Source organism: Ekhidna sp., from assembly GCF_040220215.1.
Lineage (GTDB): Bacteria > Bacteroidota > Bacteroidia > Cytophagales > Cyclobacteriaceae > Ekhidna.
On sequence record NZ_JAVJTR010000016.1, the window covers coordinates 115,344 to 173,014 of the forward strand.

Consider the following 57,671-nt stretch of genomic DNA (forward strand, 5'->3'; position numbering starts at 1 on the left):
ACCCCCCAGGCGATAGCATCGGAAATTATATCTTTCTTTATTTCCAATCTTTGTTTTTCTGAAAGTTGCTTGGAATCATTAAGCATTTTATGCCTGTATTTTTTTGGGAGAATTACAGCTGCAGCCACTACAGGTCCGGCCAAACAACCACGTCCGGCCTCATCACATCCGGCCTCAATTTTTTCTTTCTGAAAGTAGGGTCTGAGCATCGGCTCAAATTTATAAAATGAGTTAAGCAAAATTGATGTTTACCTATTGTCTATTAAAAATTAGTTAATCGGTGAAGCTTTTTGAAAAATTTACCGTCTATACCGTAATACACACTACAAACACTGCTAATCACTTAAATGAAAAAACTTGCTTCGGGCATTTTGCTAGTCTTATCCACTATTGCCCATTCCCAATCTCTCACACAGACTATAAAAGGACAAATTACAGACGAACAATCAGGATCTCCCATAATCGGAGCTACTGTTCAGATTTTAGGCAGCAGTCCGCCAATGGGCGGCATTACAGACGTTGATGGATTTTTCAAAATTGAAAAAGTGCCTATTGGTAGACAGACATTAGGAATTTCATATTTAGGATACGAGTCGATTACCATCCCTGATATTTTGGTAGGAGCCGGGAAGGAAGTAGTTATGAATGCTAAGCTGATAGAATCTCTACAGCAGCTTGATGAGGTGGTCGTAACTTCTGAAAATCAGGAAAAAGGTCAGCCTAGAAATGAACTAGCGACTATTTCGGCCATCTCACTTGGGATGGACGAGATCAGCCGATTTCCTGCCACGTTTGACGATCCTGCCAGGGCAGCTTTAACTTATGCTGGTGTCCAGACTGGTGGAGATGATTTGCTGAATGAGATTGTAATCAGAGGAAACTCTCCTAAGGGAATTTTGTGGAGACTTGAAGGTGTTGAAATCCCCAATCCAAATCATTTCACAGCTATTGGTTCCTCCGCAGGCGGGATCAGTATGTTGAGTAATAACATGCTTGCCAATTCAGATTTCTTTACCGGGGCATTCCCTGCTCAGTATGGAAACGCTACCTCAGGCATTTTTGACTTACAGCTCAGACAGGGAAATTTTGACAACCACGAGCATGCTATTCAAGCGGGTTTATTGGGAGTTGCTGCTGCTTCCGAAGGGCCGCTATCAAAAAGTAAAAGAGCATCCTATCTTTTCAACTATCGTTACTCAACTTTAGCCCTCCTGACAGAATTGGGACTTGATATTTTAGGTGAAGAAGAGGATATCACTTTTCAGGATCTATCATATAAGGTAAGAATACCAACTAAAAAATTAGGTTCTTTTTCGTTTTGGGGCTTGGGTGGAAGAAACACCTATCAATTCATCCCCAACGAGTCGTCGGATAATTGGGAAAATGATGTGGAAAGCCAAAATACTGGAGCTGCAGGAGTTACTAATGTCTTTTATGTGAATGAGGATTCCTTTTTCGAAACCATAATATCCGGGTCTTATAATCAACTCATGAGCAATTATGATTCGCTTGATGTTTTAACCCTGGAATCCAGTGATTTTATCGAAACACAGATGCGATTTTCTACCTATTTTAATCATAAATTCTCAGCTCGACATACCATGAGAGTAGGCACAGTTTTGAGTCGGCTGGGTTATAACCTCAGCAATACATACTGGAACAGGCAAGAACGTCAGTTTGTAACTCCTCTTGATGAAGACGATCATGCAGGGTTTTATCAGGTGTTTGGCAACTGGCAATACCGAACGAGTGATCAATTCACTTTGAACTCAGGTCTTCATTTTTCACATTTTGCTATAAATGGAAAAACGTATGTAGAACCAAGATTAGGTTTTAAGTGGGATAGGGGATCACACATTATTTCAGGAGGAATAGGCATGCACAGCAGGATGGAAACCATTGCTTTATATACTGCAAGACAGTATCTGGAAGATGGATCTTATGTTCAAAACAATAAGGATCTTGGATTTACGCAGGCATTTCATTCTGCTCTTGGTTTCGAAAAAATGCTAAAACCGAAACTTAGGTTTAAAGCTGAGGTCTATTATCAGCACTTATTCAATGTTCCAATCTGGCCGAATGATACAACTTCCGATTACCGACTCCTTACATTTTCGACTCTAAATACGTTAGATGGCTACACCACAGATGAGCTAGCAAATGATGGAACAGGAAAGAATTACGGAGTAGAACTAACACTTGAAAAATTTCTAACCAACGGATTTTACATGCTCAGCACAGCCTCCTTATACAGGTCGAAGTATACAGGTTCTGATGGGGTGGAGCGAAGCACACAATTTGATGGTGGATATATCTATAATTTTTTGACAGGCAAGGAGTTTAAAGTTGGGAAAAGTGGAAACAACACGCTGAGTTTGAACGGGAAATTGATTTTTGCTGGAGGTAAAAGACAGGCACCTATCAACATTGTCGCCTCAATCAATGAAGGTCATACAATCTATCGATATGATGAAAATTATGACCTCAAATTAGACGGATATTTCAGGATGGATTTTGGAATCAGCTACCGAAAAAACAGAAAGCGAACAACATCGGTAATATCACTTGATATCCAAAACCTGACTCAGCGGGAAAATGAATTCTTTCGATACTATAATGTGGGTCAGCGAAGGATCGAATCTGATTCACAAGTCAGTTTTTTCCCTAATCTTAGCTATCGAATAGAATTTTAAAACTTCTCAATTGTAAGAGCGGCTACATTGTTACCTTTTGAGAAACCTATTGGAATGAGATTACCGTACATTCATTAAAATTGAATCATGAAGTATATCGCATTAATCGCCGGTCTTTTACTGTTTAGTTGTCAATCTCAAGGAAATGATAAGGAAGCAAAGACAGCAACTCAGGAAATAAACTATCAAGAATTGGATACCGCTACATTTGCAGGCGGTTGCTTTTGGTGTGTAGAAGCCTCTTTTGAGCAAATTCAAGGAGTTGTAGAGGCTGTTTCTGGATATGCCGGTGGAGATAAAGAATCAGCTGACTATGGATTAGTCAGCTCGGGCAGAACAGCACATGCAGAGGCTGTTCAGGTTTATTTTGACCCTTCTGTTATCGATTATGAAACGCTTCTTGAAATATTCTTCACGGCTCACGATCCCACTCAGCTAAACCGTCAAGGGCCGGATGTAGGATCACAATATCGGTCAGAAATTTTTTATCATAATGAAGAACAAAAGCAGTTGGCGGAGGCTAAGATGAAAGAGCTGGCTCCCGATTTTTCAAATCCAATTGTAACCAAAATGAGCAAGCTAGATGGTTTCTTCATGGCAGAAGAGTACCATCAGGATTATGAAGAAAAGCATCCGAACAATGGCTACATTGTAAATGTTTCCCGCCCTAAAATCGAAAAGGTTGCTAAGAAATTCAAAGACCGATTAAAGAAAAATTAGGGTATCATCCCGGACCTGTCTGTCCGTCAGGCAGGCTCGATCCGGCATCTTTCTTATTTGAGAAATAAGATTCAATCGCATCCACGGCACACTTCTTCCGTTCTCCTTCAATACCGGATACTTTCGCATAGGGCAATTTGTTATCCTCCAGATACTTTTTATACACTTCAAAAAAGTGCTTTCTCAACTTTGGGTGCTCTCGTTGTGGATCTGGTGTCCAGGGGATATCGATATTGTTAAGTAAATAAAAATCGTACTCGCGCTCATTTAACTGCTCCTCTATCCAGGCATCAGTTTCACCATACTTATGATCGCTCCATATTTTAATCACGATCAAATTGGTATCGCAGATTAGATACTTGTTGGCATATTCAGCTTTTTCGTCTTCCCATGAAAGTTGCCCTTCAGCAATTGCTTTCAGATCATGTTGCTGATACTCTCCATCTAGTCTGTCCAAATAAAACCGTGCATACTCCGGTACCCATTCGGTATCGTAGTGAAAGGCCAGATGCTGGCAGAGCTCACTTTTGCCTGTTGACTCTGGTCCGATGATTGCTATTCTTTTGATCATTTAATTCACTTAAGTGTCATTTCGAATGAAATGAGAAATATAAGTTGATTAGTTCTCACCCATCATCAATTTACGCTTCCAGGAAACCCAACCCATGACAGCCAGAGCTGTGAAAACCATGAATTGCAAACTGGTAAATGGTAGTCCTTTATAGATATAAAGTGGAATAGCGATCAGGTCACAAGCAATCCAGAATAGCCAATGCTCAATTTTTTTCAACGCCATCAGGTACATTCCGGTGATCGCAAGGCCGGTGGTGATAGAATCAAGGATGGGCACATTACTGTCAGTGAATTTGATCAGGAGGATATAAATGAAGACTGCTGCAAACACAAAAGTTGAAATGTTCACCACATGACCCCATCCGGTACTCTTTGTTATGGGGATTTGGCTCCTGCCAATTTCTTTGGTGTTTTTCCAATTCCACCAGCCATATATACTCATGAAGAAATAGTAAGTGTTGATACCTGTTTCTGCATACAAGCCATACTCGTAAGTGAGGTATACAAAAATCACCACACTAACGATCCCAAAGGGATAAACCAGTATTTTTTCCTGTTTACTAAACCAAACACTGAGGATACCGCAAATCACGGCAATAAACTCAAGCCAGGTAGTTTCTAATAGTTGATAGTAAAATGAACTCCAGATATCCATACGTTTGAAATTGAAATTAGGCTGTTTGGTACTTACTTTAACTACTATTTCTTCAATAGCTCGATAAACAGGTTGAGCCTGTCTGCCGACAGGCAGGTACTTGCTCATCCATATCGTAAAAATATGTCTTGTGATAGTACTTATTCTATACAACCGACATAATTTTGCACGGCAAATAATCATAACAGTTCAGTATTATTTGCCATGACGATAAACGACAAATTCCTCTTCGAAGCGCTCACCTATGATGATGTGCTTCTCCTCCCTGGTTATTCTGAAGTACTTCCACGTGATGCAGACACATCTGCGCAGATCACGAGAAATATCCGATTAAATATCCCATTGGTTTCCGCTGCGATGGATACCGTTACAGAGGCCAAGCTGGCCATTGCCATGGCATTGGAAGGTGGAATCGGCATTATCCACAAAAATATGTCGATTGATAAACAAGCCATACAGGTGAGAAAAGTGAAGCGATCTCAAAGTGGAATGATACTTGACCCCATCACCTTACATGTGGACGCAACAGTAGCCGATGCGGAGGCGATCATGAAGGAAAATAAAATTGGTGGAATTCCTGTCATAGATAAAAATGATAAGCTTATTGGCATTGTAACCAACCGGGATTTACGCTTTGAAAAGAAGCCTAAGAAGCCTGTGAAGGACATCATGACGAAGGACAACCTGATTACAGCAACTGCGGAGGTTGGACTGAATGAAGCAGAGGCAATCCTACAGGAGCACAAGATTGAAAAGCTTCCGATCGTCGATAAGAATGGCAAACTGACCGGGCTGATTACCTACAAAGACATTCTAAAAAATAAGGATAGGCCAAATGCATGTAAAGATGAGTACGGTCGATTAAGAGTCGGAGCAGCAGTGGGTGTCACACCAGATATTGAAGATCGTATTGCTGCTTTGGTGAAAGCGGGAGTGGATCTGGTATCAATAGATACAGCACATGGACACTCGAAAGGAGTGATTGACATGGCGAAACGAATCAAGAAGGCATTTCCTGATCTCGAGACAATAGTTGGAAATATTGCGACAGCAGATGCTGCTAAGGCTTTGGTAGAGGCTGGTGCGGATGCGGTGAAAGTAGGTGTTGGACCTGGTAGTATTTGCACCACCCGGGTAATAGCAGGGGTAGGTGTGCCTCAGCTTTCAGCCGTTTACGAATCCTCACAGGCAATCAAAGGTTCAGGGGTCCCTATCGTAGCTGATGGTGGCATCCGATTCTCAGGAGATGTAGTGAAAGCCATCGCCGGAGGAGGAAATACGGTGATGATTGGATCATTGCTGGCTGGTACCGAAGAAGCACCGGGAGAAGTGATCCTGTACGAAGGAAGAAAATTCAAATCGTATCGAGGCATGGGTTCAGTGGAAGCAATGGAAGAAGGCTCCAAAGATCGCTACTTCCAGGATGCAGAAGATGACATCAAAAAACTAGTACCGGAAGGGATCGTGGGACGTGTACCGTTCAAAGGTTCTGTTCAAGAAGTGCTTTACCAGATGGTAGGTGGCCTTAAGGCAGGAATGGGCTACTGCGGAGCAGGAAGCATAGAAGCCTTGCAAGAAGCCAAGTTTGTGAAGATCTCAGGTGCAGGTGTAGCAGAGAGCCATCCGCACGATATTCATATTACTAGAGAAGCGCCGAACTATAGTAGGAAATAATGGTTTGATTTATATTGCGATGTGTTTTCGATTTTTAAGAATAAAGAACAGGAAGCTTACTCATCGTCTAAATGGTTGTTGATACTATTATCAGTATTTGTAGCTATTCTATTTATTCCATTATTACTAACCTCTTTCTCAATTATTGATTTTACTGAAACAGGGGAGATTGGTGATACTATCGGAGGTATTACAGCACCTTTTATCGGATTTCTAAGTGCTTATTTGGTTTATAAAGCTTTTGAAGAACAAAGAAGGGCCAATAATTATCAACTAAGGTTGATTAAAGCCCAACTTCATGACAGAGAATTCACCATTTTCTTTAAGCTAATCGAAGATTTACAATCACTTTCAAAAAGTCAAATTAAAAGCAATAATCAGCCATATGAAATGGAACACTTTTGTTTTCAAGTAAATCAAGGTAATATTCTTCTTGAAAAAAATAATTTGCCACAGTGGCTCATAGTATTTGAACAGTTTATAGATCAATTTATTTTCACTCTTGATTTTATAAACCATTCTAATTGCGATTCGCTTGACAAACAATTTTTCAAGAATAAAATAAGAGTCGATTTTGATCGAATTATTCAAGCATTGTGCAACTTTTCATATCAGAAAGCTCTTATTAGAGATACAGATGAGTTCGTATTGGTTGAACCTATCTTTGATAAGCTTGATTGTTTAGTTAAATTTAGAGAGGAGATTATAAGAGATGAGGAAAGTAGTTACAAATATTAATAGACTCAAAAATGACGGTTATTTAGCCATGTTCAGAGTTCATACAGTAGCCAATGCTACAATTGATCAAGTTCGTAATGATCCTGAAATAAGATCTTTGTTTGGAAAAAATTTTGATTTAGCAACAACGAGTCTAGAAAATGTCTTTCTTCTAAAGACTGACCTAAGAGTTATAGCTTAGCCACCTCTGTCTCCCCACCTTTTGTCAAATCACCAATCTTCACTTTGATGTTGGCATCCAGTGGAAGGAATAAATCTACCCGGCTACCAAACCGAATGAAGCCAACGTGTGAGCCCTGGTCTACCGCGTCACCTACTTGAGGGTAGAAAGCGATTCGGCGCGCTACAGCGCCGGCGATCTGACGCATCAGAATAGTCACACCATTTTCTGCTTTGAAGCCCACAGATGTGCGCTCATTTTCTGTGCTGGATTTTGGGTGCCAGGCTACTAAAAATTTGCCCGGATGGTATTTGAAGAAATCTACTACACCTTTGATTGGGCTTCTGTTCACGTGAACATTCAGCGGTGACATGAAGATGGAAACCTGAATGCGATCTTCCTTATGATATTCACCCTCATATGTTTTTTCAATAACGACTACTTTTCCTTCAGCAGGCGCGTAAACTACTCCATCTTTTGGCGGAGTTACTACTTTTGGAAATCTAAAGAAACGGACCACCAGGATCATGAAAATGATAGCCGCTACTGCAAGGATCATTTGAATGATGAAGATCGGGATCAACCAATAGAGCAATGCATACAGACCTCCTGTAAGCACCGCCATTAAAGGGATCATCTTTAAGCCTTCCTTGTGTAGTCTCATTTATTATTTATCTAAAATAGAACGTCATTCCGAACTTGTTTCGGAATCTGATTGTGAAATCATGAATAACATCCCCCTAGCCCCCTTCAAAGGGGGAATCGCACGGCTAAAAACCGCCGCGATATTTATAAGTCTTAGCCACTTTATCAATCGCCACGATGTAAGCCGCAATACGCATGCTCACACCATACTCTTCAGAGGTAGCGTATACTTTATCGAATGCTGTCTTCATGATACGATCTGATCGTCGGCTTACACGCTCGCGTGTCCAGCCATATCCCAGTCTGTTCTGTACCCACTCGAAGTAAGATACGGTCACACCACCAGCGTTGGCTAATATATCCGGAACAGCCAAAATACCTTTTTCATTCAGGATCGCATCCGCTTTTGCAGAGGTAGGTCCATTGGCACCTTCGACGATCATTTTTGCTTTAATCTTATCCGCGTTTTGCTTGGTGATTACATCCTCAATTGCTGCCGGAACGAGCACATCTACCTCCAAAAGAAGTAGTTCTTCCGAATCGATTTTTTCGGCACCCGAAAAACCTTCAAGACTGCCGTTATTTCCATTTCGGTATTCAATGGCTTTCTTGATGTTGATTCCTTCCGCATTGTAATATGCTCCTGAAAGGTCACTGACAGCTACAATGTTCACGCCCCTTTCTTCAAGTAGTGTTGCAGCCCATGAGCCCACATTTCCAAACCCTTGTATCGCACAAGTAGCTTTGAATGGATTAATTTTTTGTTTTTCCATGGCAGCAAGAGCCGAGATCATCACACCTCGACCTGTTGCTTCTTCTCTGCCCAATGAACCTCCTAGCACGATTGGCTTACCGGTTACTACGGAGTTTACAGTCATGCCCTGATTTCTCGAATACTGGTCCATCATCCAGGCCATTTCTCTTGGTCCTGTTCCCATATCCGGAGCAGGGATATCCCTATCCTTTCCGAATACATCGTGCATGGCTTGTGTAAACGCTCTTGTAAGACGTTCTACCTCCCCGGCAGACATTGCACGTGGATTACACTTTATACCTCCTTTAGCACCACCGTACGGGATGTCCACCACGGCGCACTTCCATGTCATCCAAGCAGCCAATGCTTTTACCTCATCGATGTTCACATCCATGTCGTAACGAACACCACCTTTGGACGGGCCTAAAATGGTGGAGTGAATGACACGGTAACCTTCAAAAACTTTAATAGATCCATTGTCCATCGTGACAGGCAAAGACACAATTACCTGCTTGGCAGGGGTCTTCAACACGTCATACACTTCTTGATCCAAGCCAAGATGCTCAGCCGCAATCTGGAAGCGTGACATCATGGACTCAAATGGGTTATCTCTGTCCTTTATTGGCGCGGGTTCTATATATGCCATAGGAATAAAATAAAAGGGGTCTGTTGTTTAATTTGACCGCAAAGCTAAGTGGATTTCTGCTCTCTTTAGAATAATTTCAGGAAAACTACAACAAAAGGAACGGCAATTAATAAGCTGTCAAATCGATCTAAAAATCCGCCATGCCCGGGAATGATCGTTCCTGAATCTTTGATCTGAATAGATCGCTTGAAATGCGACTCAACCAGGTCACCATATGTTCCTGCAATTACCACGATTATTGCAACGCTAATCCATTCTATTTCATTGAGTCCTTTAAAGTAGAATCCGATGACTATGGCCACTAAAATAGCCGTAGCAGCTCCACCTATGCTTCCTTCCCAGGATTTTTTAGGAGATATTCTTTCAAAAAGTTTGGTACGACCAAAGAGAATGCCTGTGAAATAAGCCCCAATATCGTTGGCCCATGTTAAGAACAGCAAGCCCAGGAGAATTTCATAGGAATAGGTTCCGCTATGAAAAACAAGCAAATTAGTCAGTGCAAAAGGCAAGGCCACATACATGATACCCAGGTAAAACAGGGCAATATTTATGAAGGGGTGGACATCACTTTTCTTGTATAGCTTGATTAAGAAGACAAATGATGCCAATGGAAAAAGCATTACATAATGCTGATTGGATAAAATGTCAGTTTCAATTAAGAAGGTGATTGCAAACAAGAGCGCCCCGATTGTAACACCCAGAAATCGAATCGGTAGGTAGCTCTGTAACCTCATGAGTCGGTAAAACTCCCAAATGGTAAGGCAGGAAATGGACAGGAATACAGCAAAGAACCCCCATTCACTCCAAAGGAGGGATAGAACGATGATCATTCCGCCAATGATGGCAGAGAAAAAACGAGGGGCAAGATCCGGGTATCTACTCAAAATTTTATTTCTACTTTAATTATTCGAATGGCCCTGATTACATTATCAGGCGCCACAAAGATTTCGAAATTACCGAAACCATGTTGGGAAACTTGTTTGTTGATTTTTACTGGAGACATTCCCTTGTCCTCCAAGACTGCCTTCACAATATCAACTCTGTGTTCCTGATCGTCTGAGTAAACTGCCTGCCAATCACGCATGCTGAAATTTTTTGTAAAACACCCGAATAAGTAGGAATGAGACCACTGCAAAAATCAAAACCGCTGGCCAGGGAGCAGCTTGCTCCATTTGTTCCGGACTTACCTCCACAACATCTTTTTGTGCGAGATAAAGCGCAATTAGTGCTAGACCATTATTGGCCAAATGCCCAATCATGGCCACACTTAAGTTTCCACTCCAATGATAAAGGTAGCCAAACAGAACTCCTAAAAACATTCGAGGCATTACACCGAAAAATTGCATATGAATGGCAGCAAAAATGAACCCCGTTACCCAGATAGCAATGTGATGATTCGCGAATGCTTTAGCAAAAAAATTTTGTATTAGGCCTCTGAATAATAACTCCTCACCTATGGCCGGAATGATTGCTACTACAACTAAAGCCAAAGTAAAATGAGTAGGTGAGGTAAAATCAGTCAAGTGTTCTGTAAGCACTTTCAATTGTTCTTCAGACTGTTTGGCCCATTCCGCAAAATCTGAATTTCCAAAATCAAGATTCATGTTCCATTCACCAATGGCACTATTGACAACCATGAAACTGATGGAAATAAGTATGGTCAGCCCCGCTGTTCTGAGCGTAACCTTCGGAAAAAATTCGGCAAATGGAATTTTAAGTGCAATAGCGATGAATAGTGCTGAAACTCCAATGAACATGAAAGTAGCTACGACTCCCTGAGCAGCTAATAACTTAATAGGGTTCATTTTTAAAATCAAATCCGTATCCACATCAGACCCCCCACTCCCAAGCATCATGACGATTGAAATATAGGCTGTAAGACCAAGACCAAAGGCCCAAGCGCGTGCTTGATGTTTATCTTCCGGGTTATTTCTTAGAATCTCCTGCATATGGCTAACTTTGCGGGCAAATATAACCGTTCAAGATGGTTAAAATCAGTGATATAGAGATAGGAGAGTTTCCCTTATTACTTGCACCGATGGAGGATGTGAGTGATCCGCCATTTCGTGCAGTATGCAAGCAAAATGGTGCGGATTTGATGTATACCGAGTTCATTTCTTCGGAAGGGTTGATCCGGCATGCCGAGAAAAGTGTTCAGAAGTTGGATATCTATGATTATGAGCGCCCGATCGGCATTCAGATTTTCGGTGATAAAATTGAATCGATGCGGGAAGCTGCTTCCATTGCCGAAGAAGCTAATCCGGAAATCATAGACATTAATTACGGGTGCCCTGTCAAAAAGGTAGCATGCAAAGGAGCAGGAGCGGGGATTTTACTCGATTTGCCTAAGATGCAAAAGATGACGGAGGAGATTGTGAAACAAGTGAATAAGCCGGTGACGGTAAAAACTCGCTTGGGTTGGGATGACTCCACGATCAAGATTCAGGAAGTAGCACATCGTCTTCAGGATGTGGGCATTCAGGCGCTGAGTATACATGGACGTACCCGCAAGCAGATGTATAAGGGCGAAGCGGATTGGGGGCCAATAGCTAAAGTGAAAAATGATCCGGGTATTCATATTCCAATCTTTGGGAATGGTGACATTGACTCACCTGAGAAAGCTCTTGAGTACCGTAATACATACGGCGTGGATGGGATCATGATTGGTCGTGCTGCGATTGGCTATCCGTGGATTTTTAATGAGATCAAGCACTATATGAAGACTGGTGAGCACCTGACTGCCCCGGACCTGGATGAGCGAGTGAGGGTGGCTGTTCAGCATCTTGATTTTTCAATCGAGTGGAAAGGAGAGCGTCAGGGTCTTTTTGAAATGCGCAGACACTATACCAACTATTTCAGAGGTATTCCAAATTTCAAGCCAGTCAGAACGACACTTGTGGAGTCAGAATCATACCATGAAGTGAAGGAAACTTTGCTTCAGATTCCTGAATTATTCGGAGAGGTAGTTTTCAGCTAACCCACTATCTTAGTTATGTGAAAATTTATTATTCCAACAAAAGCTGGATTATTGGGATTTTTCTTTGGGGAATGATATTGAGTGTTGTTTTCATTGTCCCTCAAGAGAAATCGTTAGAAACTTCCTTTCTGATAACCTACTCAATAATTTTACTTTTTGTTTCTTTGATTTGGTTTGGCATTCGTTATCAGATTAAAGATCAATGTCTTCTTATTTTGATCGGGCCAATCAGGCTTTATTCTATTCCGATAGAGAAAATTGAATCCATTAATCGAAGCTATAACCCATTGAGCTCGCCCGCAGCATCTCTGAAAAGAATGAAAGTTAATTTTGATGGTGGCATGGTTTTGATATCTCCGAAGTATGAGAAACAATTTGTGAAGAATCTGAAGGAGATTAATCCGGACATTTATAATGGAATCAGTTGGGAAAATGAAAATGAATCAATCCTGACAAGATTCGTTTATTCTATTTTATAATTCTCTATTAAACTACTAGATGCAAAAATCACCACTCTATGCCTGGGTACTCTTGTTTATTCTGGCATTCATTTGGGGTAGTTCATTCATTCTAATCAAGAAAGGATTGATTGGGTTGACGCCTCAGGAAGTTGGATCACTTAGAATATTGGCTGCATCCTTGTTTTTGCTGCCATCCGGTTTGAAGCGGTTTAAGACCATTGACAAATCAAAGATTCTCTTTTTCGTATCTGTGGGTTTGCTTGGAAGCTTAGTGCCGGCTTTTCTATTTGCAATTGCTCAAACGCAATTGGAAAGTGCAATTACCGGGGTATTAAATGGATTGGTGCCAATCTTTACCATCTTGATTGCGCTGTTAGTTTTTAAGCAGAAACAGATTAAAGCGGTTTACATCGGAGTGATCATCGGATTTCTTGGGATGGCCATCTTGATTACTGCCGGGGAGGGGAACACCCTCAATGGAATTAATGCTTATGGACTTTTGGTTGTATTGGCGACTATTTGTTATGCATCCAACCTCAACTTAATAAAGCAGAAACTCAATCATGTACATGCGGTGACCGTCACTAGTGTTTCCCTGCTATTGGTAGGGCCATTGGCAGCTGTTTATCTCTTTGGGTTTACTGACTTTTGGCCAAAGCTTATGAATGTAGAAGGAACAGGAATAGCTACTTTTTACATCTGTTTGCTGGGTGTTTTAGGAACAGCAATAGCGCTTATCATTTTCAATAAAGTCTTGCAAATGAAAGATGCACTTTTTGCTTCATCTGTAACTTATATCATTCCAATTTTTGCAGTGATGTGGGGTGTGCTGGATGGTGAAAAGCTTTACCTGATGCACTATGTAGGTATGATCGCAGTAGGAATTGGTGTTTACATCGCCAATACCAATAGAGCGGCTCATAGGAAGGCCGGTAAAACGAAATAGACTAGCGCACTTATCAAGAGGCTTGAAATGACATTAAGCCACACACCTGATTTCACCATATCATTCATTTTTAATTCACCTGAACTAAACACAATCGCATTGGGTCCTGTCGCAATGGGCAACATGAATGCGCAGGAAGCTGCCATTGTTGCCGGCACCATCAGCAAAAACGGATGAATACCGATGGCCTCAGCTAAGGAGGCAAGAACAGGTAGCATAATAGAGGCAGTGGCGACATTGGATGTTACTTCTGTTAAAAAGTTTACCGTTAAAGCCACTATGAGAATGATAAGCAAAGGATGCAATTCGGCAACACCTGTAAGCTGAAGACCCAGCCATTCTGCAAGTCCGGAACTCTGAAATGCTGCCGCAATTGATAGACCACCACCAAACAGGATGATAACCCCCCAAGGTAGCTTTTCAGCTTCTTCCCAGGTAAGCAAAGGCTCTCCATTTTTAGATTTTGAAGGAATGATAAACATGGTCAAAGCTGCGGCAATGGCGATAACCGTGTCATTTATCCCTGTGATAAATTGATCTAGGACGAATGATCGGGAGATCCAGAGGATGGCGGTAATGATAAAAACAACCGCTACGGCTTTTTCCTCTTGTCCCATTTTTCCCAGGGTTTCCTTTTCCTTCTCTATCAGCTCTCTGCCAATAGGAATTTCTACCTTATGGAGGGGAAAGACCACTCGTGTTAGCACGACCCAGCAAATACCCAACATGACCAAAGAAAAGGGCAAAGCAAATGCCATCCACGTAGCAAAGCTTAACTCCTGATTGTAAAGTTTATTGGCGATTGAGACAAAAATGGGGTTGGTAGGCGTTCCCACCAGGGTCGCAACACCACCAATGGATGCAGAAAAAGCAATCCCAAGCAAAAGGGCTTTAAAGAACATTTTTCCTGTTTCTCCACTTAGTTCACGCATCTCAGCAATCAATGCCGTGCCAATGGTCACCATCATGAGTGTGGTAGCGGTATTGGAAATCCACATGGATAGGAGTCCGGTTGCCAACATAAAGCCAAGCACAATGAAGCGTGCATTGGTACCCACAGCAGATATAATCTCAATGGCTATGCGACGATGAAGATTCCACCTTTGCATTGCGATGGCTATGATGAAACCACCTACAAATAAGTAGAGCATCTTGTCACCGTATGCTGCTGTGGTTTGAGCAATGGGTGCTCCACCCGTTAATGGAAGCAAAACGATGGGTAAGAGCGCGGTTGCAGAAATGGGGAGGGCTTCCGATAACCACCAACTAGCAATCCAAAGCGTGGAGGCCAAAACAGCATTAGCTTCTGAAGAAAGCTCCGTAAAAGGGCTTCCAAAAAAAACAAGGCAAAACAAAATGGGCCCGATAGCGAGCCCAATTCTTTTTCTGATCATACGGGAAGATTAAACTGAGTCTTCCTGCAATTTCTCGAAATCAAATTCATTTAAGAAATTTTTGGCCTGATCCAGGTTCTGGAAGTCATATTCTTTGACTTCACCCCTACTGCCATGAATTTCAATTTTAACTACAGTGATTCTGCCATCATGTGAAAGTGGATCTTCTATCAACTTACCGCCATCCGATTGATCTTTGATCCGGTGAGAAAGGACAACCGTTTTTCTTTTGATTCGATTACAATAAGAGCACTTAAATTCTTTTAGCAGTTCACCATCTTCAGTTTCAGTAGCATCCTTGATGACTTCTTCTTTCTGCAGTCGCAGTGTCTGGAAGCCACATCTGTCACACTCATGAGCGCTCAGATGGCCTTTATACTTTTCAATTTTAGTATATCCGGTTGCTTCGTCTATCCACACATCATAGTCTACTGAGAAGACATTTTCTTCAGCTTGCATTCCTTCATCCAGGTACGCATCTTCTTCAGATTCACTCAAAAGCTTCATTTTATTCCCATTTTCAGGATTTATCCTTGGTGTATACCTGAGTTTTTTGAGCTTTTTCTCTAAAATGCCGGGATAATAAAACTTAAGAATAAGCTGGGCGATGTAGCCATAGAGCACACCAATACACATCGAAACAAATAGTCTGATGAAGAACCAGAGTCCATCCAGCTTCATTGTTTCATACTCCAGCGTATTACAAAACAGGAATAGGGCTATTGCAATAAGAATATGACCGGATAAGAGTTTTTTAGTCTCTTTTTCGCTGGCCAGATCAAATTTTTCCTTGTATGTCTTCTTAGACATAAGGGTAATCTTGTAAAAAACATAGTTTAAAATACCTATGCCTAATACCACAAAGACCAAAATAGATACGATTTGCTGCCATTTAGCCAGGAAATCGAGGTAAAAATCGTTATTCATACGGGTGACAAGTTTTAACAAAAATAAGACGATTTAAAAAACCGACAACTTTATTAAAAACAGTACGAAATTTTTCTCCCCTAATTGTTCTTAGAATTAACTTTTTTGGAAGCGTCCGGAAGGAGTACATACAGGATAGAAACTTGCTGTGCGTAGGGGTTGATAGAGTCTACATGTAAAGGTTCATTCACAGGAAGTAAAGACGCCCATTTAGAAAGTTCTTCATGTGCTATGTCGGATACTCTTTCCTGAGCTTCCATTAAGAAAGCAAAAGTGCTGAGTAGCAGTAGTAGCGTTATGAGTTTATTGAACTTGGGTTTCATGATTCATTAGTCTTAGTCCTTTTCCTAAATGAGCGTCAGTCACTTCTTGTTTGAAAACCTAACCTTGCTTAAAAGATGTGTACGACGATCAAAAAGTTGCATCACACCTTAAAATTTACGAATTCAGATGTTAATTGCTGTTAATTAATGTTATAAGGCATAATTAAACAACCGAATTGTAATGGGAGTACTTTGTTTAGTGGAAATGGTTACAAAGAAAAATGATCTATTTCCAACTCATCGGATAATGCTCATCCAGATATTGCATACCCGTCTCGGTAACGTATATAGGACCGAAGGTGTCCAGCATAACAGCTAGCTCACTGGTTTCTTTAGCTCCAATGCTAGCCTCAACGGTTCCGGGATGTGGACCATGTGGTAATCCTCCGGGATGTAATGTGAAAGAACCACGATCAATTCCTTTTCTACTCATGAAGTTTCCTTCTACGTAGTATAGTACCTCATCAGAATCAATATTGGAGTGATTGTATGGTGCTGGAATTGCTTTTGGATGGTAATCGAACAATCGAGGAACGAATGAGCAGATGACATATCCATATGCCTGGAAAGTCTGATGTACCGGAGGTGGCTGGTGGATACGTCCGGTTATTGGCTCAAAATCATGAATGGAAAGAGCGTATGGATATAAATACCCATCCCATCCAACCAAATCAAACGGCGAGTGCTTGTAGTGATAGTCATGTAGCATGTCATCATGCTTGATCCTTACCAGGTATTCACCTTCCTTATCTTCAGTCACTAATTCTGAAGGCGGCCGAATGTCACGCTCGCAATACGGTGAATGCTCTAGCAATTGACCTAATTCATTTCTATATCGTTTTACCGTTTCGACCGGATTAGTAGACTCTATGATGAGAAGTTTTAAGGGCCCCTTATCCCATTCTAAACGATAAATGGTAGTACGTGGAATCACCACATAATCACCCTGCTTAATTCTGAGTTTTCCAAACTGCGAATAGAGGTATCCATTTCCATCATGGATAAAAATTACTTCATCAGCTTGACCGTTTTTGTAGTAATAATCCATCTTCCTGGATGTAGGGTGGCAGATGGCCATGCTTACATTCTTGTTTTTCAAGAGAACCTTTCGAGCCTCGAGAAAATCATCTCCAGTCGTCTCAACTTTGGAGGTATTAAGGTGAGTTTGCTTTAAAGAATACTCTTTAGCTATTTCTTCTTTCCAGGGAGTGGATTTACCAACTTTTTCGACTCTGGTGGGCGGAGTAATATGATATAGGTTTGAATAAATTCCTGAAAAGCCCCGGGATGAAACCAGCTCTTCTGCGTAAAGACTTCCATCAGGTTGTCTAAACTGTGTGTGTCGTTTCGGTGGAATTTCCCCTAGTCTGTGATAGTATGTCATATTACCGCTGTGCTATTTTGTCCGCCTCATCCATTAACTGAATTGCGCGCTGAAAAATTTCATCTTGCTGGTTGAAAATAGGATAAAATCCATCATTATCCCAGATTCCTCTTGCAATATAAGCCTTAGTTAGTTGTTCTAACAACTGTTTTGATTTCCTGAATTCTTTTTCATTGAATTTCAACTTGTTCCCTTCACCTACGGATACTAAATCCTTCAGCATTTCATCGGTTACTTTGAAGGAAGCTCTGAATTTGTCGAATCCCATATCCGCTAATCGTGCTCTATTTTCCTGGGCATATTTTACGGTATACTCTTGAATGGAATTAGTGCTGAAAAGGCGATTGATGTAACGTGTATTTTGGGTAGTGTCAAGCGGTACAAAGAAGTCAGGAGTAATACCCCCACCTCCATAGACAATTCGGCCTTTGTCTGTTTTAAAGGCAAGCGAATCATTGAATTTGATGCTATCAGCTGAATAAACTTCGCCATTTTCAAAACGCTGATAAGCTTCTTCGTAATACTCATCCAGTTTTCCACCCTGATAAGTTTTTTGAATGCTTCTGCCGCTTGGTGTATAATATCTTGATATCGTAAGTCTTAGTTCAGAACCATCATTCAAATCGATAGGTAATTGAACCAGACCTTTACCAAATGACCTTCTCCCAACTATTAGTCCACGGTCATGATCCTGAACAGCACCTGCTACAATTTCTGATGCCGAAGCAGAACCTTCATCCACCATGATTACCAGTGAACCACTTTCAAAATCTCCCTTTTCACCTGAAAAATGCTTTTCAGCATATCTCTTCTCCTTGCCATCGGTGTACACGATCATTTGCTCTCCGGCTAGGACCTCATCTGCGATCTGAACGGCTCTATTTAGATATCCTCCCGGATTCCCCGTTAAATCAATAACCAGCTTTTCCATACCCTGATCCTTCAGTTTAAGCAAGGCTTCTTTGAACTCCAGATAGGTTGAATTGGCAAAACGAGCAATTTTTATATATCCAATTTTATCGTTGACCATATAGGAGACGTCCACTGAATATTGAGGAATCACATCCCTTTCAATGATGAAATCAATCAGGCCATCTTCACCTTCACGCATGATGCTTACGGTCACTTCTGACCCACCAGGCCCTCTCAGCATTTCCACAACCTTAAGATTGGTCATCCCTATGCCGGCAACATTTTTACCATCTACTTTTATAATCTTATCACCGGAGCGGATTCCTAATTTCTGTGACGGTCCGCCACTCAATGGAGTCACCACATGAATGGTGTCTTTGAAAATATTGAATTCTACCCCAATGCCTTCATAGTTACCTTCAAGTCGCGATGAAATGAGCTCTAAATCTTTTGCAGGAATGTACGATGTGTGTGGATCTAATTCCTCTAGCATTTGAGTTATCGCACTTTCCACCAGGTCATCACTATTCACTTCATCCACATAATCATTTTCTATGTGTGTGAGAACCTGACGAAATTTTGTCAGGCTTTTCATGAGGTTAGAAGTAGGCGCTGTGGAAGAACCGGCCATATTGGCCCCTATGAATACTCCTACACAAAGCGTAATGGCAATGTATAGTGGTAATCGGATGGCGCGTTTAGAATTATTATGTGTGCTCATAGTCGACGATAAAATTCAAAAATAAAGTTTATTTAAGGGGTTTGAAACGTATTGAGCATCAAACTGTTGACTTGCGTCGATTAAGGAGTTATTTTTGTATATGGTCTTCGAAAAAACCATCGGACAGGTTGTAGATGAAAACTACGTGTATGCAAGGGCTTTGCACTACCTGGGGATTGATTTTTTTGATTCTTCGGAAAAGAAATTAAAAGAAATTTGTCAGGAGAGGGGACTGAATCGGCAGAAGGTGATCAAAAGCTTTTATTTATTTGATTCATGCCATCGTTTCAGTTTTACCGAGCTTCAAAACTATCCGATAGAGTTACTCACAGAGTATTTAAAGCATGCACACCATGTTTTTATTAAAGACAAGCTTCCCTATATCGTGCATTTGGTTAAGCAGTGGGATCGAGACGAGGGGCTTAAACATCTACTTTCGGAGTTTGTCGAGGACTTCATCAAACACATCTACGAAGAGGAGGATACCACTTTTAAATACATTGAACTTTTGACTCAAGTGAGGAAAGGGTCAGCAAAAGCACCTTACTTTTTATTGAAGGACTTTCAAAAGTATTCATTAGAAAGTGAGTTTGAAGAGCACCGGGATGAGGATGAATTTGGAGCAATTCGAACTTTGATGTCATCCTTTGAGCCAGAAACCCTACATGATCGAGTCCTGATGCATGAAATACAAGCATTTGATCGGGAGATGATATACCATGCCGAAATCGAAAACAACATTTTCTTTCCTAGAGCGATAGCGCTGGAAGCCTCTGTTCAAAAGAGAATCAAAACTCTTTCTGAGCTCAACTAATGCCTAGAATTTTAGCCATAGATTATGGCGCCAAGCGAACGGGTTTGGCAGTCACAGACCCATTAGGAATGATCGCTTCACCTTTAGATGTACTTCCAAGTCACACCCTTGAAAATTTTTTAAAAACCTATTTTGGTAAAGAAGAGGTTAGTCGTGTCATCATTGGTATGCCTAAGAACACTGACGGAAAGCCCACCAATGCTACCCCTTTGGTACAGGCATTTATTAACCGATTCAAAAAAGTATTCCCTTCAATGGAATTAATTTTGCATGATGAGCGCTTTACATCCAAAATGGCGATGGATGCCATGATCGCAGGTGGGATGAAGAAGAAAGACCGAAGAAATAAGGGCAATGTGGACAAGGTAAGTGCTACCATTATTTTACAATCATATTTAGAAAGTATTCCATGATTTTTCCAATCGTACTGTACGGTGATCCGGTGTTAAAGAAAAAGGCCAGTGAAGTAGCCGAAGGAGATGAGTCTGTAAAAGATTTTGTTGAGAGCATGTATGAAACCATGTATGAAGCTCAGGGTGTGGGATTGGCTGCTCCGCAGGTTGGCGAGTCAATACGTGTTTTTGTGGTAGATACTACACCAATGGAGGATGAAGAAGAAGGTGGACTAAAGCAAGCCTTTATCAATCCGGTTATGATTGAAGAGATCGGTGAAGAATGGGCTTTTGAAGAGGGATGTTTGAGTATCCCGGGAGTAAGGGCTGATGTAAATAGAAAGCCTCAGATCAAAATCGAGTACTATGATGAGAACTGGGAACTTCACGAAGAAACATTTGATGGAATGAAAGCACGCGTGATCCAGCATGAATATGATCACATTGAAGGGAAACTATTCACGGATTATCTGACACCTTTTAAAAAGCGCCTCTTAAAAGGAAAGCTGGCTAACATAAGCAAGGGCAAGACCGACGCAGAGTATCGAGTGAAAGTACCGAGGTGATCAGTGGTCACATTGAGCTTGTCGATATGTGGTTTTTAATGTTATGAAGGTTTCGACAGGCTCAACCTGACACCAAATAATCTAATTCATTTTATGAAAGACCTCAAAATATCTCTTATCCAAGCCGACCTTCACTGGGAGCAGATTGATGCTAACCTGGCGATGTTTGAAGAAAAGATATGGTCAATTGAAGGCTCGGATTTGATTGTCTTGCCTGAAATGTTCACAACAGGGTTTTCAATGAACGCCCAACAGCTTGCCGAACCTCCTGGGGGCAAGACATTCAAATGGATGAGACAGATGGCCACTCAGCGTAAAGTGGCTCTAACGGGTAGTGTAATCACAAAAGATCAGGGCAAGTTTTACAACCGATTGTATTTTGTCTATCCTGATGGCTCCTCTCAACAATACGATAAAAAGCACTTATTTAATCTGGCCGCTGAGGGAGCGACCTATACACCAGGAGATGAACGAGTAATTTTAGAATATTTAGGTTGGAGGATTCACCCTATGATCTGTTATGATTTACGATTCCCTGTTTGGGCCAGATCGCAGAGATCAAAAGATCAGCTTTATGAGTATGACCTTTTGCTTTATGTAGCTAACTGGCCGGATACACGTGTAAATGCATGGGATACCTTGCTGAAGGCTCGCGCAATAGAGAATCTATCCTACTGTGTGGGTGTAAATAGAATTGGAACCGATGGTTTTCCAAAAGATTATAATGGCCACTCCGGCATCTATTCACCAAAAGGGGAAGAGTTGAAGTTTTCAGCCGATGATGAGCAAATACTTACTGCCACTCTTTCAGCTGAAGAACTTTTAAATTATCGGAGAGACTTCCCATTTCAGGAAGATGCGGATGATTTTGAGCTTTACTAAATTGCGTTGAGCAGGATTTCGACTAATTGAATTATTTAGAAGATCAAGAAAGTCATTTCTACAAAATCAACTCTAAATACCTCTGAAGGGGTATTGCAAGAGATTTTTTTTGTATCTACATTCACCCCATTTCAAGAAATAAAATGAAAAAGTTCATACTTTTTTCAGCAGTGTGGTTGACGCTTGTGTACGCTCATGCCACCATTATTACAGTAGATAATAACCTGAACAGCTCCGCCAATTACACAAACTTGCAGTCTGCTATTGATGACGCTTCTCCCGGTGATACCATTTACGTCTCTGGTTCGCTTCAGAGTTATGGAAATATTACCATCTCCAAAAAGCTTAGCCTGATAGGTGCCGGATATAATCCTAACAATCAATTTGGGTTAAAATCTATTGTTGGTTCTGTAACATTTATCATTACCGAACAAACGTTCCCTGTCTTCGTCTCAGATCCATCCGGCTCTTCAATAGAAGGATTTGAGATTTATAGTATAAGTGTATCCGATTTCGAGAGTGTAATAAAGGATTTACGATTTAAAAGAAACCACATTTATTCCATTGGTCTTAATAGTGCCAGTGATATTATTATTGAAAATAATATTATAACAGCTACTATTAATGGATCTGGTTTCAAAAATTCTCAACCTTACGTAATTAATGTGATTATACGAAATAATATTTTCACTAACCCATCTAACACTTTGTTATATTTTGTAAGCAGCAGCATATTAGTGAGTAACAATATCTTTTTGTCGAGTGTAGTCAATAGTACAATGCATTTTTATAATGAGCGAGTCATTTTTGCGAATAATATATTCTATGGGGCAGGTGTAGGGTCAACACAGGATCACTGTAAATATTGCACCTTTACCAACAACATTTCCTTTGGGCCTGGAGCTACCGATTTTGATTATGGCACCAACACCACGGGAGGAAATTTGGAAGCTACAGATCCTTCATTTAATGCTGCCGCAAATTTCAGCTTTGAGTTTACAGATGACTACCGTCTCAGGGATACATCTCCTGCCAAGAATGCGGGATCAGATGGAACTGATATAGGCATTACTGGAGGTATTACTCCATGGCCAGTTACTGAATCAGCGGCTCCTTACATCCACAGTTCTTTCCCTGCTGTTCCACAAATTACTAAGATGGATATTCAAAATGCATCTGTTGGTATTGGCGGAACGATCAACGTGAATGTAAAGGCTAAAGTCGTTAATTGATACTAAAATGAGGGCGCAAAAATGCGTTGGATTAATCAAAGCCCTGGTTGGGCTATGGTTGATCATCATGATAGTGTCACCCTTGAATGCTTCCTCTCAAATCATTAGGGCCGAATACTATTTTGATACCGACCCGGGGGTTGGCAATGGTATTGAATTAAGCATAACACCAGGGGCTTCTTTAATCTCTTCATTTGACATTTCTGTTGAAGGTTTAGGTGCAGGTTTTCACAATTTATATATACGCATGCAGGACGAAAACCAGGCATGGGGCTTGGTAGAAGGCCGGACATTTTACATTCTGGAAAATTCTGAAAGCAATCTAGTGACGGTCATTTCCAGTGCTGAGTACTTTGTGGATAGTGACCCAGGAATAGGTAATGGAATTTCATTACCTGTTAGTGAACTGTCTGCAATCGAGGAGAGTTGGATAATCTCGAGTGAAGGCATAAGTGAAGGCTTCCATCAGCTTTGCATTAGAACCCGTGACGATTTGGGTAACTGGGGTCTGCACGAAAGCCGTACCTTCTATATACAGAAAAATCAAGGAACGATTACTGCATCTTTCGTAGCAGCTGCTGAATATTTTTTTGGCCCAGACCCGGGGGTTGGAAATGCTAACATGATAGAGATCACCTCATTATCAGGTAGCGTTGAAGAAAACCTTTCAATTAATATGGAAGGGCTTTCAACTGGATTCCATCAATTGTCCGTTAGAGCAAAAGACGATTTAGGGCAGTGGAGCGTGATCGAAATGAGGACTTTTTACGTCCAGGCTGAAGAGACTGAGACAATTGCAACAGCGATTGTTGCTGCAGAGTATTTCATTGATACGGATCCCGGATATGGAGCGGCCACAGCCATTCCGATTGATGAACCTCTTTCATTGGTTGATATGACATTTACGCTCGATCCATCTTCACTTTCCTTTGATACCCACCAACTCAACGTGAGGGTAAAAGATGACAAAGGGATGTGGAGCATTGTTGCCAGGGGTGAGTTTGTCTATGAAAATAAGCAAGGACAAATAATAACATTCAATGAATTGGACATCTATTACTATCAGGATGTGTTTGAATTGAATGGATCATCTTCATCTGAGCTTGCCTTGGAATATTCAAGTTCAGATGAATCAATAGCGGTAATAAGTGGTAATACTGTAACTGCCATTGGGGTAGGAGATGTAATTATCACCGCTAGTCAAAGTGGTAATGATTCCTACATTGAGGCAACACCGGTATCGCAAGACCTTACCGTATCTAAGGCCATTTTAACTGCCACAGCAGATAATCTGTCCAAGACGTATGGTGATGACAATCCTGAGTTAACCATAAGCTATGAGGGATTTCGTAATCAGGAAACGGAAAGTGTGCTTGATGAACAACTTATTGCCACTGTAGAAGCGACCAATGAAAGTCCTGTTGGAGACTATGAAATTTCCCTTTCTAGTATTACCGACAATCATTATGAAGTTGTGAGTAATCCGGGAGCACTATCAATCGAAAAAGCATCACTGGCTGTTATCGCTGATTCTCAAATCAAGACCTACGGTACCGCGAATCCTACTTTAACCTTTTACTATTCAGGATTTGTGAATGGAGAGGATGAAGAAGTGCTCGATGAATTACCAACAATTAGTGTCAATGCTACAACATTCACGAATGTTGGTATTGTACCAATAGAAGTTACTGTTGGGATGGATGATAATTATTCACTAGAGGCCGTGGATGGAGAGCTGATTATTGAGAAGGCACTACTAATAGTGCAGCCTGATAATAAAACAAGCACTTATGGAGCCGCTCTTCCTGAACTCACCCGCACAATCTCCGGATTTATGAACAATGAAGATGAATCTGTGATTGATCAGCTTCCTGAACTCATTGTTCCTGTTCAGGATGCCGGCACTCAGGAAATTCTTGCGATGAATGGACAGGATAATAATTATGACTTTCAATATGAAAGTGGGATCATTGAAATTGCACAGGCACAACTCCATATCACAGCAGATGATAAACAAAGGACGTACGGTGATGCTAATCCTGATTTTTCATTGACTTATACAGGTTTTGTAAATAATGAAAACGAATCGGTGTTGGATGAATGGCCTGAAGCAACTACAACTGCTGATGAATTTAGCAATGTTGGTGATTATCAAATTTTGGTAGATAATGGAAGTGATGACAACTATTTTTTCAATTACCATTCAGGGACTTTGACCGTTACAAAAGCGTCACTCACAGTTACTGCGGATGATCACATCATCAAGGAGGGAGATGAAATTCCAGAGTTGACAATGTCTTATCTGGGATTTAAAAACGATGATACAGAAGCAAATATCACTTCTCCTACAGCGACTACAGCGGCCCAGTCCAATAGTGGTGTTGGTACCTATGAAATTGTGTTGGAGGGTGGAAATGCGCTTAACTATGAACTGACATTGGTAAATGGAACACTAACCATTGAAGAAGCATTAGGATTGATTGAATCTGGTGAATTGGAGATTTATCCAAACCCTATTACTCAAGGGTTTTCAGTGAAGTCAACTGAAAGGATTGATCGAGTTGATATCTATTCCAATGATGGTAAGCTTGTAAAATCATTTAAGGGTATGAGCGAAACCTATCACATTAGTGATCTTCCGAATCAAATCTATTTGGTTCATCTGATAAAAGACACCTCTGCATCTTTTATTCGAATCGTAAAACGATAAATTCCTTAGGCACGCTGACATGAATTTGGTTAGCCTTTTAACCGATCTCCATGAGATCGGTTTTTTTATGTTTAGTCAATTAACATAGCTCAAACAGATTCAGGAAGATGCGGATGATTTTGAGCTGAATTAGAAAGTCAACTTGCTGACTATTTGCGTGAGATTCAAAACAGTTTCAATACCGAGTAGGTTTATATTGATGTGAAAACATTAATATCAGTTTTATTGCTACTCTCAGCGCCTTATCTCTTTGGTCAAACATTAAATGACATACGGTCAGAATTTTCTGCGGTGGTTCAGAATCCCGAAGAATCCCGAAGATTTTATGACTATTTGAAAAAGATTGAAAACCCACCTTCAACAGTAAAAGCCTATCAGGCCGTTTCTGAAGCACTTTTAGCACAAGTGGTTTGGAACCCTTTCAATAAGCTAGCTCAGGTAATGAAATACGACAAGCAAATGGAGAATGCTGTAACTGAAGACCCAGATAATGTGGAAATACGATTCTTACGGCTAGCCATTGAATTCAACCTCCCATCATTTTTAGGGATGAGTACCCATATAGAAGAAGATACTCAGAGGATCATTCAGAATATGTCCAGCATCAACTCAATGCAACTGGATAAATCTTATGGCAGATATATTTTTCACTTTCTGTCTCAGTCAGAACTTTGCACGGATGAGGAAATATATCTTTTGCAGCGAAGTTTATCAATGAGTCAATAGAAGTTGATTTCGCAATCAGGAAATACTTCCTGAAAATCATCAATTGTATGCTGTCTTAGGCGAGTATTGTAGCAAACAAGTTTCTTTAGGTTTTGCATGTCATAGAGCCGTTGCAATTTCCATACACGTGTGTTGCTCACATCCAGACTTTCCAGGTTATACAAATCATCAATTCCTTTCAGATTTTTGATGCTTGTTCCTGCACAGTTTAGATGTTTCATTGATTGCATGTCTTCCAAATCTTTCAGGTCATCAATGGCTGTATTCTTGATATTTAAGTGACTTAGAGAAGTTAGCTTAGCAATTCCTTCCAGTGATTGAAGCGGACCGTTGGTGCATGTGATCGACTCAATGGATGTATGTTTATATAGTTCAGCAAGTGAATTAACTCTCACATTATCCAGTATCACTTCTTTGAGATTAATGAAGGCATTCAGCGGCTCAAGCGAAATAATTGGCTGATCTTTTATCGTGATGGATTCACTTTCGATCAATCGATGGAGCGCCTTGCTATCGGTTTCTTTTAAATCAAATGCCTTCTTCCAGATTGACGAGAGTTCTGACCACCAGGTTTTTAATTTCTCAGATTGAAAAACAACTATAATGTCATCGGATGAATTCAGTAGATCTGCTACTTCACTTTGTCCAATAGGTGTGTTGTCAACGTCTACAAACCGGAGGTCTTTAAGCACGCGAAGAGCATTGAGTTCTTTGATTGAGCTGCTTTTTAAAATCAACTGGTTCAAGTTGGAATTTTTCTCCAGACCTTTGCTTGACTCAACGGGTAAGTCTGTACCATCGAGGAATGTTAGTTCAGGCATTTCAGCTGTAAACCCGAATGAGGTAAAAAGATTTTGACTGACATCAAGGTGCTTTACCCTCTTGAATTTCATCAGAGGAGTGGGCTCATATAGCTTTTTATTGCTAAGGTTCAGAGAGTCACGATTAATGAGTTTGATAAGATCATCCTTATCCGGAGTGATCGCATCAATACCTCCGATCTCTCCAAGGACATGCTTCCAATTGGCCGACAATCCTTTCCACCATTCCAAAACCTTTTCACTATTTGTGACAACTAAAACAGCCGGTCTTTTACTCATAAAAGTAGCAGCTGTCTGTTCAGAGACACTGGTGTAATCAGCATATACCTTTTTGAGTTTTTTAGCTTCGAATAGTGGATTCAGGTCAGAAACATTAGTTCGATTAAATGATACTTTTTGTAACGAAGGATGCGACTCAAGTCCTTCAAGATTTGAAATCTGGGTTTCTGAAACATCCAATTCCGTAACATTATTTAAGTGTTTGACAGGAATTAAAGAAGTTATTTTCGATTGGGCAACAAGCAAGGTGCTTAGTTCTTTATTCCCGGAGAGTAATTGAAGGTCAGCAAATTCAGTATCAGTAAGATTGACATACGTAAGCTTGTTTAGTCTGCTTAAAGCGTCAAATGAGAAAACATAAGTCCCTGAAATGTTTAAATGGGCGAGTTGATTCAGCTTACCAATAGGTGTGATATCGTCAACCCGGGTCTTTGAAATATCGAGGTGGTTCAGCTTATCAAAATACTGAAGTGTTTCAATGTTTTCAATAGATGAATTACTTGCAAGAAGAGTTTCCAACCCCATCGAATACCGAAGTGGTTCAAGTTCTTTGATTTTTGTGTTCGAAATATTTAAGTAGCGCAATTCACGTAGAGCCACCAAGGGTTCAATGTCCTGACTGTATGGGTCGCCCTCTAGATTCAAACTATCGATATCTACTATTTGCTCCAATACTTTGAAGGTAATACTATCAAATGAGACATAAGATTTAAAGGTATTTTTCCAACCAAAGGACAAGTTGAACCACCAATTCTGCAACTCTTTCTCCCGACTCACCTTGGTGCTATAAACACTGACGATTTTTAAGTCAGCCTCATCTTCATCCTCATTGATTTCCAGAAATCGTTTTTGATTTTTCTTATAGGATTCGCCCTCCAGCGTCACACCATCGATACTGCTTTCAAACGACACCAGATAATAGCCAAGCCCATTCGGGCGCTCAAGTTTTTTTATTTCAGCTTCATCAAAATCAAACTGGATATCATTGAAAAAGAAATCAACATCTCGCAGATATGCTGTTACGTCTTTGTTGGTTATGACCTTACGATCATCCAGTAAGTCATCCTCAATTTGCACACGATTATCCGCAAAAACCTTTTTGTAGCTCTCGGTAATGATGACTTCCTTGTCCCTTGTCGAGGTTTTCGGGGAGCCAATTGAGTTGAGCATGTATTCATAGAAATTCAACAAGCTTCTGACCTCTTCGTAATTGGTAGAGTCAGATGGTGCCTGAGCATGGGTTCCAAGCCCAATAAAGAATGTCAACAGGAATGTGGCGTACTTGATCAATTTCAATTTTTGTTATAGATGTAGTTCTTCAGTTGCTGTTTTTGTGATTCGTTTTCCAGTGGCACCAGACCTGAAATAAGCCATCCGGAATTATAGCCGGGACGGTTGAAGTTGGCAAGGGAGAAATACCATCCGTCCACTGAAAAGAAATGGAATTTCACATTTTTAATCGTCTTGAACTTCATATTCCCCTGATTCATTTCATAAATGAAAATTGTCAGGAAGTCAGGCGCGTAGTTTCGAGCGGTAAACTGCTCTATGTGATTGTTGTCATTAAATGCTTTACGTATGGTCATAAAATCCAGCTCATGACTGAGTGGATGCATGAATTTTTTTGAAGCCGTGGTGTCTTTATCGAATAGGTTTTGAAATTGGTCAAAAGCGACATCCTCAATTATCCATTCATACCCCTGACCTTGTTGCTGCAGCCTCATGTACAATAGCCCGGATATATTTTTTCCTTTGTAAGTAAATTCAGTACTGACCTCTGCAAACCAATCATCCTGATGGAAATTTAGATATACAGGATCTTTTTTATCTGTTATAACCTTAAGAAAATCCCGGGCAGCATTAGGGTCTATCCGACTTGTTTCGATATCAAAAAGCGAGGGGATATATTTTTTGCGAAGCGATGCATCCCGATATTTTTTATCGGAAGCAAAGTATCGGTTACCGTCTTCATCTTCCTCACCATTGAATCGTCTGAAAAATTGATTGATCTGCTTGTTGGACGCAGATAGTTGTTCTTCAGTTTCTTTCATATCATCGGTAAGGCCGGATTGACCTACCGATGATTGAAAAAATATTGTTAAAAGGATGAGTCCTAAAATGACTCTCATGCGGATGTTTCGGTTACTCTGATGTCACCTAACAACACATCCCAGAACTCAATGATTCTACCGGCAATCTGAGTTTCTTTTTTCTTCACGTAAATTGTGATGTCTTTCTTGGTTGTGTCTTTGTAATTAAGGCCATCTTTTGACGATCCTTCAAAACGCTGATAAATAGTGATCACACCTACATAAGTACCATCCGGTTGTTGTTCCAGGTCGCTCACATAGTGAATGTCGTACCATTTGATAGTCACCTTGTCGTAATTCAACGCCATCAGTCGCTCAAAATACTCGCGCACTTTGTAGTAGCTAATTTCTTCTCTTTCCAGGGAAGAAACACCCATTTCACTTGCCGGGGCAAAAAGCTCTTCAGCCCGGTCCATCACACGCTTGGCTTCCGAAAACTGGGTGTCCTTATTTCCGATGATGCTGATGTATTTGCTGAGATCCTTCACTTTTTCCAGGGCAAGCGAATCGATTGCCTGTTTTCTGCTCGGGTCTACATTGCTTTGTGCATATCCACTCATTGCAAAAAGGATGGTGAGGGATAGTAGTATATATTTTATGTTCTTCATGTCTGTTTGTGTTTATTTTCTTAGAACCAGTTCTTTGATTTTGCCATTCGCATCGTAGATCACTTCTTCCACTCTGGCCTTATTGTTTTTGGTGTCTTTCAGATAGTTCAGATACTTCCCGATGGTAGTAGGCTCATCGTAGCTGGGCTTGCCGCCCTCTTTATAGATTACGATAAGCACAGGAGCCTCTGAGTTGCTAAACATAGTGAGCGCCTCCTGAATGCTTGAATTGGCCGAAGCGGTAGATGATGCCGAGGAGATCGCCGAAAAATAGTTGTTCAGCTTTAACTCTTTGGATGGTTCTTTCTTTACCACGCGCTCCTCAGGTTCTTCTTCCGGAATTTCCTCTTCCATTTCTTCCTGTGCCATTTGTTCTTTAATCTCCTGGGTATCACTCATGTCTGCGAGCTGCTTTTTGTTTTTGCATGCAGAAAACCCGAAAACCAACGCCAGCAGAATGACCAGCGAGAGCGGAGAGGGAGTGTTATACTTCTTTGTCATTTTCATAAAAAATTTAAATGATAGTCTATTTCAATTGGTTCTTGTTTGAGAACAATCCCTTTAACTCAAATAGTGTTCCAATTGATACAGTACCCTCAAGAAATAGTTTTAAGAATGGGGGAAATTCTCGATTTGAGAATTAGAGGGTAGGAATGGGAAAATGGGATGGATTAAATTAGAGCAGAATGAAGAAGTGGATCATTATCTCTTTTGGTGGCTTTTATTTGACATGGGCATTAAACTTATTGCTTGGTTTGCCCTATTTATTTTACTTCAATACAGCATTTATTGCTTGGTTAGTTTTAGAGGCTGTTAAAGAGAAAACATTATTGATAATTGCTCCATTGTTCATTCTGAGATTATCTCAGTTACTTAACATACAGGGCAAATATTTGATGTTGATTTCAATGTGCGTGATTTTTATTCTCATTTTAGGATATCTGCTCATATACAGGAAAAAGACTAACGTAATATATTTGATTCTTAGTGTAATTGCCTATACAATTGAAGTCTTTGGTTACTTAACCTAGAGTAGAATTAAGTGATTTTATACTAATATTATTAAATGAGATTTGATTTTGAATGGCTTTCAATTACAGTTGGTATAGGAGTTCTACTCCTAAGCATTTTATTTGAGGATTATATTTATCCTTTCGATATCCCTCTGATCATATTAGCATTAATTTTTATAGCTTTTGCTTCTTATCGCAAGAAAAATCAGAAGTAATGATCTATCGAGCAAGCTCGGAGGGATTACTCATACTCGCACCCATGCCGCACAGCCCCTCGTGAATTCCGCTTTGCTCCATTTCGAACCCCCTACGTGTTTTCGAACCCAACCATTATAAAATGAAAAAGGCTAGGGGATTACTTACGTGATCCCTTTTAGGGGTCTGATGCAAGCAATTACCCTCACTCCGTTCGGTTTCTTCATTTACATCGCTCATTTGAACAAGTTCAATTCGCTTGTAAACAAAAAAACCCAGCACACTGTGCTGGGTAATTGCTTGCAGAGGAGGAGGGATTCGAACCCCCGGTACCTCGCGGTACAACGGTTTTCAAGACCGCCGCATTCGACCACTCTGCCACTCCTCTGTATTTTCAGAACTCGCTTTCGACCACCCTTCCCTTCGTTACACTTCGGGAGGCAAGTCTGCCACTCCTCTGTGATCTAAACATTTTTTAAGTAGTTGTTTCTACTCCCATTCATTGCGAGTGCGCGAAAATGGGAACGCAAAAGTAGCCGTTTTTAGGAAAGAGACAAATTCAAATCACTCGAAAAAAGGAGAAATTGATTCTTTCATTCGTTCCGGCATTTTTACAGGCCTTCCGGTCTCCATATTCATAAAGGCCAGAACAGTTTCCCCCGTGTTTATCAGCTTGCCTTCTTCGTTTTTTATTTCATAAAGAAACTTCATTCTGGCACGTGGCATTTCAGGAATAATAACCTTGACAGAAAGCAAGTCGTCATACTTAGCAGGTCCGTGGTATTTGATGTTCATAGTTAGTACCGGCATCCCAACACCTGCACCTTCCATCTCTTTGTATGGAAACCCTAAAGCTCTGAATCCTTCCACCCGAGCGATTTCATAATATTTCGGATAATTGCCATAATAGGCAAAGCCCATTTTATCAGTATCGGCATATCGTACGCGTATGTGAGTTTCGTGGGTGTACATTTTTTAAAAGTAAGTATATTCAGTAACCGTATCCTGAATCCAATCACCATCAGCCATATATGACTTAATAGATTTGATCGGGTATCCATCTAGATCATATTCATATTCATATTTTGAATCCGCTACAAAAAAACTGGTGCCTGGTGCGGAATCGATTACAGTCTGATTTCTTAATGTAATATTATTCTGAGAAGTCGGGAAGCCCGGTGTGAGTTGGTAGATGTATGATTCAGGTGAATGGTTAGAATCGTATTCATATTCGATCTTTATCTTGACAAAAAGTTCGCCATTGTCATAATCTGTCTTTAGTTCTTCCTTGATATTTCCATTTTGGTCGTAAATGAATGATTTCTTTTCCTCTAAGATATCGTCTTGGTATCTGGACCATTCAACACACTTTCCATTTTCATATTTGAAAGTGTTTTTTTCATTAATCGATGAATATTCCACAACCATACCATTGCTGTAAGAAAATGTTATTGATCCTGTTGGAATGGGTCCTTCTGACGTGTTTCGGTAATACTCCTGGGATGCGATTAGGTTGTCACTGTTGTATTCCGATGTTGCAAACAATCCGGATGCAAAAAACTTTGAATAGAAATGAACGGTATCCAATAGACCATTTGGCTTGTAGGTATATCTGGTGGTTAGCTGCCCGTCTTCAAATACCTGTGATACTTGTTTCCCTTCAAGAGTTAATTTCGATTGAATGGAATCATCTTTGGAGCAACCAAATGCAAAAGCTATTAAAATAGCCAGGAGTAATTGATTTAATTTTCTCTTCATGCTATCTGTAGATTCGTTCCTGATTCAAAGCTCGCTGAAATTTACGGGCATTTGCGTTATGCTCCGTTAAAGTTCTGGCAAATGCATGATATCCTGAGAAATCAGCCTTGGCACAGAAGTATAGATAACTATGGTCCTCATAATTTAAAACAGCCTCTAAAGCAGGAATTCTCGGCATATTTATGGGGCCGGGAGGTAAGCCACGACTTTTGTAAGTGTTGTATGGTGAATCAAATTCTTTATCCTTGTTTAAAATCCTTCGGATACTAAAATCACCTATTGCAAAAACCAATGTTGGATCTGCCTGCAAAGGAATTCCTCGTTTTAGTCGATTGATATAAACACCTGCAATGGTGGGTGCTTCATCCATTTTATTGGTCTCTCCCTGAACAATGGAAGCCAGCGTTGAAACTTCATTTTGAGTCATGCCAAGTTGCTTGGCTTTTTGAATGCGCTCTTCCGTCCAGAACCGATCATATTCAGCTTTCATCCTGTTCAGTAATTCTTCAGGAGTCACTGTCCAGTACACCTCATAGGTATTAGGGATGAACATGCTGATAAACGTTTCTTTTGTAAACCCATAGTGAGCAGGTGTTGTATCAGCCAGAAGTACTGGAGCTAGATCAGCTGAATCTATCTCCAGGCTTTGAGTAAGTATTTTAGGGAGTTGTTTTAGTAGACGAGCATTTGAGAAAGTTAGAGATATTGGAGTTTGTGCTCCGGACCTCAACAGATTGATTAATTCCACATTGGTCATATCCCCTTTGATCAGATACATTCCATTTTTCACATTGGTATCCAGGTCCTTAAGCTTTGCCAGAAAGCTGAATGAAACCAGGTCATTCACGATTCGCTCTTCGGCCAGTTTGTTTTGAAGCTGTTTGAAAGTTGTGCCTTTTGGAATAGCAAAGTATCGATCATCCTGCTCTATAAGAACATTAGGTGTATAAAGGATCTGATAGGTGTAAAAGGAAAAGGATGAAAGCATCATGGTGAACACCACGAGAAAAACGCCGAGGATGTATTTTTTACGCATGCGTGCAAAAATAGTATGAGAGATTGGACTACAGCAGACTTTTCGGGAATGCTACTGCACCATAACGACCATGATGCGAAATGGATATTTCTTTTTTGGCAGGCTCAATAACCGGGAGGTTTAGTTCGTCTGACCCTATATGGTAATCCAGGTTTTTTTCACGGAAAAATTCAATGACTAAAAATCGAATTCCTTCGCTCCAATTTTGATTCGGTTTTTCAAAAGTTTCATAGGTTGAATTTTCTAAATCCCCGCAGATGGAGAGTATGAACTCATCAGTAATTTCCACCTTACCTTTTATACCCTCTGACTGAAAGGTGACATGACCATTCTCTTCTTTGATCAATACAGGAATCTTTTTAGGAGCAAAATTCAAAGGCTCTCTTTTGCATTTAAAAATGGCTTCTTTCGCAGACCAAAGAATCCAGAATAAACGAGGGTGCTCGATTATCGAATCATTTTCGTTTTTAATGAGGTCAAGACTCCTTTCACTTCGTTCTTTAAACGAAGGATCTTTTAGGTCGACTATGTCTATTCCTATCATTCTTTTATTTAGCGTTGAGTCTCCATTCTTCTATTATATACTCACTTTCAAAAGCTACACCAACGATGTTTTCTTGTTCTTGCTCATGTATGAAATCAACAACTTCCCCATCTAGAATGAGATCATACATTATTTCCCAGTAGGTGTCTACTTGTTCATCATATGGTTCTACCCCATTGTATAGAACAACTTTCAATTTCTCTGAATTATTTATGTAGCTGCTAATATCAACCTCATAGGCTACTTCGTTAGCCCCCCCAAGGGTATAATCTGATTTGTAAATCAACGAGTCATCAATGTATACATGAGCCCTATTATCCACTTTGGTGAATTTCACATAGAAATCTGATTTTTCTGTTTTAGACTCTTTTTTAGTCTCGATTTCGGCACTTTCTGATGGCGGTGATTTTTTTGTTTTAGAAACACAACCCAGACAAAATATCAAGATGATAATAAGATATGCTTTCATTTAGATGCTTTCAATTTTTTTGCTGTTGCAAAGTTAATAATAGTATTCAGCTAATTATCTTTTGGTTTAAGACTCAATTATCAGACGGGAGGTAGAAACGCATCAGGAATTTCATAAAAACATATCCAAAGCGATTTTTCAGAATGTCTTTTGAAACCCAATAATGAAAAACTTGTGCTGCTCGGCTTTTTGTTGCATACCAGTCGTCTCTTTGTTTTCTGGCCTCTTTGCTACTGTAGCCACTACCGCTTGGGTGATGTACCATTAAAAAGTCGTCCACCACAGTCCATCTCTTATATTTCATTCCTAAAAAACCAAGAAATATTTCTACTCCATGTCCAATCCTGTTAATACTCAGGTCGATAGGGCATAGTATGTCTAGGAAACCTTTTGGGATCACGTAGCAAAATCCATCTGTAAAAGTCACTTTGCGGATATCTTTCGTTCCCAGGTCTGCCATATGGTTGTGAGGTGAATAGTGAGCAGACGGGGCATAAACCCCTACTTCAGGGTGTCTCGCATAAACGTTCTTAATTCTTTCGATTAATTGCTCAAAATCATCTACTGTGATATCCGAGTTTATGATGAGTAAATGCGTATGATGATCTTTTAAATGCTCATAGGCTTGATTTATTTGCCCGTTGTAGTATGCTCCCTTTAAGGTGTAATCAAAAAAACCTTTTTCTTCATCGTTTGCAAAGGTGGAATCATTGTCAATCAAGATAGTGTCGACGTATTGCTCAAATGCTTTTTTCAGAGTAATTGCCTCTTTATTGTGCATATGGTTCGTGACAGCCACAAGCAAATTGATTTCATTATTATGACTCATTACAGTACTTTGTTTCTATGCTAAAAATCTTCTAATACCTTCCTCAAGTGTGATTTGAGGCTTCCATCCGGGTGGTGGGGTGAAGTTTTTCCATGGATTCATTACCTCTCTGTCCCGATACGGTCTCGCACCCCATTTAATATTTGTTTTTTCGCCGGCAACTTTTTCTACAAGGCTTACCAAATCTTTTAAGGAGCATCTCTGATTGTTGCTAAGACCAAATTCCAAATAGCTTTCTTTGTAATTTGGCATTTTGTCTAAAACCATTTGAAAAGCATTTACAACATCGTTAATATGTACAATATCAATGATTTGTTCGCCGGGAGATAGCAAAAGCTCTTTCTTCGTCTTCAAATTTTCTTTAAGAAGACTGAGTAGCTTTTTTCTTGGGTCGTTCTCTCCGTATGTATCAAATAGTTTTATGGTAACAGCTTTTATGTAGCCCGCATCACAGTAGTACTTGCATAGATTCCCAAATGCTTGTTTTGTTGCAGCATAGAGGTTAACTACCTCTCTTTCTTCTTTACCAAAGTGCTCAAAGGAGGTACCCGTATTTATGAAATACTTCACGCCTTTTAGCTTCATTGCCTCCAGAAGGTAAGTGCCGATTTTAAGATTACTTTCCAGCAGTATGTCAATCTCCTCTGGCTTGTGATCAAACACATAGTAAGAAGCCAGGTGGATGACAGCATCTGGTTTGAATGAGTCGAATGCATCTAAAATAGAATCAAGGTTGCCATCATAAACATACCCGGTGGCGGCATGATTGGTGGCATTGCTATTAACCTTGCTATTCGGCCGAATGAGTATGCCGACTTCATGTGATCCTAACAAAGTATTCAGAAGATTTGATCCAATGAATCCGGTTGCCCCTGTCATTAAGATTCTCACTAGAATGGACTTTTAAATTGTTGTAAACTTTGAAAACCCTGATCTCTTGGAGATAAGATTGGGTCTATTATTTCATAAGGCATGTCAACCGAAGACCACAGAATTCCACTATCGGCATCCGGATTATAAACTGTTTCCTGGAGGTAGGTAACAATTGTATCATCCTCCAACGAAAGGAAACCGTGTGCGCACCCTTTAGGTATGTATACCGCTTGTTTATTTTCTGCATTGATCTCTAGGGCAATACACTTTCCGTACGTTTCGGAAGTATTTCTTAAATCCAGGACAAAATCTATGATTGATCCTGTAAAGCAATTGACAATCTTGGTGTGATCAGCAGGAGGCATCTGAAAATGAAATCCTCTAAATACATTCTTTTTTGAGGATGAATAATAAATCTCCTTAATGTGAAAATCTAATTCACTTTTCGCGTAAGCATCTGCATTGTAGAATTTCACAAAACCACCTCGATCATCACTATGACTAAAAGGAGTAAGTAGGCAACAGCCAGATATGTCTGTTGGGTTAAACTCCATTATTTAGACTTCAGAAACTCCCTGATGGTAGCTGATATATACTCATAGTGATTTTCGTTTAGCCCCGGCCATACACCTAGCCAAAACGAATCATTCATCACCTTGTCTGTATTTTCAAATGAACCAACGGTTCTTTTTTGTATTTGAGTGTATGCAGGCTGACGCATCAAATTTCCTGCAAACAACAACCGTGTTCCAATTTTATTTGCTTCAAGGTGTTGAACCAATTCATGTCTGTCGATATTAGCTCCATCTCTTATGGTAAGCATAAATCCAAACCAGCTGGGATTTGATCCGGGTGTTGGCTCATGTAGTATGAAATACTCCTCAAACTCTTTCATTTTGCTATAAAGAAGAGCATAGTTTTCTCGTCTTCTTTGGACAAAGTGATCTGCTTTTTCTAGTTGGCTAAGTCCGATGGCTGCCTGCATATCAGTCACTTTCAGGTTGAAACCAATGTGACTGTAAGTGTACTTGTGATCATACCCTAGCGGGAGTTCTCCAAGTTGCCATTGAAATCTTTTGTTGCAAGTGTTGTCCTTTCCAGGGTCGCAATAGCAATCTCGTCCCCAATCTCGAAAGCTTGTTGCGAGCATTTTTAGCTTTATGTTATTGATGAGGACAGCCCCACCTTCACCCATGGTGATATGGTGAGCTGGATAAAAGCTTACGGTTGCGAGATCACCAAATGTGCCTGTTTTTTGATCATTATAAGTAGCTCCAAGCGAATCACAATCATCTTCGATCACCCAAAGGTTATACTTCTGCGCAATATCCATGACCACTTTAAGATCGAAGGGATTTCCCAACGTGTGTGCCATCATAATGGCTTTGGTTTTAGGTGAGATCGCCTGCTCTATTAACTCAACTTTTGCATTGTAAGTAGGTATATCTATGTCAATAAATACAGGAACGGCTCCAAACTGGATCATTGGATTGACTGTGGTTGGGAAGCCAGCAGCTACAGTGATGATCTCATCACCCGGTTTGATTGCCCGATCACCTAATTTGGGAGAGGTCAATGTATAAAAGGCCACCAGGTTTGCAGAGGATCCGCTATTAACCAAAATAGAAGATTTGCTACCAAAATATTTAGCGAATTGGAACTCAAACTTTTTCCCAAATCGCCCTGCAGTAAGCCAACCATCAAGCACAGAATCAACACCTAATAGTAAATCGTTTTCGTCGAGCACTTTTCCAGTTACTGGAATATAGTCCTCTCCTGGGATTATTTTCTGAGTAACTTTTTCTGAAGCAATCGCCCTCAAAGAATTTATCAGGTTTTCATCAACCAAATTCTTTAATTCCATCATTTTATATTTAGATAGTTATCAATGTCGTTTTTTATCAATTCGTTCGCACTAGCACCTTCTTTGAAATTCTTATACCAATTAATGGTCATTTCAATTGCTTGTTTAGATGAGTACCTGGGGTTCCAATTCAATTTTCTTTGTGACTTGCTTATATCAAGCATCAATAATCCGGCTTCATGTGGATCATCGTTTTTCTGTGGTGTTGTGTAATCTCCTTCGCCCCATATGCTAATGGCATGATCCACTAGTTCCCCAACAGTAAGTATATCGTTTGCATTAGGCCCAAAGTTCCATGCTCCACCCACGTGATCATTGTATGAGCGTGCGCCCAGCAAAAGATAAGCACCCAATGGCTCTATGACATGCTGCCAGGGCCTCACTGAATGAGGATTTCTTACTTCAATCGTTTGACCTTCCTTGAGTGCTCTTACTATATCCGGTACGATTCGGTCTGCCGCCCAGTCACCACCACCAATCACATTCCCTGCTCGCGCACTGCTTATTGAAATATTATGTTCCTTAAAATTGGCATTATTAAAGTAAGAATTGCTGAAAGAGTCAATAAGCAACTCACAGCATGCTTTACTAGAACTATATGGATCATAACCACCCAGACGATCATTTTCCCTGTAAGGATATTCCCATTCATTATTGTGATAAACCTTGTCCGTAGTTATGAAAATTGCTGCACATTTCTTCGTGAGCTTCCGCATGCTGTTTAGCAAATTAGCGGTACCAATTACGTTAGTCTCATAGGTTTCAACTGGATGTTGGTATGAGTATCTAACTAATGGCTGTGCTGCAAGATGAAAAATGAAGTCCGGATTAAAATTTAAAATGCTTTTCTCGAATTTTTTTTTATCCCGGATGTCTGCAAACAGTGACGTATGGCGATCAGAAAAATTAAGCTGATTGTAGAGGTCATAATCGTTTTCCGGTGCAAGACTGTACCCGAAAACCTCTGCACCTAACTTCTCTAACCAAATGGATAGCCAGGAGCCCTTAAATCCGGTGTGACCGGTGAGGAATACTTTTTTCCCTCTATAGGTACTTTGAATTAAATTTATTTCGGCCTTTTTCACATGAAATTCTTTACCAGATTTTCCAGGGTGCATTACCGGATTCCCAAAGATTTTCCAACTCCAGCTTATCTCTCATTGTGTCCATGGGCTTCCAAAAGTTCTTGTGCTTGAAGGCTGCCATTTGATTATCCTTCGCAATCGTCTCCATGGGTTTTCTTTCCCAGATACTTGCATCGTCATCAATATAATCCAAAACCTCTGGCTGGCAGACAAAGAAGCCTCCATTGATCCATGATCCATCTCCTTTTGGTTTTTCCATGAAGGACTCTACATTATTTTGATCGTCAAGATTCAGCGCACCAAAGCGACCAGCTGGCTGAACGGCAGTCACTGTCAATAACTTTCCCTGATCCTTATGAAATTGTACCAGATCATTGACCTGAATGTTCCCTACACCATCACCATAGGTCAAAAGAAATGGACTGCCATTGATGTAATCCTTTACACGCTTGATGCGACCACCGGTCATACTTTTATCTCCCGTGTCCACTAAACTCACCTTCCAGGCTTCAGCTTCTGATTTGTGATAAACAACTTCATTATTTGAAAGGTCAAAAGTCACATCTGACTGGTGTAAAAAGTAATTAGCAAAGTATTCTTTAACTATGTATCCTTTATATCCAAGACAAATAATGAATTCATTGAAGCCGAAGCTTGAATATATCTTCATGATGTGCCATAGTATGGGCTTACCACCAATTTCAACCATTGGTTTTGGTTTCAAGTGAGTTTCCTCACTCAGACGAGTTCCAAGGCCACCTGCTAGTATTACTACTTTCATAAAAAAATAATTCGCCGCAAAGTTAAGTGTTTGAACCACTTTATCCGGCTTTAATACTTTCTTTTAGCTGATAACAGTTACATATGTGCTAGTACTATAAGAATCCTAGCTGTAAAAGGAAATTTAAGAATCTGGCTAGGTCAAGCTTTCTTTATCCTTGCCCCATTTCTTTTCGAAAAAACGCAAGGCAATAGAATTATTTCTGTCCCGATTGTCAACACGGTTGTAATTATTGATTTTTGCCAGACTAGATGCTTTGTAAAAATCATTCTGAAAGAAAGGGACATAGCAAAACCTGGATATTGGAAATATGAACTTTTCTACTTTTGCCTGGGCACTAACCCACACATCATCTACAAAACGGACCTTTTGTGGAACTCCGTCATAATTATCAATAGCATCCAGATCAAAAAATTTTGGCCTTAGCAAGTAACCGGAATACCCTTGAATAATATCGGTTCGAAATAAATGGTTAATTCGGGTTCCTGGTAATGGAGTAGGAGGGATTCGTTTGATATTACTCAATAGGGTTGTTGATTTGTCAATAAGATCGTCAGGCACTCTCCATCCACTTGCTGCAAGTATAATATCGGGGTGTTCTTTTCCGGCCTCATCAAAATCCTTCACATAGTTTGGTGGATAAATATTATCGTCATCAACAACCAATATCGGTTGATCAGGTTCTAATTTTTTTAGTGAAGGAATGAACTTAGATGCTGGCCCAAAGTCCTCCTCTATTCGAACAATATTTACGGATTTAAGGGATTTTAGCCATTCCGGAATTACGTATTCTTTTTGATTTCTAAAGGAAACATATGGAATGTTTAAATGGATTCGAGCTGATTGTTTTTTCTGGTAAAGCAGGCTTTTAATAGTTAGTTCAATGCTGTCAATTCGCTCAGGAATGGTAGTTAATGAGATAATTATATCTGATTTAATCTTTGCTTTAACCCAATCTTCATCCAGATCTGCAACAGATTTTTTCTTTAGCGAATAAAAATGAATTACATCCTTTATTAAACTCTTGCCAGAAAGAAAGTTGTATGCACTAATTCCAATGAATGTAAGTGCAAGAATTGTTGCGATAGTTATTAAAATTATTTGCATCAATTCCCAGCTATTTTATTTACTAAAATGTCAATCTGTCTTTGTATCAAAAAATAAATATAAGTCAATGGGCCAATGGGAAGGATCATTTTTTCACTGACTTTTTTTCTTACGCTTATATACTTGGTTGGTCTGGAGCAGCTAATATCCACTTCGTCTTGGGTTAATTCAATCGCACCTTTCTCCTGAAATTGTAATAAAAGAATTGTTAAAATGGATTGATCACTTTTATGATTGTTTCTATTAGCGCCATGAGGATGAATACACTCCTCTATAGCCGCAAAATTCTTCCATTGTTTGACCAATTCCCTGACCTCTGGATGGTGATATGAAAACCCACAGGTATTACCGGCCCTGTTTCTTGATTTACGGAGCGCATCAGATACATTGAGGTATTCAAGGGTTTGATCAAGTGTCCACTCTTCTAGCAATCCGGTACCGCATAAGGGAACATAGGTTCCTTTACTTTCAATGGTTTCCCAAATTGGCTTGAGGTTTTTTAGGATAAGGTTGGCACTATCTAAATAGAATAAATTTCCCTTCTTTTCTTCTAAAACCTCATGAATCAACGTGGGCTTCCATGCATAATTTTGATTCTTAGGGTTGTAGTAGCTTGGGTATTTTGAAAAGTCGAACATCCGAATTTCTAACCAATCGTTTTCCTGAGCTTTATCTTCCAATTCAGCTTTTTGTTGATCATTCAATCCCAGGTCAAAAAATACGATTTTGCTGTTATCATATTCGTGATGTCTCTCATACGAATACATGAGTTGCTTAAAGCATAGGTAAAAATTTTCATCACCTGCGGAAATGATGTAATTATCTTGTTTCGACATTAATCTACCAATGAAGTGTTAATAAAGTAAATAGGAGTAGAATGGCGTAAAATTTCTTAAAATGCTTTTGAGAACTCACTGAGATTCAGTGTTGAATATTTCGCAAAGGTAAATAACCGAATGAAACCATATTAAAATTTCAGCATGTTAGATGTGGAATTCCTACTTTATGGATCGATCTGTACCTAATTGGTTTATTTTGCAATTTCAGTTTAAAAAAAAGTAGCTGAGCTGTAAACCAAAAAGACATAATTTGGGAAAAATAATTATCACTGGAGCCAATGGGTTTTTGGGCAAAAACCTTATAAATCATCTTTCAGATTTCGGAATAAGGTCTGCAGCTCTCCTTGATATTCATTCTACAGAAATTGAGTCAGATCAACATATTAACCTTATTCAACATAAAATTGATTTGGCTAGTGATTCAGGTGCACTTAATGATCTTGTTGAAGAAGGAGATAAAGTGATACACCTCGCATGGAAATCAAACCCTGCCGTAACTGGTGCAGACATAGAAGCTGAAAAGCAATTGAATTGGGAGGCATCCAAGAACGTTATTGATGTTTGCACAAACAAGAATGCCAAAATGATATTTATTTCATCAGGGGGCACAGTCTACGGGGAACCTGAATATTTGCCGATAGATGAGGAGCATCCAACGAATCCCATTTCAGCTTATGGCATAATAAAATTGAAAGTTGAGCAGGCAATCCGGGAAGCCAGTGTGCAAAATGGTCTTCAATTCGTAATTCTAAGACCTTCAAACTTATATGGTCAAGGATTTAGTTTAAAGAAAGGTTTAGGGGTTATTGGGCATTGGGTTGATATGATCAAAAATAATCAACCAATAAAAATGGTTGGCGAAGGCGTATTGACCAGAGACTTTATTCATGTTGATGATTTATGTAAAGGAATTCTTAATTGTATAAACTTGAATAATGAAACCCTGAACCTAGGAACCGGTAAGGGAATTTCTCTGAAAGAACTTAGCGTGATTTTTGAAAAGTTGATTGACCGACCTTTGGATATTATTCACCTGGAAGACCGCAATTTTGATGTTGATACGAATATTCTCTCAGTTAAGAAAGTACAGAAACTAACAGGATGGAAACCTCTTGTTTCAATTGAAGTGGGAATCGATCAATTATTGGGGAATTGAAGATTATTGTGCTCGGTAATCACTTATTTTCCCATCCCTCAGCTTAATTACCCTATCTGCAAGATCGAAGTACCTATCGTCATGTGTAATGACTATCTGGGTTTTACCCATTTTCTGAATAAATGGAAGAATCTGGGTATAGAAAATGTCTTTAAAAAGAGGATCCTGATTAGCCGCCCATTCATCAAAGAGATAGATGTCCTTGTTTTCCAAAATTGAGATTATAAGTGCCAATCTTTTCTTTTGGCCTTCGGATAGATTCTTGGTTGTGAACTTGTGATTTTTAATTTTCACCTTGTTCTCAAGATTGAACATTTTAATTAGATTCTCTCCGTGCTCTGCCAGGTATTCTTTGTCTACGTTCAAGAAGTCCTCAAACAAGTATGAGTCTACAAAAACTGCCGAAAACTTTGATCGATATGTCGATAAGTTATCTTCCGTAATCTCCTGCCCACGATAATATACCTTACCTGAAAGGGGGGAGTAAAGTCCTAATAACAATTTGGCAAGGGTTGTCTTTCCACTTCCATTTCCTCCTACGATGAAAAGCATTTCTCCTTTATTGATTGACAAATCAATAGGCCCCATCGCAAAATGCTGGTCTATGTCAGTATGATAATAGCTGTGTTTCATTTGCTCCAGCTTTATTACTTGCTTGTTGTTTTCAGGTTCATCAAGTGGCTGCATTCCTTCATTGAATTCACTGTCAGGCTTAAGCTCCAATCCTACTTTCGTAATTTGCTCAAGAGCAACATCCAGCCTTTTTAAGCCACTAAAGAATCCTGCTGCCGTCGACAGTGGGGCCAGAGTAAAAAGTACCAGCGTTAAGTAATGGCCGAAAAATTCAAGGGTAACAAATTGGAGTTTGAAAACGGCTATTATTAGCCCAGCAATACCCAATAGTAAGATCATATCAGTTGCCCTGTTCATTATGGCCGCCGCGACGCTTTCTTTTAGGTAAGCTTGATTTTGCTTGTGACTTGAGGGGATGATGAAATCCTTCAGAAATCTTTTCTGCGACTCTTTATTCAGTACCAACTCCTTAATTCCGAAAACCAATCCATGGAAGTAATCAAATATGTCATTAAGATGTGTTCTGGATTGCCCTTCGTATTTGCGTATGTAGGGTAGTAGCACTTTTGTGAATAGAAACACCATTACAAATATCAAGACTGTAGCTCCGGATAGAAGAGGTGAATACCAAACCATATAGGCAAGGATGCCTATTATAGATGCAAGACCGGTTGTTACATTTGGCAGTCTGTCTATCGAATAAGCAATTGTTTTAATATCCTCAGTCAATATTGGAAGCATTTTTTTCTGATTATGCTCCATCGTTTCAAAAGTTGCCTTCAAGAAACTATTAGAAAGTTTTATTCTCAGCTGATGAATGATTTTCTGAGTAAGCTTGGAAACGGCGTATGACGAAATCACAGATAGCGTTCCATACATAATCCAAAAGAAGGCAAACTTTTGTATGAACAGGTTTAGCTGAAACTCTTCACCCTGAATAGACTCATGGATGGTCTTGATGACCATTGTAGAAAAAAGGCCGGTCAATACACTGGTAAAAGCTGCGATTAGAAATAATTTCTTTGAGGATCCTAGTAGGAGACGTATTACTTGCATGAGGCCGCAAATCTAAAGTCTAAATAATTGAGCAGTTGGATTTTTTAATAAAATGATAGCTATTATTGAGCAATGAAGAGATACATTTTTGAAAAACTTATTACTCATGGGCTTCAATTGCCGGTAAGGCTGTTGGTTGTCTTTGAGAACCTATTCAAGTCATTCTCATATCTATCACAGGCTAATCAAGATAAGATAGTTCTTGAGTTGTTAAATGGAAAAGAAGGAGGTTGGTTTGTGGAACTAGGAGGTTCAAATGGAGTAACTAGTAGCAACACTTATGTTCTTGAGAAGAAGTATGGTTGGAATGGCATTTGTATTGAGGCTAATAAGAGATTCTACAAGCATTTGATTAAAAACAGGAATTGTAAGACAGTTAGGGCAGTAGTTTCAGACAATAAGGAAGAAGTGTTTTTTAACAACGATGGAGCTACCGGACACATTGATACTAAAGGTGAAAAGATGGTATCTGCACCCTTGGCTCAGATTCTGAAAGAAAATGATGCGCCTAAAGTGATAGACTATCTTTCTCTAGATGTGGAGGGTCATGAAGAGAAGGTATTGCATGATTTTCCGTTTGATAAATTTAGATTTAGGGTCATGAGCATTGAAAGGCCATCGAATAGGTTGCACAAGAAGCTAATTGAAGTCGGTTATGACCTTCATTCAGTGCTTAAACCGGGAGGGAATTGGCTTGATAATATTTATGTTGATTCTCAACTAATAAATAGCTAGCATTTCTAGAGCTCAAAACCTGACTTATCAGGATAATTTCGAGTTAGAAAATCCTGAATCAATTTCACCACTTTTGGGTTGGGGTTATCTCTCTGATCGTCATTCAAGCAGTAGAATTTTGGAGCCTTTTGTTCCAGCGCGCTAATGGCTTTTTCTTGTTTCTTTAAATTATTTGTGATTTTATGAAACGTATGAATTTTCATTAATTCGGTTACCTTAATTGGACGGGCGAGCTCCCGATAATTGCTAAGAACCCACTGCTTATACACTTTCTGCATCGTCACATTGTCATTGCGTCTAAACTTAGCCTCTCGTGTAGCATGAAAGAGCTTTTTATAATGTACTTGTAATTCATCTATATACGATTTCTTAAAGAAGACCGGGTTGTGCTCCACTAACCCAAGACTTACAATATCCAGTTTACGCTCATAAATTCTGAATTTTAGATTTTCACCGAACAAGGTTCCGAACACAGTTATTTTACCTTCATTATCTATGAAGTCAGAAATGTGAACGTCTGAGCCAAACAGAAAGTCGTCACAGCAATAGAGGAAGTATTCTGACAGATTGGGGATTTTATGAACATAACTTTCAATGGTGTTATAGTTGAATGTAGGTAGATACTCTTCATCAATAATTTGATCATGATGGATCACTTTCACCTTGTGGTGATTTGGCTGTAGCCAATCCGGAATCTGGGGTCTGGCTGTAACAATGTAAATAGTACGTATCCAGGGCAGATATTTTTCTACTGACCGGAGGCTGTATTTTAGCATGTCGTACGTATCCCTAACCCGTTCAGGGTTTATGTCCTTTGGCGTCTCAGCGTACTCATTATAAATCTTGAGATATTCAGGGTCATTGCCATCAACCCAGGTGTAAACCAGATCAATTGGTAGGTCTTTGTTTGAATCCTTCAACTACGAATCAGTTTTTATATGTTTTTTTGCAAAATGCTACGTATCAGCCAGTATATCCAGCGAGTTGCAAATTTAGTTTTATTCGCAATGCCCGGTCAATATCGAAAGCGAAAGCTTCAAATACTGGAGCAAATGTTTCGCCAATCCGTCTCTTCTCTCAAAGAGACCAACGAACCTTTTTGGTTGGATTTCGGGACCTTGCTTGGTCAATATCGTTCCAATAGTATTATTCCTCACGATATTGACATAGATGTAGCGATGATGAAGAGTTCCTATCCGAAAGTAGCGAATCTTAAAGGCAAGATGCCAAAAGGGTTAAAGTTTTATGATACTTCTAAGAACCATGCCGGCCCTAAGGTTTACTTTTCCTACAAAGGGTATGATTTTGACATTTTCTTTTACGATGATGAGGGAGAAACCTTACGTCAGTTTGTAGATGCGAAGTACCCCAACGAGCGTCAGCACATCCCCAAAAAACTCGTTTTCCCATTAAAGGACGTACAGTTTCTTGGCGAACAGGTCTCCGTTCCACATGACTCCAAAGGCTACCTGGAACTTATGTATGGTTACCTAGGTACAGGAGGTAGCAGGGATGAAACTACGGGGCTTTGGCACCCACCAAAAAATTAATTCACACGAGTTCCAAATTCATGGAAAAGACGATTGTCAAAAATGGCGATCTCTTCTTTTGTCAGGTGGGGATTCCATGCATCCACAATCAGAACGACACGGTCTTTCTCTCCTTCATGAAGCACTTCATGTTCGAATGAATCATCGAACCCAAAGGCTTTGCTGGTTTCCCAGTGTTGCCATGTCTGACCAACTCTGATTTTGACCTTATCCGGTTCAGGTACATCCAAACCTAAATGATATCTAAAGCGCAAATTACTTGATCCACAATGAGGTAATATCTTCACACCAGCTGAGAGCTTGGATATCAAAACAAAACCAAAATTCTTAGAGATAGGAAGTTGATCCACTAGCTCATATGTCTTTTTAAAATATTCCTGATATCGTTCATCCTTCTGTCCACCCACCCCATAGAGGAAAATACCAGACCAGGTACCATCTTTTGCTAAACTATTATTATCCGGGTGTGTAACAATTTTGTCAATGTTGTTTTTGTATTCATTAATAATATCTCCTGCATTTTCTTCCAACAATTTACATATATCATTATTCTGAATAATTGGTGGATTTTTAAGTTTTGTGTAGTTCCAAACGGTTGCACCAGAAGCAGAAAGACCGTCACTGATAGGATTCCCAAAATACAATCTGGAAACATTGTAATTACCTGCTATTTCATCTTTCTTTTTAGAGGTGATTGAAAACCTAATGAATTTTTTAATGCCCTTCCAACCGAGCACGTCTTTAAGTTTTTGATCGTACCAGTAAAGTAAAGATTCAATACTAGTTCCCTCAGTTAAAGACTTTATCTGCTTAGAAAGTTTGAGGTGATTGATGTAAGATTTCATTTGTGAATATCAGTACAGTTTTAGTCCAGTTTTGGTAATATTTTTTCCTTAGCTCGCTCCAAATGTTCCTGATTATCTATTTCACACCAGGTCAGATTCTCCATCTTCAATACACTTACAGGATGTTTCTGAGATAGATGAGCAATCGCAATCTCGTAATCCTTATTTCTCGCATCCTCAGCTTTTCCGTGATGTTTCTTCAGCTTGTCAAGGAGTTCAGTAGATAATTTCCAGATACCTACCAGCTCAGCATCCACAGACTCTAATTCTTCTTTTTTCTTCGAGAGGCTTTTCAATTTATCATCAACCACTTCTACATAAACCTCATCATTTGATTTTGTAAACCCACTACATAAGATCACATCTTTCTCTTCAGCATTAATCAGTCCCTTGATTGCGTCTGAATGATAGAGAAGGTCAGATTCTAGTAATAAAAAGTCGCCTTTGATTAAATCCGAGCCATAAATCAACGTATGGAAACTCCCGGTAGTAGCATAATCAGGGCTTAGAAAAGTGGTCAAGCCATTTTCTTCAGCAAACTTTTCATAATGCTCATGCAAATGGCCCGTTCCAATGATCACATTCTTGATACCACTTTCCTTTAATAGTCGGACTGATCGTTCAATTAACTTTTCCTCTCCCACTTGCATGAAACCTTTAGGGATGTCAAAGGTGTATGGCTGAAGACGGGTTCCACGTCCGGCGGCTAATATTACAGCAGTTTCAATCGTTTGCGTCATCTCTTATAAAATAAGGAGGAGATTCCCTCGGTTTCCAATTACTTTTGCGCGAAGATAGAATATTCTAAATCGCAATAGGAGGGCATAAATTCATAAATAAAAATATTCTGTTTAGGGGTAAATGAATTTATAAACACCTATTACAAAATTTTCAGACTTAGATGAAGAAAGTATATGTAGGAATGGGTACCGATCTCATTCACCATGGTCATGTTAATATTATAGAAGTAGCTCGTGAATTGGGAGAAGTAACCGTTGGGTTGCTATCCGATAAAGCAGTCAGCAAATACAGCAGAACACCATTTCTGTCCTTTGACGAACGAAAAAAGATTCTCGAAAATCTGAAAGGAGTGAAGGATGTCATCCCTCAAACCGAATTGGATTATGAGGAAAACCTTCGAGCTCTCAAGCCTGACTATGTGGTACATGGTAGCGATTGGAAGACTGGTCCTCAAAAACACATCAGAGATAAAGTTTTGAAGTTGCTTCAGGAGTGGGGAGGTGAGCTGGTGGAACCTGAATATACTTCCGGCATTTCATCAACCGGTTTACGTGCTGCAATGAAAGAAGTGGGAACCACTCCAGACATTCGAAGAAGAATGCTGAGAAGGCTTCTGGATTCAAAAGACATTGTTCGTGTAATGGAGGCTCACAATGGTATATCTGCACTAATTGTTGAGCAAACCAGCATCACAGATGAAAACGAAGTAAGAGAGTTTGATGCTATGTGGGTAAGTTCGTTAACGGATTCTACTGCAAAGGGTAAACCTGATACTGAGTACGTTGATAGAACCTCTCGTTTCAATACCATTAATGATATCCTTGACGTTACCACTAAACCGATTATCCTTGATGGAGATACAGGAGGGGTGACTGAACACTTTGCCATGTTGGTGAAAAACCTGGAAAGACTTGGTGTATCCGCCGTTATCATTGAAGATAAGGTTGGATTAAAAAGAAATTCGCTATTTGGCACTGAAGTAAAGCAGCAGCTGGATACAATAGAAGGTTTCTGTGAAAAAATCAATACAGGGAAAAAGGCCCAGGTTACCGAGGAGTTCATGATCATTGCTCGTTTAGAGAGCTTGATTGCGGAGCATGGAATGGAGGATGCATTGACTCGTGCAAAAGCATATATTGAAGCTGGCGCTGACGCGATCATGATCCATAGCAGACACAAGGACGGTAGTGAGATCATGGAGTTTATGAAACGCTATCAAGAATTTGACTTCAAAGTACCTGTTGTTTCTGTGCCTTCATCTTACAATCAGTTTACAGAGGAAGAGCTTCATGAAGCTGGATTTAGCATAGTGATCTATGCCAATCATCTTTTAAGAGCTGCGTTCCCGGCCATGAAAAAGACAGCAGAGTCAATTTTGACAAACAAAAGATCCAAAGAAGCAGATGAATTCTGTATGTCGATCAAAGAAATCTTAACTATTCTTCCAAACTAACAATGTTAGATCCTCAGCATTTTTTAAAGTCACTTCGAAATAAGGGCGTTGAATTTACGACAGGAGTACCCGATTCTTTGTTGAAAGATTTTTGCTCAGTGATCACAGATGAAGGCACTGACATTATTGCAGCGAATGAAGGTGGTGCGATAGCGCTTGCTATGGGCCATCATTTGGCAACAGGAAAAATTCCGTTGGTATACATGCAGAATTCCGGCTTTGGAAACTGCGTGAACCCACTGATGTCGTTGGCCGATCCGGATGTGTACTCTATTCCTATGCTGTTAATGATCGGATGGAGAGGTGAACCGGGAGTGAAAGATGAACCTCAACATGTAAAGCAGGGGAGGATTTCTGAAGAATTGCTTCAAACAATGGGAATCGATTATACGATACTTTCAGATGACGAAAAAGAAGCTGAGAATCAATTGGAGGAGGCTTTCAAAATGATGAAGTCTAAAAATGCTCCATTTGCTTTATTGGTAAAAAAGGGAGTTTTTGATAAGTATAAGCTTCAAACCAAGGTAGATAATCCATATACCATCAATCGTGAAGAGGTGATCGAATGGATGCTTCAGAAAATGGAAGATGAAGCAGTTGTAGTTTCGACTACTGGCAAGTCTTCACGAGAGGTATTTGAGATCCGCGCTAAACATAACATGGGTCACGGAAAAGATTTTCTAACTGTAGGAGGGATGGGACATGCTTCACAAATAGCACTAGGAATTGCCTTGAGCAAAAAGGACAGACCGGTTTATTGTCTGGATGGGGATGGTGCTACGATTATGCACATGGGAGCAGGAGCTATTATAGGAAACCAATCTGCTAAAAATTATAAGCATATCCTCATTAACAATGGCTGCCATGAATCTGTAGGCGGCCAGGCAACAGTGGGGTTTGCGATTGATTTTCAAAAGATCGCAGAAGCATCCGGCTACAAACAAACATGGTTGGTAACTGAAATGGATAATATGGCTGGTATTTGGGATCAGTTTCAAAAGGCCGAAGGACCGGTTATGCTGGAAGTGAGAACCACAGAATCTTCCCGAGCTGACCTGGGCAGACCAACAACCACTCCTGTTGAAAATAAGAAGGCATTCATGAAGAATTTAGGCCATTAAATGGTCTGTTAAATTTTCTACAGTATTCAGATTATATCAAACGACTATTTTTTGACTTAAAGAAACTTTCATGCTACACAAAAAAGAACTTGAGCGAAAGATATTATTAAACCCCGGCCCTGCCACTACATCTCAACGAGTAAAAGAGGCGCAGCTAGTCCCAGATATTTGCCCTAGGGAAAATGAGTTCGGGCAGGTGATGCACGACATCTGTGATGGGATTTTGAAAGTTGGAAATGGAATGGATACCCATCGGGTTTCTCTTTTCGGTGCTAGCGGCACAGGGGCAATGGAGGCATGTCTGGTGTCTGCTCTTGCAAAGGATGATCATGTGCTGATAATCACCAACGGAGCTTATGGTATTCGTATGAAAGCAATCTGCGATGGGTATGGACTAAAGAATTCCTCGCTTTTTGAATTTGGAGACTACCCGGAACCTGCGAAGATTAAAGAAGAGCTCTCCAGTGGAAAGTATACACATCTCGCGATGGTTCATCACGAAACCTCTACTGGCATGATGGATCCGTTGGAGGAGGTTGCCAGGATATGTCAGGAGGCAGGCGTGAAATACATTGTAGACGCGATGAGTTCTTTTGGAGCTTACCCGATTGATTTAGCTGGTCTTCACATTGATTACTTGTTTTCCAGCTCTAACAAATGCATCCATGGAATGGCAGGTCTTTCATTTGTTATATTCCACAAGGATAGAACCGATGATTTGAAAGCAAATGGAACGGGTTTCTATTTTGATGTTTATAAGCAATGGGATAATCTTCAGAAGAAAGATCAGCTTCGATTTACGCCCCCCGTGCAAACAAGCTATGCGTTTCTTGAAGCCATCAAGGAGCACGAAGAAGAAGGGCTGGAGAATCGCTGGAAAAGATATCAGGCTAACTGGCAGAAACTCTATGATGGGTTTACTGAACTTGGCTTTACTCCTTTCCTACCTTTAGAGCAGGAATCCAAAATATTACTTGCTTTAAACCTTGATAAACCTGGTCTGGACTTTAATCACTTCCATGATTATCTATATGATAATGGAATTACCATATATCCGGGAGTTATTCCTGAAAGTAAAACTTTCAGAGTAGCTGTAATCGGAGAACTATATGAGGAAGATATGGACTATGTGATGGAGAAAGTGAGGGCTTATTTTAAATAAAACTTAGTGTGTCATGCCGTGCTTGACACGGCATCTGCTTTATTAGAAGATTGCGGATCAAGTCCGCAATGACAAGGATGACGACTACTTCAAATAAACCTCATTCACTTCTTTCGAGACCTCAGCCCAGTCGTATTTCTTCACTTCTTCCAGCCCATGCTTCGCTAACTCAGTTCTTTTGGCAGAGGGAATAAGCTTTTCTATACAGGCAATGAATTGATCCAATTCACCTGGCTCTGCAAATCCTTCCATCATTTCTGAAGTAATTACATTTTTGTATCCTGAATTGGCATACCCGGCTATTGGTGTGCCTACGGCCATGGACTCCAGCAGTACAATACCAAAACTTTCACCATACAAGGCTGGAGCGAGATAAACATCGGACTCCTTAAGAAGTTTGTATTTCATTGCCTCATCTACAAACCCCAGCAATTCAATATCTTCCAGGTTGTGTATTGAAATATATCCCTCGACCTCAGCTCTCCCATCTCCATCTCCGGCTATTACCAGTTTCATTTTTGGGTAGCGCTGCTTCAGTTGATGAAAAGCTCTCAAAGCATGCATTACGCCTTTCCTTGGTTCTAGCCTACCCATAAAGAACATTTGAAACAACTCATCATTGCGGCTGCTCTTTTTAGGTGCAATAGATTCTATTTCCTCCAAATCAATTCCATTGGGGATGATGTGGATTTTTCTTTTAGAAAAACGAGAAATGTATCCGGATTGGCTTTTAGAAACAGAAATGATTTGATCTAAAAATGTAAAAATTCCTCGCGCTACGGTCGGCATGATCCAGTCACCTACGAATTGGCTTTTCGGGGTATCATGAAAGGTGGCTATCTGTTTAGACTTGGAGTGTTTCAATACCTGGAAGGGAAGCAGCGGGTTCCATATGGTGTGATAGTGAATGATGTCAAAAGCTTCTTTCTTCAAAAATGATTTAAGCTGTTGTTTCTCCTCTTTTAGGGCGATATTCACATCGATTTTTGTTCCTCCAATATTAACAGACCTGTTCCGTCCGAAAAAATGAACATTTTTTTCATTAACCATATTGGTATTAATATTGGGAGCAATGATCTTAACTTGATGTCCTATTATTGTAAGATGTTTGGACAAACTCACAATATGGGACTTAACACCTCCGGGGCGTGAAAAATCATATGGACAAACCAGGGCAACTTTCATTCAAATCGGTCTTTCAAGGTTGGGCTAGGCTGCTGTTTATGTTTTCGATTTTATCGATTGCATTCCTATCTGAAGCTCAAAATAAATCATATCCATTCAAACCAGGTGAGAAACTTACCTACAACATGAAGTTTGGTTGGTTCAATATAGGGGAAGCCGTGGTGTGGTTAGACCCGGAATTTCACTATCCGGACAAGAGTAAAAAGCCACATTATAAGGTTCAGTTTACCGTTACCACCGCCAGCTGGTTTAAGGTGTTCTCAAAATTAAGTGTTTGCATGGAATCTTTGATTGAGGCTCGTCAATTGCAACCGCTGAGGTCTGACAGGGATATGGAAGGTAAAGGCTCAATTGATATTAGGCACGATTACTTCTCATATTCAGATTCTGTTTCGGTGAAGGCATATATAGAAGATTTAGATGAATGGAGGCACCATAAATTTCCCAATGGGGATGTTCCTATCAGGGATGCTTTGAGTACTTATATGTGGCTTAGAAGCAGGGATAAGGCTCAGTTTGCCAATTCAGTGGAGGTGCGGACTTTTTTTTCAAATGATTTGTATGAGTTCAAGATGTTGCCGGGGGTTAGCACCACACACCGATATGATAATAGAAAAGTTCGTGCACTAGAGTTCGGATTAGATTTTCCGGAAGGCGAATACTTTGATGACGGAAAAACAGGGAGGGTTATTATGAGTGATGATCGAAATCGGTTTCCGTTAAGGCTTGAAATTGACATGACTGTTGGATCCTTTGTATTTGATCTGGCAAAGGTCGAGTATATGGATTGAGAGATAGTTACTTTTGTCCTACAAAAACTTCTCATTGGCAAAATCAAACATTTTACTGGGATCTAATGCTTTCATGGAAAGGTTAGAAGAGGTTGCTGGCAGAGCTAAAAATATTCTACTGGCACAAGCAATGACCTTTGAAGGAGATGATGCTGGTCGGTGGCTAATAAACATTATGAAGGCAAGTCCTGCCAAGGATAAGCGGTTACTCATCGATAGTTACTCGAAAGTTGTCATCAATGATCATTTTGTAAAATCCCTGAAGTATTTAAAGGAATCTTCTTTTCGACAGGAAGTAAAAAGTACACATTACCTAATTGAGGAGGCAAAAGCAGCCGGGATACAGGTGAAATTTGTAAATCCGATCGGCTTTTTTGGTCAAAAATATCCTCTTAGAAATCACAAAAAAATGGTTGTTGCAGACAGTTCTTCATTTTTAGGAGGAATTAATTTCAGCGATCACAACTTCGCCTGGCATGATATGATGGTGGAAATTGTTGATGAAAAGCTGGGGAAGGCTTTAAAAGAAGATTTTGACCAGACATGGAATGGCACAAATCAATCTCGAACCATAATGACAGATGAAGGACAACTATATCTGTTTAATGGCGCGAAGAGCAAGGTACTTTATGATGATTTTTTTGACCATGTGAGTCATGCGGAAAGATCTATTCAGGTTATTTCCCCATACATTTCTGAGCCATTATTGGGGGTATTGCGGTCTGCTGCTGCCAAGGGTGTAGAGATTGAGATTATATCCCCACAGGAGAATAATAAGTCAATCTTCAAGAACATCATTCTGGCAGAGCAGAAAAAAGGATATTTTAAATTGAAAGAGTACCCAGGCATGTCGCACATGAAGGCGGTCTTAATAGATGATGAAAAGTTGATATTCGGAAGCAGTAATTATGATTTGGTTAGTTATTACTTTGAGCAGGAAGTCGTCTTTGTATCTGAAGATTCAACTTTAATTAATGAGTTCAAATCCAAAGTTTTGAGCGAAGTAAAGGAAATAAATACAGCAAGCGGTTTTTCATCGTTTAAGACAAAGAAGGCCACTTTACTGATGAACATGCTGGATAAAGTAGGGGGAGTAATGTCTAGAACTATTTTACGTCCCCATTAGTTAAATTTGCAGTTGATATGAAGGAACAAGATTTTACCTGGAGCGAAGAAAAAGAACCACACTTTCAGCGCAGGAAAGTGATCATGGAGGAGCACCCGGAAGTGAAGAAGCTATTCGGGAATGATCCTTCACTCATTTTCAAAACACTTTTTGTTTCAGCACTACAGCTGGCCATTCCTATTTTTTTCTTACCAGAAAACCCATGGTTGTTTGCCCTTCTAGTGATTTTAGTGGGTACTACATTGACGCATATTATTGTACTGGCAGTCCATGAAATCACGCATGATCTTGCATTCAAAAAGAAAGTGTTAAATAACTGGCTGGCTATTTTGGTCAACTTGCCTTTGGTTGTACCATTCGCGATGGCGTTTAAAGCTTATCATGCGAAGCATCATTGGCATCAGGGGAAAGAAGGTGTAGATACCGATCTTGCTGTAAGGTGGGAAGCAAAGGTGTTCAGAGGACCAATAGGCAAGTTTATCTGGCTGATCATACAAATCCCCGTTTATGCTGTTAGACCTCTATTCGTCCATCCGCTTGTGCCGGACAAATGGCAAATTATTAATGCGATCACACAGGCCAGTGCAATGGTTGGATTTTATTATCTGGCGGGATGGCCGGGGCTATTGTATTTAGGACTTTCAACAGCTCTGGCTACCGGACTTCACCCAATTTCAGGACATTTTGTGGCGGAACATTTCATCTATAAAGAAGGACAGGAAACTTATTCGTACTACGGGTGGTGGAATAAGCTCATTTGGAATGTGGGGTATCACAATGAGCATCATGATTTCCCTACTATCCCTGGCTCAAAACTCCCTAAACTAAAAAAAATCGCTAGTGAGCATTACGACAATCTTTACGCGCACAAAAGCTACTCGAAAGTAATCTGGCAATTTTTATTCGATAACAAGATCTCCCTTTTCTCACGAGTAAAAAGAAATAAATAAGTATGCTCGGCTACCTTAAAAGGAGATACAGGAATCACCTGGATCAGGTACTTTCTACCATCAAATTGATTGATGTCGAAGAACGTTACGACATCTATTTCAGCAGATTTTACGGTTTGTATTTTGCCAAAGTAGGTAGATGGTTAGGACTCACCCCAACACATGTCTCGTTGATAAGCCTGATGATTGGGATAGTTGGTGGTGCAATGCTTTATTATCAAAATAGCACCTTAATTATAGCAATTGCAGGTTTTTTAATCGTTTGGGCTGGAGTCTTAGATAGTGCAGATGGGCAACTTGCTAGAATGACAGGCCAGTCATCCGAATTAGGACGTCAGATAGACGGTCTTATTGATAATCTGGTTTTCATATCATGCTACATTGGTGGTACGCTGTACCTTGTTCCTCAAT

60 protein-coding genes and 1 tRNA gene (2 of these 61 cut by a window edge) are annotated in these 57,671 nt (G+C 40.0%); 25 read left to right on the forward strand and 36 right to left on the reverse strand.

Annotated elements, in window-relative coordinates; genetic code table 11:
• Positions 1–209, reverse strand: the 5' portion of a protein-coding gene (gene rnhB / locus RIC88_RS09140) for a ribonuclease HII (protein WP_350217235.1). Its footprint begins 394 nt before the window's first position; only the first 209 of its 603 coding nucleotides appear in the window; it begins with the start codon at positions 207–209; its stop codon lies off the left edge, out of view.
• A 138-nt stretch (positions 210–347) separates the two neighbouring features.
• On the opposite strand from rnhB, the gene RIC88_RS09145 reads away from it, so the two are divergent.
• Together RIC88_RS09145 and msrA are read left to right on the forward strand one after the other, a co-directional pair.
• The gene (locus tag RIC88_RS09145) at positions 348–2,693 is read left to right on the forward strand and encodes a TonB-dependent receptor (RefSeq protein ID WP_350217236.1); all 2,346 of its coding nucleotides are present in this window, start codon (positions 348–350) and stop codon (positions 2,691–2,693) included.
• A gap of 87 nt (positions 2,694–2,780) precedes the next feature.
• The gene (msrA, locus tag RIC88_RS09150) at positions 2,781–3,413 is read left to right on the forward strand and encodes a peptide-methionine (S)-S-oxide reductase MsrA (protein ID WP_350217237.1); all 633 of its coding nucleotides are present in this window, start codon (positions 2,781–2,783) and stop codon (positions 3,411–3,413) included.
• A gap of 4 nt (positions 3,414–3,417) precedes the next feature.
• Here the strand turns inward: msrA and RIC88_RS09155 are convergent, their stop codons facing one another.
• Together RIC88_RS09155 and pnuC are read right to left on the reverse strand one after the other, a co-directional pair.
• On the reverse strand, positions 3,418–3,984 hold the full coding sequence (locus RIC88_RS09155) for an AAA family ATPase (RefSeq protein WP_350217238.1): 567 nt from the start codon (positions 3,982–3,984) through the stop codon (positions 3,418–3,420).
• A 48-nt stretch (positions 3,985–4,032) separates the two neighbouring features.
• Positions 4,033–4,749 carry a nicotinamide riboside transporter PnuC gene (gene pnuC / locus RIC88_RS09160; protein ID WP_350217239.1) on the reverse strand — a complete coding sequence of 239 codons (717 nt, stop codon included), beginning with the start codon at positions 4,747–4,749 and terminating at the stop codon, positions 4,033–4,035.
• A gap of 96 nt (positions 4,750–4,845) precedes the next feature.
• On the opposite strand from pnuC, the gene guaB reads away from it, so the two are divergent.
• On the forward strand, positions 4,846–6,315 hold the full coding sequence (gene guaB / locus RIC88_RS09165) for an IMP dehydrogenase (RefSeq protein ID WP_350217240.1): 1,470 nt from the start codon (positions 4,846–4,848) through the stop codon (positions 6,313–6,315).
• Between the two features lie 21 nt (positions 6,316–6,336).
• A complete protein-coding gene (locus RIC88_RS09170; RefSeq protein ID WP_350217241.1) occupies positions 6,337–7,053 on the forward strand; it encodes a hypothetical protein in 717 nt (238 codons plus the stop codon).
• Between the two features lie 170 nt (positions 7,054–7,223).
• Here RIC88_RS09170 and RIC88_RS09175 read toward each other — a convergent pair whose 3' ends face one another.
• The 5 genes from RIC88_RS09175 to RIC88_RS09195 form a co-directional block, all read right to left on the reverse strand.
• The gene (locus RIC88_RS09175; RefSeq protein WP_350217242.1) at positions 7,224–7,877 is read right to left on the reverse strand and encodes a phosphatidylserine decarboxylase family protein; all 654 of its coding nucleotides are present in this window, start codon (positions 7,875–7,877) and stop codon (positions 7,224–7,226) included.
• A 106-nt stretch (positions 7,878–7,983) separates the two neighbouring features.
• Entirely contained in the window at positions 7,984–9,258 is a 1,275-nt protein-coding gene (locus RIC88_RS09180) for a Glu/Leu/Phe/Val family dehydrogenase (protein ID WP_350217243.1), read from the reverse strand.
• A gap of 65 nt (positions 9,259–9,323) precedes the next feature.
• Complete coding sequence (locus RIC88_RS09185; protein WP_350217244.1) at positions 9,324–10,142, reverse strand: phosphatidate cytidylyltransferase; 819 nt, start codon at positions 10,140–10,142, stop codon at positions 9,324–9,326.
• Positions 10,139–10,342, reverse strand: a complete 204-nt coding sequence (locus RIC88_RS09190; RefSeq protein ID WP_350217245.1) for a hypothetical protein — start codon at positions 10,340–10,342, stop codon at positions 10,139–10,141. The genes RIC88_RS09185 and RIC88_RS09190 overlap by 4 nt, the downstream gene beginning before the upstream one ends.
• Positions 10,335–11,207 carry a CPBP family intramembrane glutamic endopeptidase gene (locus RIC88_RS09195; protein ID WP_350217246.1) on the reverse strand — a complete coding sequence of 291 codons (873 nt, stop codon included), beginning with the start codon at positions 11,205–11,207 and terminating at the stop codon, positions 10,335–10,337. The genes RIC88_RS09190 and RIC88_RS09195 overlap by 8 nt, the downstream gene beginning before the upstream one ends.
• A 35-nt stretch (positions 11,208–11,242) precedes the next feature.
• Here RIC88_RS09195 and dusB point away from each other — a divergent pair, with 35 nt between their 5' ends.
• The 3 genes from dusB (at position 11,243) to RIC88_RS09210 (ending at position 13,642) form a co-directional block, all read left to right on the forward strand.
• The gene (dusB, locus tag RIC88_RS09200; RefSeq protein ID WP_350217247.1) at positions 11,243–12,235 is read left to right on the forward strand and encodes a tRNA dihydrouridine synthase DusB; all 993 of its coding nucleotides are present in this window, start codon (positions 11,243–11,245) and stop codon (positions 12,233–12,235) included.
• 71 nt (positions 12,236–12,306) lie between these two features.
• Positions 12,307–12,714 (forward strand): PH domain-containing protein, encoded by a 408-nt coding sequence (locus tag RIC88_RS09205; RefSeq protein ID WP_350217920.1) that lies wholly within the window; start codon positions 12,307–12,309, stop codon positions 12,712–12,714.
• Positions 12,715–12,733: 19 nt separating this feature from the next.
• Positions 12,734–13,642: a DMT family transporter gene (locus RIC88_RS09210; RefSeq protein ID WP_350217248.1), complete on the forward strand. Its 909-nt coding sequence runs from the start codon at positions 12,734–12,736 to the stop codon at positions 13,640–13,642.
• Here RIC88_RS09210 and RIC88_RS09215 read toward each other — a convergent pair.
• The 5 genes from RIC88_RS09215 to RIC88_RS09235 form a co-directional block, all read right to left on the reverse strand.
• The gene (locus RIC88_RS09215) at positions 13,615–15,036 is read right to left on the reverse strand and encodes an SLC13 family permease (protein WP_350217249.1); all 1,422 of its coding nucleotides are present in this window, start codon (positions 15,034–15,036) and stop codon (positions 13,615–13,617) included. The genes RIC88_RS09210 and RIC88_RS09215 overlap by 28 nt on opposite strands.
• Positions 15,037–15,045: 9 nt before the next feature.
• A complete protein-coding gene (locus RIC88_RS09220; protein WP_350217250.1) occupies positions 15,046–15,963 on the reverse strand; it encodes a G protein-coupled receptor family protein in 918 nt (305 codons plus the stop codon).
• 80 nt (positions 15,964–16,043) lie between these two features.
• On the reverse strand, positions 16,044–16,286 hold the full coding sequence (locus tag RIC88_RS09225; RefSeq protein WP_350217251.1) for a hypothetical protein: 243 nt from the start codon (positions 16,284–16,286) through the stop codon (positions 16,044–16,046).
• 226 nt (positions 16,287–16,512) lie between these two features.
• Positions 16,513–17,670, reverse strand: a complete 1,158-nt coding sequence (locus RIC88_RS09230; RefSeq protein WP_350217252.1) for a homogentisate 1,2-dioxygenase — start codon at positions 17,668–17,670, stop codon at positions 16,513–16,515.
• 1 nt (position 17,671) lies between these two features.
• Positions 17,672–19,303 carry a S41 family peptidase gene (locus RIC88_RS09235; RefSeq protein ID WP_350217253.1) on the reverse strand — a complete coding sequence of 544 codons (1,632 nt, stop codon included), beginning with the start codon at positions 19,301–19,303 and terminating at the stop codon, positions 17,672–17,674.
• Positions 19,304–19,403: 100 nt separating this feature from the next.
• Between RIC88_RS09235 and RIC88_RS09240 the strand changes: the two genes are divergently transcribed.
• The 7 genes from RIC88_RS09240 (at position 19,404) to RIC88_RS09270 (ending at position 26,625) form a co-directional block, all read left to right on the forward strand.
• Positions 19,404–20,117: an iron-sulfur cluster repair di-iron protein gene (locus RIC88_RS09240; protein ID WP_350217254.1), complete on the forward strand. Its 714-nt coding sequence runs from the start codon at positions 19,404–19,406 to the stop codon at positions 20,115–20,117.
• Positions 20,117–20,530 carry a Holliday junction resolvase RuvX gene (gene ruvX, locus RIC88_RS09245; protein ID WP_350217255.1) on the forward strand — a complete coding sequence of 138 codons (414 nt, stop codon included), beginning with the start codon at positions 20,117–20,119 and terminating at the stop codon, positions 20,528–20,530. Before RIC88_RS09240 ends, ruvX begins: the two co-directional genes overlap by 1 nt.
• Positions 20,527–21,075, forward strand: coding sequence for a peptide deformylase (gene def, locus RIC88_RS09250; RefSeq protein ID WP_350217256.1), 549 nt, complete (start codon positions 20,527–20,529; stop codon positions 21,073–21,075). Before ruvX ends, def begins: the two co-directional genes overlap by 4 nt.
• 93 nt (positions 21,076–21,168) lie before the next feature.
• On the forward strand, positions 21,169–21,957 hold the full coding sequence (locus RIC88_RS09255) for an amidohydrolase (protein WP_350217257.1): 789 nt from the start codon (positions 21,169–21,171) through the stop codon (positions 21,955–21,957).
• A gap of 143 nt (positions 21,958–22,100) precedes the next feature.
• Entirely contained in the window at positions 22,101–23,189 is a 1,089-nt protein-coding gene (locus tag RIC88_RS09260) for a right-handed parallel beta-helix repeat-containing protein (RefSeq protein WP_350217258.1), read from the forward strand.
• A gap of 7 nt (positions 23,190–23,196) precedes the next feature.
• Complete coding sequence (locus RIC88_RS09265) at positions 23,197–25,899, forward strand: MBG domain-containing protein (RefSeq protein WP_350217259.1); 2,703 nt, start codon at positions 23,197–23,199, stop codon at positions 25,897–25,899.
• A gap of 201 nt (positions 25,900–26,100) precedes the next feature.
• Entirely contained in the window at positions 26,101–26,625 is a 525-nt protein-coding gene (locus tag RIC88_RS09270; RefSeq protein ID WP_350217260.1) for a hypothetical protein, read from the forward strand.
• On the opposite strand, the gene RIC88_RS09275 is transcribed toward RIC88_RS09270, so the two are convergent.
• The 4 genes from RIC88_RS09275 to RIC88_RS09290 are packed head-to-tail and all read right to left on the reverse strand — an operon-like array spanning position 26,619 to position 30,924.
• Entirely contained in the window at positions 26,619–29,015 is a 2,397-nt protein-coding gene (locus RIC88_RS09275; RefSeq protein WP_350217261.1) for a leucine-rich repeat domain-containing protein, read from the reverse strand. The genes RIC88_RS09270 and RIC88_RS09275 overlap by 7 nt on opposite strands.
• Before the next feature lie 2 nt (positions 29,016–29,017).
• Entirely contained in the window at positions 29,018–29,854 is an 837-nt protein-coding gene (locus tag RIC88_RS09280; RefSeq protein ID WP_350217262.1) for a hypothetical protein, read from the reverse strand.
• The gene (locus RIC88_RS09285; protein ID WP_350217263.1) at positions 29,851–30,423 is read right to left on the reverse strand and encodes a hypothetical protein; all 573 of its coding nucleotides are present in this window, start codon (positions 30,421–30,423) and stop codon (positions 29,851–29,853) included. The genes RIC88_RS09280 and RIC88_RS09285 overlap by 4 nt, the downstream gene beginning before the upstream one ends.
• 12 nt (positions 30,424–30,435) lie before the next feature.
• Positions 30,436–30,924: a nucleoid-structuring protein H-NS gene (locus tag RIC88_RS09290; protein ID WP_350217264.1), complete on the reverse strand. Its 489-nt coding sequence runs from the start codon at positions 30,922–30,924 to the stop codon at positions 30,436–30,438.
• 185 nt (positions 30,925–31,109) lie between these two features.
• On the opposite strand from RIC88_RS09290, the gene RIC88_RS09295 reads away from it, so the two are divergent.
• Positions 31,110–31,454, forward strand: a complete 345-nt coding sequence (locus RIC88_RS09295) for a hypothetical protein (RefSeq protein WP_350217265.1) — start codon at positions 31,110–31,112, stop codon at positions 31,452–31,454.
• A gap of 480 nt (positions 31,455–31,934) precedes the next feature.
• Here the strand turns inward: RIC88_RS09295 and RIC88_RS09300 are convergent.
• The 14 genes from RIC88_RS09300 to RIC88_RS09365 all read right to left on the reverse strand — a co-directional run bounded on the left by RIC88_RS09300 (position 31,935) and on the right by RIC88_RS09365 (position 42,813).
• Positions 31,935–32,019: transfer RNA gene (locus tag RIC88_RS09300), tRNA-Ser, on the reverse strand.
• 176 nt (positions 32,020–32,195) lie between these two features.
• The gene (locus tag RIC88_RS09305; RefSeq protein ID WP_350217266.1) at positions 32,196–32,603 is read right to left on the reverse strand and encodes an acyl-CoA thioesterase; all 408 of its coding nucleotides are present in this window, start codon (positions 32,601–32,603) and stop codon (positions 32,196–32,198) included.
• A 3-nt stretch (positions 32,604–32,606) separates the two neighbouring features.
• Entirely contained in the window at positions 32,607–33,389 is a 783-nt protein-coding gene (locus RIC88_RS09310; RefSeq protein ID WP_350217267.1) for a hypothetical protein, read from the reverse strand.
• A 1-nt stretch (position 33,390) separates the two neighbouring features.
• On the reverse strand, positions 33,391–34,425 hold the full coding sequence (gene mltG, locus RIC88_RS09315; RefSeq protein ID WP_350217268.1) for an endolytic transglycosylase MltG: 1,035 nt from the start codon (positions 34,423–34,425) through the stop codon (positions 33,391–33,393).
• Between the two features lie 28 nt (positions 34,426–34,453).
• Positions 34,454–34,969, reverse strand: a complete 516-nt coding sequence (locus RIC88_RS09320) for a 4'-phosphopantetheinyl transferase family protein (protein WP_350217269.1) — start codon at positions 34,967–34,969, stop codon at positions 34,454–34,456.
• A gap of 4 nt (positions 34,970–34,973) precedes the next feature.
• Entirely contained in the window at positions 34,974–35,438 is a 465-nt protein-coding gene (locus tag RIC88_RS09325; RefSeq protein ID WP_350217270.1) for a hypothetical protein, read from the reverse strand.
• Positions 35,439–35,511: 73 nt separating this feature from the next.
• Entirely contained in the window at positions 35,512–36,267 is a 756-nt protein-coding gene (locus tag RIC88_RS09330; protein WP_350217271.1) for a hypothetical protein, read from the reverse strand.
• A 15-nt stretch (positions 36,268–36,282) separates the two neighbouring features.
• On the reverse strand, positions 36,283–37,158 hold the full coding sequence (locus RIC88_RS09335; RefSeq protein WP_350217272.1) for an NAD-dependent epimerase/dehydratase family protein: 876 nt from the start codon (positions 37,156–37,158) through the stop codon (positions 36,283–36,285).
• Positions 37,158–37,694, reverse strand: coding sequence for a dTDP-4-dehydrorhamnose 3,5-epimerase family protein (locus tag RIC88_RS09340; protein ID WP_350217273.1), 537 nt, complete (start codon positions 37,692–37,694; stop codon positions 37,158–37,160). Before RIC88_RS09340 ends, RIC88_RS09335 begins: the two co-directional genes overlap by 1 nt.
• Positions 37,694–39,004, reverse strand: a complete 1,311-nt coding sequence (rfbH, locus tag RIC88_RS09345) for a lipopolysaccharide biosynthesis protein RfbH (RefSeq protein WP_350217274.1) — start codon at positions 39,002–39,004, stop codon at positions 37,694–37,696. Before rfbH ends, RIC88_RS09340 begins: the two co-directional genes overlap by 1 nt.
• Complete coding sequence (gene rfbG / locus RIC88_RS09350) at positions 39,004–40,089, reverse strand: CDP-glucose 4,6-dehydratase (protein WP_350217275.1); 1,086 nt, start codon at positions 40,087–40,089, stop codon at positions 39,004–39,006. Before rfbG ends, rfbH begins: the two co-directional genes overlap by 1 nt.
• A gap of 10 nt (positions 40,090–40,099) precedes the next feature.
• A complete protein-coding gene (gene rfbF / locus RIC88_RS09355) occupies positions 40,100–40,870 on the reverse strand; it encodes a glucose-1-phosphate cytidylyltransferase (RefSeq protein ID WP_350217276.1) in 771 nt (256 codons plus the stop codon).
• Positions 40,871–41,005: 135 nt separating this feature from the next.
• Positions 41,006–41,977: a hypothetical protein gene (locus tag RIC88_RS09360; RefSeq protein ID WP_350217277.1), complete on the reverse strand. Its 972-nt coding sequence runs from the start codon at positions 41,975–41,977 to the stop codon at positions 41,006–41,008.
• Positions 41,977–42,813, reverse strand: coding sequence for a DUF1647 domain-containing protein (locus RIC88_RS09365; protein ID WP_350217278.1), 837 nt, complete (start codon positions 42,811–42,813; stop codon positions 41,977–41,979). Before RIC88_RS09365 ends, RIC88_RS09360 begins: the two co-directional genes overlap by 1 nt.
• A 253-nt stretch (positions 42,814–43,066) precedes the next feature.
• On the opposite strand from RIC88_RS09365, the gene RIC88_RS09370 reads away from it, so the two are divergent.
• On the forward strand, positions 43,067–43,972 hold the full coding sequence (locus RIC88_RS09370; protein ID WP_350217279.1) for an NAD-dependent epimerase/dehydratase family protein: 906 nt from the start codon (positions 43,067–43,069) through the stop codon (positions 43,970–43,972).
• Positions 43,973–43,975: 3 nt separating this feature from the next.
• Here RIC88_RS09370 and RIC88_RS09375 read toward each other — a convergent pair whose 3' ends face one another.
• The gene (locus RIC88_RS09375) at positions 43,976–45,601 is read right to left on the reverse strand and encodes a cyclic peptide export ABC transporter (RefSeq protein ID WP_350217280.1); all 1,626 of its coding nucleotides are present in this window, start codon (positions 45,599–45,601) and stop codon (positions 43,976–43,978) included.
• Between the two features lie 72 nt (positions 45,602–45,673).
• Between RIC88_RS09375 and RIC88_RS09380 the strand changes: the two genes are divergently transcribed.
• Entirely contained in the window at positions 45,674–46,336 is a 663-nt protein-coding gene (locus RIC88_RS09380; protein WP_350217281.1) for an FkbM family methyltransferase, read from the forward strand.
• A 5-nt stretch (positions 46,337–46,341) separates the two neighbouring features.
• Here the strand turns inward: RIC88_RS09380 and RIC88_RS09385 are convergent, their stop codons facing one another.
• A complete protein-coding gene (locus RIC88_RS09385) occupies positions 46,342–47,256 on the reverse strand; it encodes a stealth family protein (protein ID WP_350217282.1) in 915 nt (304 codons plus the stop codon).
• Between the two features lie 33 nt (positions 47,257–47,289).
• On the opposite strand from RIC88_RS09385, the gene RIC88_RS09390 reads away from it, so the two are divergent.
• On the forward strand, positions 47,290–47,886 hold the full coding sequence (locus RIC88_RS09390) for a LicD family protein (RefSeq protein ID WP_350217283.1): 597 nt from the start codon (positions 47,290–47,292) through the stop codon (positions 47,884–47,886).
• Here RIC88_RS09390 and RIC88_RS09395 read toward each other — a convergent pair.
• Positions 47,883–48,731, reverse strand: a complete 849-nt coding sequence (locus RIC88_RS09395; protein WP_350217284.1) for an aspartyl/asparaginyl beta-hydroxylase domain-containing protein — start codon at positions 48,729–48,731, stop codon at positions 47,883–47,885. The genes RIC88_RS09390 and RIC88_RS09395 overlap by 4 nt on opposite strands.
• A gap of 20 nt (positions 48,732–48,751) precedes the next feature.
• Entirely contained in the window at positions 48,752–49,471 is a 720-nt protein-coding gene (locus RIC88_RS09400) for a phosphocholine cytidylyltransferase family protein (RefSeq protein ID WP_350217285.1), read from the reverse strand.
• A gap of 161 nt (positions 49,472–49,632) precedes the next feature.
• On the opposite strand from RIC88_RS09400, the gene aepX reads away from it, so the two are divergent.
• The 3 genes from aepX to RIC88_RS09415 all read left to right on the forward strand — a co-directional run bounded on the left by aepX (position 49,633) and on the right by RIC88_RS09415 (position 53,208).
• Entirely contained in the window at positions 49,633–50,925 is a 1,293-nt protein-coding gene (gene aepX, locus RIC88_RS09405; protein WP_350217286.1) for a phosphoenolpyruvate mutase, read from the forward strand.
• A 2-nt stretch (positions 50,926–50,927) separates the two neighbouring features.
• Complete coding sequence (gene aepY, locus RIC88_RS09410) at positions 50,928–52,046, forward strand: phosphonopyruvate decarboxylase (RefSeq protein WP_350217287.1); 1,119 nt, start codon at positions 50,928–50,930, stop codon at positions 52,044–52,046.
• A 70-nt stretch (positions 52,047–52,116) separates the two neighbouring features.
• Positions 52,117–53,208 (forward strand): 2-aminoethylphosphonate--pyruvate transaminase, encoded by a 1,092-nt coding sequence (locus RIC88_RS09415; protein ID WP_350217288.1) that lies wholly within the window; start codon positions 52,117–52,119, stop codon positions 53,206–53,208.
• 84 nt (positions 53,209–53,292) lie between these two features.
• Here the strand turns inward: RIC88_RS09415 and RIC88_RS09420 are convergent, their stop codons facing one another.
• The gene (locus RIC88_RS09420; RefSeq protein WP_350217289.1) at positions 53,293–54,393 is read right to left on the reverse strand and encodes a glycosyltransferase family 4 protein; all 1,101 of its coding nucleotides are present in this window, start codon (positions 54,391–54,393) and stop codon (positions 53,293–53,295) included.
• Positions 54,394–54,431: 38 nt separating this feature from the next.
• On the opposite strand from RIC88_RS09420, the gene RIC88_RS09425 reads away from it, so the two are divergent.
• The 4 genes in view from RIC88_RS09425 to RIC88_RS09440 are tightly spaced (at most 34 nt apart) and all read left to right on the forward strand, a layout consistent with a single transcriptional unit that may run on beyond the window.
• The gene (locus RIC88_RS09425) at positions 54,432–55,184 is read left to right on the forward strand and encodes a DUF3108 domain-containing protein (protein WP_350217290.1); all 753 of its coding nucleotides are present in this window, start codon (positions 54,432–54,434) and stop codon (positions 55,182–55,184) included.
• 34 nt (positions 55,185–55,218) lie between these two features.
• Positions 55,219–56,310, forward strand: a complete 1,092-nt coding sequence (locus RIC88_RS09430; protein WP_350217291.1) for a phospholipase D-like domain-containing protein — start codon at positions 55,219–55,221, stop codon at positions 56,308–56,310.
• A 17-nt stretch (positions 56,311–56,327) separates the two neighbouring features.
• Positions 56,328–57,260 carry a fatty acid desaturase gene (locus RIC88_RS09435; RefSeq protein ID WP_350217292.1) on the forward strand — a complete coding sequence of 311 codons (933 nt, stop codon included), beginning with the start codon at positions 56,328–56,330 and terminating at the stop codon, positions 57,258–57,260.
• Positions 57,261–57,262: 2 nt separating this feature from the next.
• On the forward strand, positions 57,263–57,671 hold the beginning of the coding sequence (locus RIC88_RS09440; RefSeq protein ID WP_350217293.1) for a CDP-alcohol phosphatidyltransferase family protein. 509 nt of this gene lie beyond the right edge of the window; the window shows 409 of its 918 coding nt (coding positions 1–409); it begins with the start codon at positions 57,263–57,265; the stop codon falls past the right edge of the window.

Coding starts and splice junctions, on each gene's coding strand:
- rfbH (WP_350217274.1), bottom strand. CDS start 39,004: ATGGAATTAAAGAATTTGGTTGATGAAAACCTGATAAATTCTTTGAGG.
- RIC88_RS09145 (WP_350217236.1), top strand. CDS start 348: ATGAAAAAACTTGCTTCGGGCATTTTGCTAGTCTTATCCACTATTGCC.
- RIC88_RS09230 (WP_350217252.1), bottom strand. CDS start 17,670: ATGACATACTATCACAGACTAGGGGAAATTCCACCGAAACGACACACA.
- RIC88_RS09425 (WP_350217290.1), top strand. CDS start 54,432: ATGTTTTCGATTTTATCGATTGCATTCCTATCTGAAGCTCAAAATAAA.
- RIC88_RS09435 (WP_350217292.1), top strand. CDS start 56,328: ATGAAGGAACAAGATTTTACCTGGAGCGAAGAAAAAGAACCACACTTT.
- RIC88_RS09290 (WP_350217264.1), bottom strand. CDS start 30,924: ATGACAAAGAAGTATAACACTCCCTCTCCGCTCTCGCTGGTCATTCTG.
- RIC88_RS09155 (WP_350217238.1), bottom strand. CDS start 3,984: ATGATCAAAAGAATAGCAATCATCGGACCAGAGTCAACAGGCAAAAGT.
- mltG (WP_350217268.1), bottom strand. CDS start 34,425: ATGCGTAAAAAATACATCCTCGGCGTTTTTCTCGTGGTGTTCACCATG.
- RIC88_RS09220 (WP_350217250.1), bottom strand. CDS start 15,963: ATGAATAACGATTTTTACCTCGATTTCCTGGCTAAATGGCAGCAAATC.
- RIC88_RS09205 (WP_350217920.1), top strand. CDS start 12,307: ATGATATTGAGTGTTGTTTTCATTGTCCCTCAAGAGAAATCGTTAGAA.
- pnuC (WP_350217239.1), bottom strand. CDS start 4,749: ATGAGCAAGTACCTGCCTGTCGGCAGACAGGCTCAACCTGTTTATCGA.
- RIC88_RS09240 (WP_350217254.1), top strand. CDS start 19,404: ATGGTCTTCGAAAAAACCATCGGACAGGTTGTAGATGAAAACTACGTG.
- RIC88_RS09175 (WP_350217242.1), bottom strand. CDS start 7,877: ATGAGACTACACAAGGAAGGCTTAAAGATGATCCCTTTAATGGCGGTG.
- guaB (WP_350217240.1), top strand. CDS start 4,846: ATGACGATAAACGACAAATTCCTCTTCGAAGCGCTCACCTATGATGAT.
- msrA (WP_350217237.1), top strand. CDS start 2,781: ATGAAGTATATCGCATTAATCGCCGGTCTTTTACTGTTTAGTTGTCAA.
- RIC88_RS09190 (WP_350217245.1), bottom strand. CDS start 10,342: ATGCGTGATTGGCAGGCAGTTTACTCAGACGATCAGGAACACAGAGTT.
- RIC88_RS09225 (WP_350217251.1), bottom strand. CDS start 16,286: ATGAAACCCAAGTTCAATAAACTCATAACGCTACTACTGCTACTCAGC.
- RIC88_RS09295 (WP_350217265.1), top strand. CDS start 31,110: ATGAAGAAGTGGATCATTATCTCTTTTGGTGGCTTTTATTTGACATGG.
- RIC88_RS09395 (WP_350217284.1), bottom strand. CDS start 48,731: ATGAAATCTTACATCAATCACCTCAAACTTTCTAAGCAGATAAAGTCT.
- RIC88_RS09330 (WP_350217271.1), bottom strand. CDS start 36,267: ATGAGTCATAATAATGAAATCAATTTGCTTGTGGCTGTCACGAACCAT.
- RIC88_RS09415 (WP_350217288.1), top strand. CDS start 52,117: ATGCTACACAAAAAAGAACTTGAGCGAAAGATATTATTAAACCCCGGC.
- RIC88_RS09325 (WP_350217270.1), bottom strand. CDS start 35,438: ATGAAAGCATATCTTATTATCATCTTGATATTTTGTCTGGGTTGTGTT.
- def (WP_350217256.1), top strand. CDS start 20,527: ATGATTTTTCCAATCGTACTGTACGGTGATCCGGTGTTAAAGAAAAAG.
- RIC88_RS09305 (WP_350217266.1), bottom strand. CDS start 32,603: ATGTACACCCACGAAACTCACATACGCGTACGATATGCCGATACTGAT.
- dusB (WP_350217247.1), top strand. CDS start 11,243: ATGGTTAAAATCAGTGATATAGAGATAGGAGAGTTTCCCTTATTACTT.
- RIC88_RS09260 (WP_350217258.1), top strand. CDS start 22,101: ATGAAAAAGTTCATACTTTTTTCAGCAGTGTGGTTGACGCTTGTGTAC.
- RIC88_RS09365 (WP_350217278.1), bottom strand. CDS start 42,813: ATGTCGAAACAAGATAATTACATCATTTCCGCAGGTGATGAAAATTTT.
- RIC88_RS09380 (WP_350217281.1), top strand. CDS start 45,674: ATGAAGAGATACATTTTTGAAAAACTTATTACTCATGGGCTTCAATTG.
- RIC88_RS09235 (WP_350217253.1), bottom strand. CDS start 19,303: ATGAGCACACATAATAATTCTAAACGCGCCATCCGATTACCACTATAC.
- RIC88_RS09375 (WP_350217280.1), bottom strand. CDS start 45,601: ATGCAAGTAATACGTCTCCTACTAGGATCCTCAAAGAAATTATTTCTA.
- RIC88_RS09195 (WP_350217246.1), bottom strand. CDS start 11,207: ATGCAGGAGATTCTAAGAAATAACCCGGAAGATAAACATCAAGCACGC.
- RIC88_RS09265 (WP_350217259.1), top strand. CDS start 23,197: ATGAGGGCGCAAAAATGCGTTGGATTAATCAAAGCCCTGGTTGGGCTA.
- RIC88_RS09210 (WP_350217248.1), top strand. CDS start 12,734: ATGCAAAAATCACCACTCTATGCCTGGGTACTCTTGTTTATTCTGGCA.
- RIC88_RS09390 (WP_350217283.1), top strand. CDS start 47,290: ATGCTACGTATCAGCCAGTATATCCAGCGAGTTGCAAATTTAGTTTTA.
- RIC88_RS09320 (WP_350217269.1), bottom strand. CDS start 34,969: ATGATAGGAATAGACATAGTCGACCTAAAAGATCCTTCGTTTAAAGAA.
- RIC88_RS09280 (WP_350217262.1), bottom strand. CDS start 29,854: ATGAGAGTCATTTTAGGACTCATCCTTTTAACAATATTTTTTCAATCA.
- RIC88_RS09215 (WP_350217249.1), bottom strand. CDS start 15,036: ATGATCAGAAAAAGAATTGGGCTCGCTATCGGGCCCATTTTGTTTTGC.
- RIC88_RS09255 (WP_350217257.1), top strand. CDS start 21,169: ATGAAAGACCTCAAAATATCTCTTATCCAAGCCGACCTTCACTGGGAG.
- rfbF (WP_350217276.1), bottom strand. CDS start 40,870: ATGAAAGTAGTAATACTAGCAGGTGGCCTTGGAACTCGTCTGAGTGAG.
- RIC88_RS09360 (WP_350217277.1), bottom strand. CDS start 41,977: ATGCAAATAATTTTAATAACTATCGCAACAATTCTTGCACTTACATTC.
- RIC88_RS09285 (WP_350217263.1), bottom strand. CDS start 30,423: ATGAAGAACATAAAATATATACTACTATCCCTCACCATCCTTTTTGCA.
- RIC88_RS09310 (WP_350217267.1), bottom strand. CDS start 33,389: ATGAAGAGAAAATTAAATCAATTACTCCTGGCTATTTTAATAGCTTTT.
- RIC88_RS09180 (WP_350217243.1), bottom strand. CDS start 9,258: ATGGCATATATAGAACCCGCGCCAATAAAGGACAGAGATAACCCATTT.
- ruvX (WP_350217255.1), top strand. CDS start 20,117: ATGCCTAGAATTTTAGCCATAGATTATGGCGCCAAGCGAACGGGTTTG.
- RIC88_RS09400 (WP_350217285.1), bottom strand. CDS start 49,471: ATGACGCAAACGATTGAAACTGCTGTAATATTAGCCGCCGGACGTGGA.
- aepY (WP_350217287.1), top strand. CDS start 50,928: ATGTTAGATCCTCAGCATTTTTTAAAGTCACTTCGAAATAAGGGCGTT.
- RIC88_RS09340 (WP_350217273.1), bottom strand. CDS start 37,694: ATGGAGTTTAACCCAACAGACATATCTGGCTGTTGCCTACTTACTCCT.
- RIC88_RS09420 (WP_350217289.1), bottom strand. CDS start 54,393: ATGAAAGTTGCCCTGGTTTGTCCATATGATTTTTCACGCCCCGGAGGT.
- aepX (WP_350217286.1), top strand. CDS start 49,633: ATGAAGAAAGTATATGTAGGAATGGGTACCGATCTCATTCACCATGGT.